This window comes from Chloroflexota bacterium (assembly GCA_016197225.1).
Lineage (GTDB): Bacteria > Chloroflexota > Anaerolineae > Anaerolineales > VGOW01 > VGOW01.
In genome coordinates, this window is sequence record JACPWC010000007.1 from 1 (window position 1) to 57,671 (window position 57,671).

Annotated in this window: 48 protein-coding genes, 2 tRNA genes and 3 rRNA genes (1 of these 53 running past the window's edge); 30 read left to right on the forward strand and 23 right to left on the reverse strand. The window is 57.6% G+C overall.

Annotation, left to right across the window (positions count from 1 at the left end):
- A partial coding sequence (locus HYZ49_01115; protein MBI3240881.1) for a glycosyltransferase family 4 protein occupies nucleotides 1-1,031 on the reverse strand: 1,031 nt, incomplete at its 3' end.
- On the opposite strand from HYZ49_01115, the gene HYZ49_01120 reads away from it, so the two are divergent.
- From HYZ49_01120 to HYZ49_01130, 3 genes are read left to right on the forward strand one after another with little or no spacing between them, the layout of a single operon-like run.
- Entirely contained in the window at nucleotides 1,030-2,220 is a 1,191-nt protein-coding gene (locus HYZ49_01120) for a hypothetical protein (protein MBI3240882.1), read from the forward strand. The genes HYZ49_01115 and HYZ49_01120 overlap by 2 nt on opposite strands.
- 36 nt (nucleotides 2,221-2,256) lie before the next feature.
- A complete protein-coding gene (locus HYZ49_01125; protein ID MBI3240883.1) occupies nucleotides 2,257-2,997 on the forward strand; it encodes an HAD family hydrolase in 741 nt (246 codons plus the stop codon).
- A complete protein-coding gene (locus HYZ49_01130; GenBank protein MBI3240884.1) occupies nucleotides 2,998-3,366 on the forward strand; it encodes a roadblock/LC7 domain-containing protein in 369 nt (122 codons plus the stop codon).
- Nucleotides 3,367-3,381: 15 nt separating this feature from the next.
- On the opposite strand, the gene HYZ49_01135 is transcribed toward HYZ49_01130, so the two are convergent.
- The 6 genes from HYZ49_01135 to hppD form a co-directional block, all read right to left on the reverse strand.
- Complete coding sequence (locus tag HYZ49_01135; GenBank protein MBI3240885.1) at nucleotides 3,382-4,275, reverse strand: hypothetical protein; 894 nt, start codon at nucleotides 4,273-4,275, stop codon at nucleotides 3,382-3,384.
- A 21-nt stretch (nucleotides 4,276-4,296) separates the two neighbouring features.
- Nucleotides 4,297-5,457, reverse strand: a complete 1,161-nt coding sequence (locus tag HYZ49_01140) for a homogentisate 1,2-dioxygenase (protein MBI3240886.1) — start codon at nucleotides 5,455-5,457, stop codon at nucleotides 4,297-4,299.
- Between the two features lie 3 nt (nucleotides 5,458-5,460).
- A complete protein-coding gene (locus HYZ49_01145; GenBank protein ID MBI3240887.1) occupies nucleotides 5,461-6,603 on the reverse strand; it encodes a CfrBI family restriction endonuclease in 1,143 nt (380 codons plus the stop codon).
- Nucleotides 6,596-7,831, reverse strand: coding sequence for a site-specific DNA-methyltransferase (locus tag HYZ49_01150; GenBank protein MBI3240888.1), 1,236 nt, complete (start codon nucleotides 7,829-7,831; stop codon nucleotides 6,596-6,598). The genes HYZ49_01145 and HYZ49_01150 overlap by 8 nt, the downstream gene beginning before the upstream one ends.
- The gene (locus HYZ49_01155; protein MBI3240889.1) at nucleotides 7,828-8,814 is read right to left on the reverse strand and encodes a fumarylacetoacetate hydrolase family protein; all 987 of its coding nucleotides are present in this window, start codon (nucleotides 8,812-8,814) and stop codon (nucleotides 7,828-7,830) included. The genes HYZ49_01150 and HYZ49_01155 overlap by 4 nt, the downstream gene beginning before the upstream one ends.
- Nucleotides 8,815-8,875: 61 nt before the next feature.
- Nucleotides 8,876-9,973, reverse strand: coding sequence for a 4-hydroxyphenylpyruvate dioxygenase (gene hppD / locus HYZ49_01160; GenBank protein MBI3240890.1), 1,098 nt, complete (start codon nucleotides 9,971-9,973; stop codon nucleotides 8,876-8,878).
- A gap of 148 nt (nucleotides 9,974-10,121) precedes the next feature.
- Between hppD and HYZ49_01165 the strand changes: the two genes are divergently transcribed.
- From HYZ49_01165 to HYZ49_01190, 6 genes are all read left to right on the forward strand, one after another.
- Complete coding sequence (locus HYZ49_01165) at nucleotides 10,122-10,916, forward strand: SAM-dependent chlorinase/fluorinase (protein ID MBI3240891.1); 795 nt, start codon at nucleotides 10,122-10,124, stop codon at nucleotides 10,914-10,916.
- A gap of 17 nt (nucleotides 10,917-10,933) precedes the next feature.
- Nucleotides 10,934-12,394, forward strand: a complete 1,461-nt coding sequence (locus HYZ49_01170; GenBank protein ID MBI3240892.1) for an ABC transporter ATP-binding protein — start codon at nucleotides 10,934-10,936, stop codon at nucleotides 12,392-12,394.
- A 200-nt stretch (nucleotides 12,395-12,594) separates the two neighbouring features.
- Nucleotides 12,595-13,137, forward strand: a complete 543-nt coding sequence (locus HYZ49_01175) for an ECF transporter S component (protein ID MBI3240893.1) — start codon at nucleotides 12,595-12,597, stop codon at nucleotides 13,135-13,137.
- Nucleotides 13,138-13,191: 54 nt separating this feature from the next.
- Nucleotides 13,192-14,064 (forward strand): energy-coupling factor transporter transmembrane protein EcfT, encoded by an 873-nt coding sequence (locus HYZ49_01180; GenBank protein ID MBI3240894.1) that lies wholly within the window; start codon nucleotides 13,192-13,194, stop codon nucleotides 14,062-14,064.
- Nucleotides 14,065-14,138: 74 nt separating this feature from the next.
- Nucleotides 14,139-15,368, forward strand: a complete 1,230-nt coding sequence (locus tag HYZ49_01185) for an SUMF1/EgtB/PvdO family nonheme iron enzyme (protein ID MBI3240895.1) — start codon at nucleotides 14,139-14,141, stop codon at nucleotides 15,366-15,368.
- A gap of 100 nt (nucleotides 15,369-15,468) precedes the next feature.
- Nucleotides 15,469-19,665, forward strand: a complete 4,197-nt coding sequence (locus HYZ49_01190; protein MBI3240896.1) for a hypothetical protein — start codon at nucleotides 15,469-15,471, stop codon at nucleotides 19,663-19,665.
- Nucleotides 19,666-19,761: 96 nt separating this feature from the next.
- Here the strand turns inward: HYZ49_01190 and HYZ49_01195 are convergent, their stop codons facing one another.
- Nucleotides 19,762-20,535, reverse strand: coding sequence for a hypothetical protein (locus HYZ49_01195; protein MBI3240897.1), 774 nt, complete (start codon nucleotides 20,533-20,535; stop codon nucleotides 19,762-19,764).
- A gap of 141 nt (nucleotides 20,536-20,676) precedes the next feature.
- Here HYZ49_01195 and HYZ49_01200 point away from each other — a divergent pair, with 141 nt between their 5' ends.
- Nucleotides 20,677-21,039 carry a hypothetical protein gene (locus HYZ49_01200; protein ID MBI3240898.1) on the forward strand — a complete coding sequence of 121 codons (363 nt, stop codon included), beginning with the start codon at nucleotides 20,677-20,679 and terminating at the stop codon, nucleotides 21,037-21,039.
- A 271-nt stretch (nucleotides 21,040-21,310) separates the two neighbouring features.
- Here the strand turns inward: HYZ49_01200 and HYZ49_01205 are convergent, their stop codons facing one another.
- From HYZ49_01205 to HYZ49_01220, 4 genes are all read right to left on the reverse strand, one after another.
- Entirely contained in the window at nucleotides 21,311-24,343 is a 3,033-nt protein-coding gene (locus HYZ49_01205) for a transglycosylase domain-containing protein (GenBank protein MBI3240899.1), read from the reverse strand.
- Nucleotides 24,344-24,369: 26 nt separating this feature from the next.
- Entirely contained in the window at nucleotides 24,370-25,182 is an 813-nt protein-coding gene (locus tag HYZ49_01210) for a GxxExxY protein (protein MBI3240900.1), read from the reverse strand.
- Nucleotides 25,179-25,589 (reverse strand): hypothetical protein, encoded by a 411-nt coding sequence (locus tag HYZ49_01215; protein ID MBI3240901.1) that lies wholly within the window; start codon nucleotides 25,587-25,589, stop codon nucleotides 25,179-25,181. Before HYZ49_01215 ends, HYZ49_01210 begins: the two co-directional genes overlap by 4 nt.
- Before the next feature lie 87 nt (nucleotides 25,590-25,676).
- On the reverse strand, nucleotides 25,677-29,444 hold the full coding sequence (locus HYZ49_01220) for a hypothetical protein (protein ID MBI3240902.1): 3,768 nt from the start codon (nucleotides 29,442-29,444) through the stop codon (nucleotides 25,677-25,679).
- 98 nt (nucleotides 29,445-29,542) lie between these two features.
- On the opposite strand from HYZ49_01220, the gene HYZ49_01225 reads away from it, so the two are divergent.
- Both HYZ49_01225 and HYZ49_01230 read left to right on the forward strand, forming a co-directional pair.
- A complete protein-coding gene (locus tag HYZ49_01225; protein MBI3240903.1) occupies nucleotides 29,543-29,938 on the forward strand; it encodes a response regulator in 396 nt (131 codons plus the stop codon).
- On the forward strand, nucleotides 29,935-30,783 hold the full coding sequence (locus HYZ49_01230; GenBank protein MBI3240904.1) for an SDR family oxidoreductase: 849 nt from the start codon (nucleotides 29,935-29,937) through the stop codon (nucleotides 30,781-30,783). The genes HYZ49_01225 and HYZ49_01230 overlap by 4 nt, the downstream gene beginning before the upstream one ends.
- A 36-nt stretch (nucleotides 30,784-30,819) precedes the next feature.
- Here the strand turns inward: HYZ49_01230 and HYZ49_01235 are convergent, their stop codons facing one another.
- The 4 genes from HYZ49_01235 to HYZ49_01250 form a co-directional block, all read right to left on the reverse strand.
- Nucleotides 30,820-31,575, reverse strand: coding sequence for a class I SAM-dependent methyltransferase (locus HYZ49_01235; GenBank protein ID MBI3240905.1), 756 nt, complete (start codon nucleotides 31,573-31,575; stop codon nucleotides 30,820-30,822).
- Nucleotides 31,572-32,030, reverse strand: coding sequence for a pyridoxamine 5'-phosphate oxidase family protein (locus HYZ49_01240; GenBank protein ID MBI3240906.1), 459 nt, complete (start codon nucleotides 32,028-32,030; stop codon nucleotides 31,572-31,574). The genes HYZ49_01235 and HYZ49_01240 overlap by 4 nt, the downstream gene beginning before the upstream one ends.
- Nucleotides 32,031-32,189 (reverse strand): hypothetical protein, encoded by a 159-nt coding sequence (locus tag HYZ49_01245; GenBank protein ID MBI3240907.1) that lies wholly within the window; start codon nucleotides 32,187-32,189, stop codon nucleotides 32,031-32,033. It lies immediately after the preceding gene.
- 292 nt (nucleotides 32,190-32,481) lie between these two features.
- Nucleotides 32,482-33,603 carry a caspase family protein gene (locus HYZ49_01250; protein ID MBI3240908.1) on the reverse strand — a complete coding sequence of 374 codons (1,122 nt, stop codon included), beginning with the start codon at nucleotides 33,601-33,603 and terminating at the stop codon, nucleotides 32,482-32,484.
- Nucleotides 33,604-33,721: 118 nt separating this feature from the next.
- Here HYZ49_01250 and HYZ49_01255 point away from each other — a divergent pair, with 118 nt between their 5' ends.
- Genes HYZ49_01255 through HYZ49_01265 form a run of 3 tightly spaced genes read left to right on the forward strand, consistent with a single transcriptional unit; the run spans nucleotide 33,722 to nucleotide 35,869 of the window.
- Nucleotides 33,722-34,537, forward strand: a complete 816-nt coding sequence (locus tag HYZ49_01255; protein ID MBI3240909.1) for a site-specific DNA-methyltransferase — start codon at nucleotides 33,722-33,724, stop codon at nucleotides 34,535-34,537.
- A complete protein-coding gene (locus HYZ49_01260) occupies nucleotides 34,534-35,340 on the forward strand; it encodes a site-specific DNA-methyltransferase (protein MBI3240910.1) in 807 nt (268 codons plus the stop codon). Before HYZ49_01255 ends, HYZ49_01260 begins: the two co-directional genes overlap by 4 nt.
- Nucleotides 35,315-35,869 carry a hypothetical protein gene (locus tag HYZ49_01265; protein ID MBI3240911.1) on the forward strand — a complete coding sequence of 185 codons (555 nt, stop codon included), beginning with the start codon at nucleotides 35,315-35,317 and terminating at the stop codon, nucleotides 35,867-35,869. The genes HYZ49_01260 and HYZ49_01265 overlap by 26 nt, the downstream gene beginning before the upstream one ends.
- 25 nt (nucleotides 35,870-35,894) lie before the next feature.
- Here the strand turns inward: HYZ49_01265 and HYZ49_01270 are convergent, their stop codons facing one another.
- Nucleotides 35,895-38,408 (reverse strand): DEAD/DEAH box helicase, encoded by a 2,514-nt coding sequence (locus HYZ49_01270; protein ID MBI3240912.1) that lies wholly within the window; start codon nucleotides 38,406-38,408, stop codon nucleotides 35,895-35,897.
- Between the two features lie 24 nt (nucleotides 38,409-38,432).
- Between HYZ49_01270 and HYZ49_01275 the strand changes: the two genes are divergently transcribed.
- Nucleotides 38,433-38,813, forward strand: a complete 381-nt coding sequence (locus tag HYZ49_01275; GenBank protein MBI3240913.1) for a hypothetical protein — start codon at nucleotides 38,433-38,435, stop codon at nucleotides 38,811-38,813.
- Nucleotides 38,814-38,895: 82 nt separating this feature from the next.
- Here HYZ49_01275 and rrf read toward each other — a convergent pair.
- From rrf to HYZ49_01300, 5 genes are all read right to left on the reverse strand, one after another.
- Nucleotides 38,896-39,012 (reverse strand): 5S ribosomal RNA (gene rrf, locus HYZ49_01280).
- Between the two features lie 82 nt (nucleotides 39,013-39,094).
- A 23S ribosomal RNA gene (locus HYZ49_01285) occupies nucleotides 39,095-42,001 on the reverse strand.
- Between the two features lie 314 nt (nucleotides 42,002-42,315).
- Nucleotides 42,316-42,391 (reverse strand) — tRNA-Ala (locus HYZ49_01290).
- Between the two features lie 32 nt (nucleotides 42,392-42,423).
- Nucleotides 42,424-42,497, reverse strand: a tRNA-Ile gene (locus HYZ49_01295).
- Between the two features lie 105 nt (nucleotides 42,498-42,602).
- Nucleotides 42,603-44,032 (reverse strand): 16S ribosomal RNA (locus HYZ49_01300).
- The 16S, 23S and 5S rRNA genes sit together here with 2 tRNA genes alongside, the layout of an rRNA operon.
- Nucleotides 44,033-44,465: 433 nt before the next feature.
- On the opposite strand from HYZ49_01300, the gene xpt reads away from it, so the two are divergent.
- Genes xpt through HYZ49_01325 form a run of 5 tightly spaced genes read left to right on the forward strand, consistent with a single transcriptional unit; the run spans nucleotide 44,466 to nucleotide 49,068 of the window.
- The gene (gene xpt / locus HYZ49_01305) at nucleotides 44,466-45,035 is read left to right on the forward strand and encodes a xanthine phosphoribosyltransferase (GenBank protein ID MBI3240914.1); all 570 of its coding nucleotides are present in this window, start codon (nucleotides 44,466-44,468) and stop codon (nucleotides 45,033-45,035) included.
- Between the two features lie 3 nt (nucleotides 45,036-45,038).
- Nucleotides 45,039-46,577 (forward strand): glutamine-hydrolyzing GMP synthase, encoded by a 1,539-nt coding sequence (gene guaA, locus HYZ49_01310; protein ID MBI3240915.1) that lies wholly within the window; start codon nucleotides 45,039-45,041, stop codon nucleotides 46,575-46,577.
- Complete coding sequence (locus HYZ49_01315; GenBank protein MBI3240916.1) at nucleotides 46,574-47,446, forward strand: hypothetical protein; 873 nt, start codon at nucleotides 46,574-46,576, stop codon at nucleotides 47,444-47,446. The genes guaA and HYZ49_01315 overlap by 4 nt, the downstream gene beginning before the upstream one ends.
- Entirely contained in the window at nucleotides 47,443-48,285 is an 843-nt protein-coding gene (locus tag HYZ49_01320) for a hypothetical protein (protein ID MBI3240917.1), read from the forward strand. Before HYZ49_01315 ends, HYZ49_01320 begins: the two co-directional genes overlap by 4 nt.
- Before the next feature lie 9 nt (nucleotides 48,286-48,294).
- Nucleotides 48,295-49,068: a DUF4058 family protein gene (locus HYZ49_01325; GenBank protein ID MBI3240918.1), complete on the forward strand. Its 774-nt coding sequence runs from the start codon at nucleotides 48,295-48,297 to the stop codon at nucleotides 49,066-49,068.
- A gap of 18 nt (nucleotides 49,069-49,086) precedes the next feature.
- Here the strand turns inward: HYZ49_01325 and HYZ49_01330 are convergent, their stop codons facing one another.
- Complete coding sequence (locus tag HYZ49_01330) at nucleotides 49,087-49,932, reverse strand: GNAT family N-acetyltransferase (protein MBI3240919.1); 846 nt, start codon at nucleotides 49,930-49,932, stop codon at nucleotides 49,087-49,089.
- Here HYZ49_01330 and HYZ49_01335 point away from each other — a divergent pair.
- The 9 genes from HYZ49_01335 to HYZ49_01375 form a co-directional block, all read left to right on the forward strand.
- On the forward strand, nucleotides 49,913-50,575 hold the full coding sequence (locus HYZ49_01335) for a hypothetical protein (GenBank protein ID MBI3240920.1): 663 nt from the start codon (nucleotides 49,913-49,915) through the stop codon (nucleotides 50,573-50,575). The two genes, HYZ49_01330 and HYZ49_01335, sit on opposite strands and share 20 nt — an antisense overlap.
- Nucleotides 50,566-51,753: an NAD(P)/FAD-dependent oxidoreductase gene (locus tag HYZ49_01340; GenBank protein ID MBI3240921.1), complete on the forward strand. Its 1,188-nt coding sequence runs from the start codon at nucleotides 50,566-50,568 to the stop codon at nucleotides 51,751-51,753. The genes HYZ49_01335 and HYZ49_01340 overlap by 10 nt, the downstream gene beginning before the upstream one ends.
- A gap of 63 nt (nucleotides 51,754-51,816) precedes the next feature.
- Entirely contained in the window at nucleotides 51,817-52,563 is a 747-nt protein-coding gene (locus HYZ49_01345) for an SDR family oxidoreductase (protein ID MBI3240922.1), read from the forward strand.
- Between the two features lie 22 nt (nucleotides 52,564-52,585).
- On the forward strand, nucleotides 52,586-54,307 hold the full coding sequence (locus tag HYZ49_01350; protein MBI3240923.1) for an AAA family ATPase: 1,722 nt from the start codon (nucleotides 52,586-52,588) through the stop codon (nucleotides 54,305-54,307).
- A 21-nt stretch (nucleotides 54,308-54,328) separates the two neighbouring features.
- Nucleotides 54,329-55,243 (forward strand): hypothetical protein, encoded by a 915-nt coding sequence (locus tag HYZ49_01355; protein MBI3240924.1) that lies wholly within the window; start codon nucleotides 54,329-54,331, stop codon nucleotides 55,241-55,243.
- 43 nt (nucleotides 55,244-55,286) lie between these two features.
- Nucleotides 55,287-55,766, forward strand: a complete 480-nt coding sequence (locus tag HYZ49_01360) for a DinB family protein (protein ID MBI3240925.1) — start codon at nucleotides 55,287-55,289, stop codon at nucleotides 55,764-55,766.
- On the forward strand, nucleotides 55,767-56,219 hold the full coding sequence (locus HYZ49_01365; GenBank protein MBI3240926.1) for a DinB family protein: 453 nt from the start codon (nucleotides 55,767-55,769) through the stop codon (nucleotides 56,217-56,219).
- 2 nt (nucleotides 56,220-56,221) lie between these two features.
- A complete protein-coding gene (locus HYZ49_01370; protein MBI3240927.1) occupies nucleotides 56,222-56,995 on the forward strand; it encodes an enoyl-CoA hydratase/isomerase family protein in 774 nt (257 codons plus the stop codon).
- A 28-nt stretch (nucleotides 56,996-57,023) separates the two neighbouring features.
- A protein-coding gene (locus tag HYZ49_01375) for an AAC(3) family N-acetyltransferase (protein MBI3240928.1) crosses the window boundary here: on the forward strand, nucleotides 57,024-57,671 show its 5' portion. 201 nt of this gene lie beyond the right edge of the window; 648 of the gene's 849 nt are visible here — the first part of the coding sequence; the start codon lies at nucleotides 57,024-57,026; the stop codon falls past the right edge of the window.

Below are 57,671 nucleotides of genomic sequence, written 5' to 3' on the forward strand. Positions count from 1 at the left end.
AGCGAAGCGCGCGAATGCGACAGGAAAAGGAAGACGAGATCGAACGCGACCAAACCAGCATACAAAGCAAAACGTCGGCGATTCTGCCGGTGAACCAGGTAGGCACGCCACATCAGCCAGGCGCTGGCCGCCGCCAGGATGAACCCCAAGTGGTTGGGGTTCACGGTCAAACCAGCATAGAGAAACTCGCCCGTATCAAGGCTCCCCTCGATTTGCCCCGTGGGCGCAGCGGTCAAGGCAAACACAGCAAACAGCCAGAGAAAATCCAATGTCTGCGCTCGTTCGTGACGCATCACCCAGGAATAACCGGCAATCAGCATCGTGGTGCTTACCCAGATAAAAACCAGCGACTTGGCGAGTGAAATCTGCGGCACCTCAGACCACGCAACGGTCATGAGCCCCCAGAAGGCATAAACCAGAACCGCCCAGAACAGAGGATGCCCCAACACGCCAAGCACATCGCGCCCACGGTAAACCAACAGGAAAAATAACAACGCGGCCAGAAAGCCCCAGCGCGTTGTGGTGTTGAAAATACCGTTGACGAAGGTAATGCCAGAGCCGATGAATGCCAGCAGACTTAGCGGGATGATCAACTCCCCCGGTTTGAGAACGCGGCCATTCTCGCCTTCGCGCACCAGATCGTCCACGCATCCCACCCTATCCGTCGCGATCACCGCTAGGCTGGCGGCCATGGCCTCGTTGATGACGAGTCCCCAAGGTTCCACGCGAGAAGGCAGGACAAACACATCCGCGCGACTATACGCATGTATCAAAGCATTACCCGAAAGCCGCCCGAGATATTCGACAGCGGGGTGGGTACGCGCAGCGGATTCTATTAAGCGGCGCATACTGCCATCACCGACGATTATCAGATGGCTTTTCCGGCTCTCCTTGGGCAAATCGACAAAGGCGTCCAGTAGATCTTGAATCCCCTTGTGCGGTTCCAGGCGACCGACGTAGAGAAACACCGTGGGTTTGTCACTGCATGAGGCAGAAGCTGCCTCCGCGCGATCACGATCAACCTGTTCCATGACTCAATCCGCCGACGAGTTGAGCGCCGGGATGGACGAGATCGAAAAAGAGGTCATGGACATTCGCGGGCTGTCGGCTTCCAAACCGGTGGAACGGCAGTTCATGACCAATGACGAACTGCGCGACTACAATCTCAATAGCTTTGAGGAAGATTACAGCCGCGAGGAAGCGGAAGACGACACCCGAACCCTGGTCGCCTTTGGCTTGCTCGACCCGTCGTTCGAGTTGTATGACTTCTACCTCGACCTGTATTCTGAAAACATCCTCGGCTTTTACGACGATGAGGCCGGGGAGGCGGGCAAGCTGTTCATCATCACCGAGAGCGGGCGGCTGGGCGCAGTGGAGCGCGTGACGTTCGCCCACGAGTTTCAACATGCTCTACAAGATCAGACCTACGGCCTCAAGGCCCTCGGCCTGAGCGACGAGGGCTGGGAGGCCGACTCGGAAAAATCCGCCGCCGCCCAGGCGCTGGTGGAAGGCGAGGCCATGGTGCTCGAAGGGCTGTGGCAGGAACAATACTTCACCCAGGCCGATTGGGATGAATACAATGCCAACGCCTACGCCGACCCGGACTCGGCCTACTACCGCGCGCCCGCCTACCTGCAAAAAGATTTCTACTTCCCCTACGACCAGGGCTTCCAATTCGTCAAGCGACTCTACGACCGGGGCGGCTGGGCCGAGGTGGACGCCGCCTTTGCCAACCCGCCCCTCAGCACCGAGATGATCCTGCACCCAGAAAAGTTTGACTCAGGTGAAGTTCCGCAAATCGTGGCCGCGCCCGTCCTCACCGACACCCTCGGCGCAAACTGGCGGCAGATTGACACCAACGTAATGGGCGAGTGGTACACCTCACTCATCCTTGAACAGAAAATTGACGAGGGCGAGGCGGCAGATGCCGCCGCCGGCTGGGGCGGCGACCGCTACACCGTCTCTTACAACGACTCCGCTGATCAAACCGTCGTCGCCTGGCACATTGTCTGGGACACGACGAGCGACACCGAAGAATTTGTGGATGCCTTCCAGCAGTACGGCGACGCCCGCTTTGGCGGCTCGGCAAAGGTTGGCGAGGGAAGTTTGTGCTGGCTGGACGGTAGCGCCTGCCTCTACTTCGCCCCGCAAGCTACGCTGTGGATTCTTGCACCCGACGCGGAAACGTTGGAGAAGGTGAGAGAGGCGGTTGATTTCTGAGAGGCTTATTGCGTATTCAGTATTGCGTATTGCGTAGTGAGTAAACGATACGCAATACGTATTCGCCGCTTCGACACTTTGATGCTCGACTTCGCCCGCATCCACGCCCTGCTCTTCGACCTGGACGGCACGCTAGCCGACACCGACGATGCTTACATCGCCGCCGTCGCCCGCATCATCCAACCCTTCCACGTTCTGTTTCCGGGCCGCAGTCCCACCCGCTTTTTGCGCTGGGGGCTGATGACGACCGAGACGCCCCTCAACTGGCTGATGACGGTTCCCGACCGCCTGAATCTCGATACGCTCCTGGCAACCGCCACCGACACTTTGTATCGCCTGCGCGGGCAAGGCTCGGCCAAACGTTTTCTGCTCATCGAAGGCGTCAGGCCGATGTTGGAGAGTCTGGCCGCCCGTTATCCGCTGGCGCTCGTCACTTCCCGTGACCGTCGCAACGCCGAAGGGTTTCTGGAGCAGTTTGAACTGCGCCCTTATTTTCAAGTTGTGGTCTCGGCCCTCACCGCGCCCCGTATCAAACCACACCCGGCCCCGGTTTACCATGCGGCCCAGCAACTCGGCCTGCCGGTTGAAAACTGTGTGATGATTGGCGACACGACGATGGACATTCGGGCGGGCCGCCGAGCTGGGGCGCAAACAGTGGGCGTGTTGTGCGGCTTTGGCGAGCGAAGGGAATTGGAGCGAGCGGGAGCGACTCTGATTTTGAACAAGACTGCCGAGTTGACGGATGTGTTGTTGAAGCAACCGGCTTGGGAGAATTGAGTGCCTGATTCAAAAGAGCCTATCAAGGCCATCCTTCACGATATCCTCAGGGCCTCGCCCCACATCACGGCGGCGGCAGTGGTGCACTTGAGCGGATTGATCGTCGTTTCGGTGATGCCGTATTACGTGGAAGAAGAGCGCGTGTCGGCCATGTCGGCGGTGATGCTCCTGCTGGGCGAGCGCCTGACCGGAGCCATGAAGAACGGCCAGCTCAACAAGGTGTACGTTCGGGGCGAAACCGGCCACACCGTCATCACGGCAATCGGCGAAGAGGCAGTGTTGTCCATCAATGCCAGCGATGAAGTGCCGCTTGGCTTGTTGTTTATTGAGATGGAACTGGCGGCTGAGAAATTGAGGGAGTTGGTGTAGAGGGAAACCCTTTCCCTACTCTTGAACCAAATCGTAGACGACTATCACAATTGGCAACAGGATTGCCAGCGCGATCAGACCCGGCCCCGCCGCCGGAATAAACTCCCTTTCAATCGTCTCTGCTAAAGTAACGCCTATCAACCAGGTGTCGGCCACCGCGGTCAACCCCAGCCCGACGATGACGCCGACGCTTCCCCATAACGTTGCCAGCGCCCACTGCTGACGATTGGGAAAGGCAAAGCGCAGAGCAATAGCCAATCCTGCGCCGATCAGAACCGAGAGGCCCATGAGGAATGAAAGTTGAGTCGCCGGGCTGGCGAAGAAAAAGGCGGTGGCGATGAGTCCGCCCGCCCCGGTGATGGCCGTTGCCACGTCGAGCGACTGTTTTTCGTCGCTCATCAGAGTCGCCATCCCAGCTACGAGTCCAACAATGCCGTGCGCCACTGCCCAGTGCGGTGAGACGAGTCCCGCAAACAACTCGCCCACGATGGTGCCCGCCGCGCCGGTCATGAAGCCGACCGCCGGGCCGAACATGAAACCGAAAAAGACCGGCACGACCAGCGCCGGTTTAAGCGTCACCTGGCTGAACGACGGGAGGGTGAATGTTTGCCCGTTGAACAGCCAGGCCAGCACGCCGTAAACAATTGCGCCCACGACCATCAACACAATTTGACGTGAGCCGACCGTCCAATCAAGTGATTCGGCGGTGGCATAAGCGACGCCAAGCACCAGCATCAGGCCGATGATGGCCGTGAGCACACGCGGCTGAACTGCCGCCGGGCTGATGTCGAGGAGCGACTCATCCTGGCTCTTGATGACCGAAGCGATGAAATAGGCGACGACGACGAGCGCCAACAGCGCAACCAGGCAGGCGGCGAGGCCTTGCAAGTTCTTCAACGAGTTTGTCATTTCTATTTGGCTCCTAAAGTGTCATTCATGCTCAACCCAACTGTAAGCGTATCGTTCGTCTTCACACTCCAGCGCGAAAGCTGTGACGTGAAGCGGGTGGAAGGTGTCGCACATCACCGCCAGTTCTTCCGTGCGCGCCTTGCCGATGCTGGCTTCTGACGTGCCAGGGTGCGGGCCGTGCGGCAGGCCGCCGGGGTGCAGGCTGAAGTCGAATTGCTCCACGCCCTTGCGGCTCATGAAGTTGCCTTCGGCGTAATACAGCACTTCGTCCGAGTTGACGTTGGCGTGATTGTAGGGCGCGGGAATCGCCAGCGGATGATAGTCGAACATGCGCGGCACGAATGAGCAGATGACGAAATTCCAGCCCTCAAAAGTCTGGTGCACTGGCGGCGGCTGATGAACACGCCCGGTGATCGGCTCGAAGTCGGCAATGTTGAAGGCGTAAGGGTAGAGGAAGCCGTCCCAGCCGATCACGTCCAGTGGGTGATGATCAAGGATGTGGCGGTGAAACTCGCCGCGCGCCTTGACTCGCACCTCAAAGTCACCCGCCTCATCATGGGTCTCCAACTCTTTCGGCACCCGGATGTCGCGCTCGCAGTAGGGGCTGTGCTCGAGGAACTGGCCGTACTCGTTGCGGTAGCGTTGAGGCGGCTCAAAGTCGTGGGCCGACTCAAAGACCAACATCCGGTGGCCGGCGCCCCGAAGTTCCATCCGCCACGTTGTGCTGATCGGAATATTGAGATAGTCGCCCGGCCCGAAGTCCAGCTTGCCAAACTGCGAGTGAAGCGTGCCTTCGCCTTGATGAATGAAGTACAACTCATGCGCTTCGCCGTTGCGGTAATGATAGCTCATGGACTCAGTCGGGCGGACGACGGCCATCGTCACATTTTCGTTGCCCAGCAAAACCCGCCGCCCGCTGAGTGGGTCGCCGCCTTGTGGAACATCCTTGCTCTTGAACAGCCGGTGGCGGAGCGGGCCGTAATCCACGTACTCCACTTTAGCGCTGCCCAGCGTTTCGGCGTGCTTGATCTGCGTGGGCTGGTGGCAGTGGTAGAGGATGGACTGGATGCCGGAGAAGCCTTTGGTGCCCATCACCTGCTCGCGATAGAGCGAGCCGTCCGGCTTGCGGAACTGGGTGTGGCGTTTGGGTGGGATTTGGCCGAGGGTGTGGTAGAAGGGCATAACCTATTCCTCCTCAGGTTCCTCATCCGTTTCAACAGGAGAGAAGCCGGATAAAAAATCTTGAATCCGAGTAGTAGCCAGTTTAGTCTTCAAATAGCTTTCTATTTTGCCGTCCGGCATAGAAGCGAGCTTGTGTTTGTAGCCCAATCGCGCTTCGAGACGTTGAGCCAAATCCCTCAGCCAATATCGCATGCTCATCTGAATAATTTCCGCTCCGATTTTATCGGCAGCCCTGCGGGTTTTGCTGGTATTGGGCAGGCGATCCACTACAATAAAAGTTTGTGAGGCGTGTGTTGTGCCGCCGATCTCCATCTCTCGGGCATAGCGTGTAAGTTTATCCTTTGAAATCTCCGAATTTCCTGGGCCGATGAAACCTATATCAAATCGGGCCAACTTGCCGGGCTGGTACAGCAACGTCGCATCGCATTCTCGCGTATCGGAGCTATCAGCCAGCCAAAAGACTTTGTGAGTTTTCGTGTTGGTTGTGCGCCCAACCAATTGGAATCCAAGCACGGAAAGGGCTGAACCAAGCACAAGCCGTTCAAACAACTTGCCATAGGTAGATTTATCTGAGCCGCGTATGGTAAGGGTCAAGCTTCCGATCGCGGTGGTCAGACGCGCAATATCCTCCCACCCCATTTCAACCCTGTTGCCTTTCTTGTCTTCAACAAACCCCAAAGTCATTTTGAGGTCGCCCATGTCTGCACGGCATTGTGCCGCTGAGGCTTGAATGATGCTTTCAAATTCCGCAACATAGGCTGCTCGCTCTTTAGGATCGCTTCTGAGAACATTCTGCACTGATTTTCCAGTCAGTCCAATGACCCACTGAGCCAGCCAAGTGCTGACTTTGTCATTTCTCTTCGTCTCTTCAAGTTGTTGCACAGCCATTTTTGATAGCTGACTAGAAAAATCATCAACTTCACTGAAACCGCGCGCGAATAGAGCTACCATAGCGCCGCTAATTTGTGCAATACGTTGCCGGGTCAACGGCTCTGTCTGTTTGCGAATGTTCTCCCCCATAAGAACACTCAAGACAGCTCGTTTGGCGGTCTCTAAGCCTATCCGTTCAATGAACTCTTTGCCGCCCCCCGTCAATAGAATTCGGCCACTCTCTGGGAACAAGTCGTTTAGCGAAACTTTATCCACGTTTCCGACTCCGTTTCACATGATATTCTCGAGGCTTCTCAAACAATCTGAGAGCGGGGGCTGGGGCCGTGCAGTTAAGCCACAGGATGTTTTCAGAAGCTTTGCCAAGCCAAGAGTCAACTGAGCCTTTGATGAGTTCGATGTAATCAGGGTTGATGTCAAATAACACGAACCGACGGCCCAGCTTTGCCGCCGCTGCCCCCACCGTGCCAGAGCCTGCAAACGGGTCCATCACCACGTCGTTTTTGAAGGAATAGTATTTGATGACTTTCTCAGCCAATTCCAGCGGAAAGGCAGCGGGGTGCTTTGAATTGGTTGCGGGTTGAATACGCCAGATGTTGGTGCGCTCATAATCGTCGTCGATCTTGGAGTCAGCTACTAATTGTCGGTCGGGGTGAGTGCGAATATGCCAGTCAATCAACATATCTGTCTGTTTGCGATAAACAAGAACATATTCGGTGACTGGCACGGCCTTGTATTGAAGAGGGTTTCGGTCAGCCGCAAACCGACGGCCTCGCCCGGTTGCCCAACCAGCGCCTTCAGGCTTGACCCAGATAATATCGTCTATGAAATCAAAGCCTTCTTCGATAAAAATTCGATGTAACTCAAAAGGCACCGCTATCCGTTTAGACGACTCATTCCGGCTTGCCCGCCGTATAAGAACAGGAGCCGTATTCATCACCAAGAAACGGCCTTCACCCAAAATTTTATGTGCTCGGCGTATTACTTGGCGCATTTCAAACAGGTACTTTTCATATTCTTCATATTCACTATACTCAGGGCGAGCGTTAAAGTAGGGGGGCGAGGTGAAGATAAGATCAACAGAACCCGCTGGCATTTCGTCTATGAGGTCAACACAATTTCCTAACCCAACTGTGTTGCGGAGCGGCGAAAGAGTATACTCAGCCTTTGATTTGTGCTTGTGAGCCACTGACCCATTGCCTCGCTGAAGCAGGCGGGCCTCTAAAATTTCGGGCTTGGTCGTCTTGTGGTAGAGAATCTCTGTTGTATAAGCATCTATAACGACTTCACCGATTTTGGCGTTTTGCTGGTCGCAAAGAGGTACGCGCCAAACATGATACCGATCATCAACTTCCGGGAGCCCTAGTTTGGCGGCTTTTTTCAGATCGATTTCCGAGAGCCAACCATCGGTGATCTCCCTTGCTTGAGCAACCGTTGTCACTAAATATTTACGAGCTTCAGAAACTAATTGCCTTTTTCGTGTCATGCTATTCTATTCCTCAGTATCCCCAACCTCTCAATCTCCAACTCCACTACATCGCCCAGCTGAAGCCAGGGGCCTTCGCCTTTGGTTAGCTCCAGCAGGCAGCCGGTGCCTACCGTGCCCGAACCCAGCACATCGCCGGGCAGGAGGAAGGCGTCAGCCGAAGCGCGCTCGACGATCTGGCCGAACGACCAGTGAATGTCCTTGAAGTTGCCGCGTGAGCGTTCGACGCCGTTCACCCGCGCCGCCATCTCCAGGTCGAACACGCCGGGCTTGCCCGTCGCCCGATCGCGCAATTCGTCAATCGTCACCAGCCACGGGCCAAGCGAGGTGGCAAAGTCCTTGGCCTTGGCCGGGCCGAGCATCTTCATCTCCTTGCGTTGAACGTCCCGCGCCGACCAGTCGTTCATGATCATATAGCCGAAAATATACTCTTCCGCTTTCTCTGCCGGGATGTCGCGCCCGGTCTTGCCGATCACGCAGGCGATCTCCAACTCGTAGTCGAGCGCCTGCGTGTATTTTGGACAAGGCACTTGTTCGTCGTGGCCGAAAATAGAATTAGGGTTGGTGAAGTAGAAGGCGGGGAACTCGTACCACTCCTCAGGCACTTCGCGCCCGCGGTTGGCGTAAGCGGCGGTGACGTGGCCCTCGAAAGCGTAGAAGTCGCGCAGACTCATGGGGCGCGGCAAAGGCGGGAACAACTGCACTTCGTTCAGCCGCCACCCCACCCTGGCCCGGTGCGCTCCTTTCACCATCGTCGGGTCAACGCCGTCCAGCACGTTGAGCAGATTCCGGGCGTACAACCACGCCGGTTGCCCGGCATGAATCAGCCCAAAGACAGAATCCGGCAATGGCTCCGGCGGCAGGCCGCGCGCGCCCTGCGCCCAGCTTTGGGCCGCGTGCAAGTCAATCACCACATCGTCAAGCACCGTGCCGAGCCGGGCTTCGCGGGGAGAGTCGGGAGTGACAAAGGTAACGAGTTTCATTTTCGATTTTGGATTTTAGATTTTGGACTGCAATCAGCAATCGAAAATCCCAAATCTAAAATCACAAATTCCCCCGCTTCGCTTGCTCAATCTCAATACTCTCAAACAGCGCCTTGAAGTTGCCCACGCCGAAGCCGCGCGCGCCGCGCCGCTGGATCACTTCCAGGAACATCGTCGGGCGATCTTGAATCGGGCGGGAGAAAATCTGCAGGAGGTAGCCTTCATCGTCACGGTCGGCCAGAATGCCCAGGTCGGCGATGTCGTCGTAGCTCTCTTTGATCGCCCCGATGCGATCAGGCAAAGAGTCGTAATAGGCTTGCGGCACGCGCAGGAACTCAATGCCCCGGTCACGAAGCTCACGCACCGTCTTCACAATGTCGCCGGTGATCATGGCGATGTGCTGGACTCCGGGGCCGACGTAGTAATCGAGATATTCTTCGATCTGGCTCTTCTTCTTCCCCTCCGCCGGCTCGTTGATGGGGAACTTGATTCTTCCATTGCCGTTACCCATCACCTTCGACATCAGCGCCGAGTACTCAGTGTGGATCACCTTGTCGTCGTAGTGGACGATCTGGCGGAAGCCCATCGTCTTGTGGAACCAGTTGACCCAGTAATTCATCTTGCCCAGTTCGACGTTGCCGACGATGTGGTCAATAGCCGCCAGCCCGGTGGGAACCGTTGTCTTGTCCTCAGGCAATGGTTTGTAAGCGGGCTTGAACGCTCCGGCGTAGTCAGCCCGATCCACAAACTGGAAGTGCGTCTGGCCGTAGCCTTGAATGATGGCCGTGCGAATTGCGCCGTGATCGTCGCGGGCCTCGGTTGGCGGTTGGAGGCCCTTTGCGCCGCGAGAGGTGGTCTCGCGAAAGGCGGCTTCCACGTCGTCCACTTCCATGGCAATCGTCTTCACCCCATCGCCGTGCAAAAGGTGGTGGGCGGCCATCTCGTCGTGCGGCGAGTAGGGCGTGCTGAGCACTAGTCGAATCTGGCCCTGCTCCAGCACCCACGAGGCGAAGCGGCGGTTGCCCGTCTCCAGGCCGCTAAAGGCAACGGGCTTGAAGCCGAGCGCCTTCCAAAAGAAGACGGATTGCCTGGCGTTGCCCACCCAAAGCTCGAGGTGGTCAATGGCGTTGATTTTCAGGAAGTCGGCCTCTTCATGCATGGGCCGTTCAACAGCAGGGGTCATCGGTTGGGTGGTCATGTGGGGGAGCCTCCTTCGTGATCAAGATTACCACAAATCGCCATCTCTTCGCTATTTGCGAATGAACCGGCTTGGACTAGAATAGTGGTCAGTCTCCCGGAGAAAATATATGAGCAATATCATTACCCTTATGACCGACTTCGGCCTTCGCGACGGGTTCACCGCCGTGATGAAGGGGGTGATTCTCAACATCACCCCGACCGCGACCCTCATTGACGTGACTCATCTGATCTCACCACAGAACGTGCGCGAAGGCGCGGTTGTGTTCGGGCGCGGCGCGGGGTATTACCCGGACGGCACGATTCACATTTGCGTGGTTGACCCCGGCGTGGGCACGGCTCGCCGCCCACTGGCCGCCCGCTTCGGATCGCAAATTTACGTCGGGCCAGACAACGGCCTGATTACGTTGATGCACGCCCGGGCCAAACGCGAAGGCTGGCTGATGGAGTTCTATCATCTGAACCAACCCCAATATTGGTTGCCGGAGATCAGCAACATCTTTCATGGGCGCGATATATTTGCGCCCGCCGCCGCCCACCTGGCCGGCGGCGTCCCCTTAGACTCGGTCGGCTCGCCCATTACTGATCCTGTGCTATTCCCGCTAAGTCCGGTAGAATCAACGCCGAGCGGCGCGCGCGGCGAAATCATCCACATCGATCACTTTGGCAACATCGCCACCAACATTCGTCAAACAGATATTGCCGGGTTGGGTGAGGTAAAGGTAACTGTGCGCGGCGTGGAGATGCGCGGCCTGGTGCGCACCTTTGGCGAGCGCGCGCCGGGCGAACTGGTGGCCCTCATCAACAGCGTCGGCGAACTGGCGGTGGCTGTCGTGAACGGCAATGCCGGGCAAAGGCTGGGCGCGCAGATCGGCGACACAGTTGAAGTGACTCGATTATCGTAATCACCGTATCATGACTCATGGAAGGCCAGGTACTCCTGTACGGCGCGGATCCTAAAGACTACTCTCTAGCCAAACTGTCAGGGATTGTCGGGACGCTTTTACAAGACCCAGAGAAACAGATTCTGGGCGCGCACGTAAAATCGGAAGTGAGCTTTGGGCCGGAGAACCTGGGCCTGCCCGCCAGTGAGGTATGGGAGCGTGTGGATGAGGCCCTCAACCGCCTGGACATCATGTACTTGCGCGACCGCGAGACCTTCTCGATCTCCGGCGGCGAAAAACAAAAAGCGGCTCTGGCTGGATTGTTGGCGATGCGGCCTTCTATTCTGTTGCTCGACGAACCGCTGGCCTCGCTCGACCCGGCCTCGGCGCGTGAGGCGCTGGCGGTATTCCGCCACCTGGCCGACGAAGGCTCCACGATCCTGCTGGTGGAGCATCGCGTGGAAGATGCGCTCAACGCCCGGCCAGATCGCATTCTCTATCTAAAGGAAGGTGAGGTGCGATATCTGGGCCGGCCTGATAACCTGGCCGAGGTGGTGGACTGGCACGAGGTGAAGCTCCCGGCCCAGCAAGTGATGCAACGCGTGCGCGCGACTGGAACCCCCACCCCGCCGCCCGCGCCCGCTGACCGCAAACTGCGAACCTGGTATGCCTCACCGCTGATTGTTTTCGATAACGTGTCGTTCGCTTACGGCGACGGGCCGGAGATTTTGAAAAACGTCTCGCTTGAGATTCGCACCGGTGAGACGGTTGCCATCCTCGGCCCCAACGCCGCCGGCAAGAGCACGCTCATCAAACACGCCATTGGCCTGCTCAAGCCGCGCAAGGGCCGGGTGCTGGTGGACGGCAAGGATACGCGGGAACTGTCGGTGGCTCAAATCGCGCGCACACTCGGCTATGCCTTCCAGAGTCCCACGCACATGCTCTTCGCGCCGACGGTGAAAGAAGAGCTTGCCTTCGGGCCGCAAAACCTGGGATACAAGCCGGAGGAAATTGACAAGTCAATCACCGCTTCCCTCGACGCTCTCAATCTGGCCGGCCTGGAATCTTATCCGCCGCTCTCGCTCTCGTTCGGCCAGCAGAAGCGGGTGACGATTGCCTGCGTGGCCACGATGCGCTCGAAGATTCTGGCCCTCGACGAGCCGACCGCCGGGCAGGACTATGGCAACTACATGTCGTTCATGGACAGCATCCTCGGCGCCGACAACACTGCTGACGGCAATAAATCGCCGCTCTCGAATTTTGACGCCATGCTGTTCATCACCCACGATCTCGATCTGGCCGTGACCTATGCCACGCGAGCGATCCTGGTTTCCAACGGCGCTATCGCCGGCGACGGCCAACCCGAAACCGTGTTGAAAGATTACGACCTGCTCAAGCGCTGCCGGGTGGTGCCCACCTCTTTGCTCGACGAAAACCTGAGGTTGCTGCCCAAGACCCACAAATTCCAGCGGGCGGAAGTGCTGGCCGGGGTGAAGTAACCCTCTCCTCCCCTATGTTTGCCTTTCAACATCGGGAGGGCCAGGGTGGGGGTGTATCTTTTTGGCGTGAATGGGGTTGCATGTAATGGGCAAGCAGGATGGCCGGGGAGGCTTGAAACAACATCCTGAGAACACTCGTATCTTCAGCAACCTTTATCTATCTTTCACACAGGAGGAGAAATCTAATGGACAAGAGCAATATGTGGAAGTTCGGCACGCGCGAAATCGTCTACTCCGCTATCGGCGCGGCGCTGTACGGCGTTTTGAACTGGGTATTCAACAATCTCCAATTACCCGGCACGTCACTGGTTTCCATTCGCCCGCCGGTCGCCATTCCGATCTTCATGGGCATCGTGTTCGGCCCGTGGGTCGGCCTCTTCTCAGGCTTCTTCGGCAACGTCATCGGCGACCTGCTCTCCGGCTACGGCTTCTTTTGGGCCTGGGACGTGGGCAACGGCTTGATCGGGTTGATCCCCGGCCTTTTGCCATATATGGGTATCACCGAGATCAAGACCAGCCGTGACTACGTGATGGCCGCTGTGGCCGCCGTGGTGGCCTCGCTCGTCGGCATCGCTTTCCCAGCCCTGATCGCCGACCCGTTCATTTTGCGTAACATTGACTTTGCGGGCGGCCTCACCACCGAGTGGCTTCCGGCTGGCGTCACCGATGCGGTCAACGGGGCTATTCTTACCCCAATTCTGCTCTACGCCTGGAATGCTTTCCGTTCTCGCAGTGGGCGTTAAAGATCACCCCTTTCCTCTTTCCCATCCAAGTGATGGGAAAGAGGCACCTGAATAATGTTTGCTTCTTTTACCTACCTCCCCGGCCACAGCTTCATCCACCGGCTTGATCCTCGGACCAAGTTGCTTGCCTTCATTTTGATTATGCTTGGCACAATCGTCGTGGACGATGTGCGCGTTCTGGCGGCGTTGCTCGCAATCTCATTACTCTATTATGCCTTTGCCAACCTGTCTCTGCGCTCGACCTGGAAAGCGTGGGCGGTCGTGCTCTTCTTCTCGGTGGTGCTGATCGGTTTATTTAGCACGACATTGTTTGGAAGACCACCCTCGTATGTCACCACCTCTCATCCGTGGTTCTCTTTTCCGGCCGTCAGTCTGCCCTTTGTCGGCACGGTTCAACGGACCATTACCTGGGAATTGGTCTTCTTTGGCATTGCGCGCGTTTTGCGCCCGCTCATCATCATGGCGACGATCCTGCCCTTCACCTTCACCACCAGTCCCTATCTTTACGGCGTTGCCTTCCGCAAACTCGGCCTGTCAGACGGCGTCTCGTTCGCTCTCGACCTTTCCCTGCGTTACGTCCCGACCATCGCTCGCGACTTCTTCATCACTGTAGATGCTCAACGCGCCCGGGGCTACGAGTTGGAAGTGAAAGGCGGCGGGGTGTTCAATATGATCCGCCGGGCCGCGCCCCTCATCGTGCCAGTGACGATCAACGCCATCGCCGGCGGCGAAGACGTGGTGGAAGCCATGGAACTGCGCGCCTTCGGCGTAGGCCAGCGCACCTGGGCCGACGCCGGTTCGCTTCGCTACACCCGCGCCGATTATTTCATCCTCGGCGCGGGTCTCGTCATCCTCATTACCTTGATCCTTCTCACCCGCTTCACGTCCTACGGCCCCTACTGGTTCCCCGTAAACTGGTTCGAGTAAAGCCCGACTCTTCAAGCAGTTTCTTCACAAAGGCGGCCCGACAGGCCGCCCTTTGTGTTATAGTTTTAATCACGATGGATCACTACGCCATTCTGGACGTTCCTCACAACGCCTCGCCGGAGCAGATCAAAGCCAGCTACCGCATCCTGGTCCAGCTCTTTCACCCGGATCGTCTTCAACACGTCAGCCCGGCGGTGCGCCAGTACGCCGAAGAGCGCCTCAAGAAGATCAACACCGCCTACTCGGTGTTGAGCAACGCCGAAAAAAGGGCCAAGTACGACGCCGAGAACGGCGCTTCCCCGGCCTCCGCCGGACGGCAGGGCAAGTCGGCCAGGACGGCCCAACGCGAGCGCGGGCCGGAACCGGCTTACAGTTACTACACCCGCCCCAACGACGATGTCGAAGACTGGCTGAGACAGGAGAGCGAGTGGCGCGAATTTCAAGAGGCCGAGGCCCGCCAACACCGGGCCAAACGCGAAGAAGAACAAAAGCGTAAAGAGGCCGAAGAGCGGGCCAAACGCGCCGCCGCCGCCAACTTCCCCAGAGTGCGGCCACAAGAAAATAGCCTGGTGTTGCAGTTCGCGCCGGGGTTATGGACAACGCTGGTGCGCGTGCCGGCGGGCGAGTTCATCATGGGCAGTGACCCGGCTCACGACACTTCGGCCCGCGAAGACGAACTGCCGCAACACGCCGTTTATCTGGCCGAGTATTACATCGGCAAGTATCCGATCACCAACGCCCAGTATCAGGTCTTCATGGAAGCCACGCATCCGCGAAAGCTGGGCGAAACGCATCGCTGGCAAAGCCCACCGGGCAAAGAGAATCATCCGGTAGTGAGCGTCACCTGGGATGAAGCGGCGGCCTTTTGTATGTGGCTGAGCCAGGAGACGGGCTACATCTTTCGGCTGCCGACCGAGGCCGAATGGGAGAAAGCCGCCCGCGGCACGGATGGCCGCACCTTTCCCTGGGGCGAAGGCTGGGACTTCAACCGGGCCAACGCCCTCGAAATGCGGCCCAGCGCCACCCCGGTCGGCCAGTTCTCGCCCGACGGCGACAGCCCCTACGGCGCCGCCGACATGAGCGGCAACGTGTGGGAGTGGTGCGCCGACCGCTACAACGGGAAAGAATACCAATCCCGCAAACGGCGCGTCGTCAAAAACCCGCACGGGCCGGAGGACGGCGAGGGTTGTGTGGTTCGCGGCGGCGCGTTCGACACCAGCGCCCGCCACATCCGGTGCGCCCACCGCAACTGGCATTACCCATTCAAACGCCACCACGATGTCGGTTTCAGAATTGTGGCCTAGCCGCGCTGTGCTATACTCGTCGCAACTTACGAGACCTTAAGGGTCTCAACCCCTTCACTTCATTACGGGATGCTTCGCAAGACCCTTAGGGTCTGGAACAATGACCGACGACACTTCGCAACCCAACCCAGCCGAGAACACCGGCGGCTCAACCAACATCAATAACACCACCCAGGGCGGCATCGGGTTGGGTGAAGGAAGCCAGGTGACGATTGGCAGCGGCGACCTGACCGGGCGGGACAAGATCAGCGCCGGACGGGACGTGGTGCAGGTGGGCGCCGGGGCTACCGTCATCATCGGGGCGGCCCCCTCTGCCCCCGAAGAGGAAGCGCCCGCCCCCGGCAACCCGCCCTTCAAGGGCCTGCAATACTTCGACGAGAATGACGCCGAGTGGTTCTTTGGCCGCGAACATCTGGTAGCCAAGCTGGTGGGCCGGTTGCGAGACAACCGTTTTCTGGCCATCGTCATCGGCGCTTCGGGCAGCGGCAAATCGTCCATCGTCCGCGCCGGCGTCATCCCGGCCCTCAAACGCGGCGAGACGCTGGCCGACGGCACACCGCCGCCGGAGAACAGTGGCCGCTGGCCCATTCACATCATCACCCCCACCATCCATCCACTGGAGTCGCTGGCCGCCAGTCTCACCCGGGATTCCGAATCCGTCACCGCCACCACTACCCTCATTGACGATCTGACTCGCGACCCGCGCAGTCTGCACCTGGCGGTGCGCAAGGCCCTGAGCCGCAACCCGGCTAGCCGCCTGCTGGTCGTCGTCGATCAATTTGAAGAACTGTTCACTCTGTGCAAAGATGAGCCTGAACGCAAAGCCTTCATTGACAACCTGATCACCGCCACCGACCCCAAGGCCGACGGGCCGACGAGCGTCATCATCACCATGCGCGCCGACTTTTACGCCAACTGCGCCGCCTACGCCAACCTGCGCGACGCGCTGGCGCATCAACAGGAATACATCGGCCCGATGAGTCCGGCGGAACTGCGGCGGGCGATTGAAGAACCGGCCAAACACGGGGACTGGGAGTTTGAAGAGGGGCTGGTTGATCATCTCTTGCACGAGGTGGGCATCAACGACGACGACGATCAGCCCGAACCGGGCGCACTGCCTCTGCTCTCGCACGCCCTGCTCGAAACATGGAAGCGGCGGCGCGGGCGCAAGATGACGTTCCGGAGCTATGACGAGTCCGGCGGGGTACGGGGGGCGATTGCCAAAACCGCCGACGCCGTTTATAAGAGCCTCGACGCCAACCAACAGACGATTGCCCAACGCATCTTCCTTCGTCTCACCGAATTGGGCGAGGGCCAGCAGGACACCCGCCGCCGCGCCGACCTCGCCGAACTGATCCCCAGCCCTGAAGAGGCCGACACGGCGCAATTAGTGCTTAAGAAGCTGGTGGACGCCCGCCTGGTGACGACTACCGAACACACCGTCGAGGTGGCCCACGAGGCCCTCATCCGCGAGTGGCCCACCTTGCGCGAGTGGCTGGCCGAGAGCCGTGAGCGCCTGCGCGTCCAGCGCCAGATTACCAAAGAAGCGCGCGAGTGGGAACAACAAGGCCGCGACACGGTTGATCTGCTTCAGGGCTTGAGGCTGATTCAGGCCATTGAGTTTGCCGAGGAGAATCCCGGCGAGCTGAGTCAACTGGAGCGCGCCTTTTTGGAGGCTTCGCGCCAGGAGGCCCAGCACCAGCAGGCCCAACGCGAGGCTGAGCGTCAGCGCGAACTGGATCGGATCAAGGAACTGGCCGAAACGCGCCAGCACCAACTGGAGACCGCCACCAAACTGGCCGAGACGGAAAAGAAAAACGCCGAAGAGCAAACGCGCTCCGCTGCCAGACTGCGCCGCTTCGCCGCTTACCTGGCTGGCGCTTTTGGCGTGGCTTTGCTCATGGTGTTCATCGCCGCGTATTTTGGCAACCAGGCCCGCCTGACCTCGGATGCCAATGCCAGCCTGGCCGATCAAAAAGCCGCCCTGGCCAGCACTGCCGAAGCCGACCGCGCTTCGGCGCAGACACAGGAAGCGGTGGCTCAGGTCGCCAGCAACCTGGCCGCGTCGGAGCAAAAAATCGCCGAGGTCGAGCGCGACCGCGCCGACAAGCAGGCCCAAGTCGCGCTTTTGAATCAACTGGCGGGCGAAGGCAATGGCCGCCTCTCCACCCAGTTCGATCTGGCTTTGCTCCTGAGCATTCAAGGCAATAACATCGCCAGCACGGTTGACCTCAAAGGCAGTCTGCTCAACGGCCTTGAATACACCCCGCCCCTCAAGAAATTCCTGCGCGGCCACACCGCGCCGGTCAAAAGCGTCGTCTTCAGCCCCGACGGCAAATTGCTCGTCTCTGCCGGAGATGAAAACGATATTTACCTTTGGGATGTGGCGGCGCAGAAACAGTCTGGCTCTCCCCTCAGCGGCCACCAGAATCATATTGCCAGCCTCGCCGTGAGCGCCGACGGCGCGCGAAGCGTGCTGGCTTCGGGCGACGCTGGAGGCCGAATCTTCTTGTGGGACATGACAGCGACCCCGCCGCAAAAGCTCGCCGAGTTTGGTGTCGGAGATAAAACAGTTTGGGCGCTGGCTTTCAGCCCGGATGGCAAAACCCTGGCCTCCACTAGTGGCAACAATATTCTTCTCTGGGATGTTTCAAACTTACCGGAAGGTGTGAAGCAAATCGGCCAGCCCCTCACCGGCCACAGCGCCGAAGTGCTTACCCTGGCTTTCAATCCAAATGGCGATACGCTGGCCTCTGCCGCCGGAATTTTTGATAACAGCATCATTCTTTGGAACGTCGCCACCCAAAAACCGATTGGCGAGCCGCTCAAGGGCCATGCTTACGGCGTTCACAGCGTGGCCTTCAGCCCCGATGGAAAGACGCTGGCCTCCGGCAGTGAAGACACGCGGGTGATTTTGTGGGACGTGGTCACACAGAAGCAAATGGCATCGCTTGAAAGACACCGGGCCACCGTTTATAAAGTCGCCTTCAGCCCGGACGGCAAGACGCTGGCTTCCGGGAGCGCCGACAGCACAATTGTGTTTTGGGATGTCAGCCGGAGCGATCGGCTGGGAGCGCATTTGAACACCTTCACCGGGCATAGCAGCACGGTTTACGATCTGGCCTTTGACTCCACCAGCAGTCTGTTTGCCTCCGCCTCAGCCGATACGACCGTGATCTTGTGGGACACTTCAATTCGCTCATCGCTAGGCAAGACTCTCGACGGTCACAAGTCCATCGTGCGCTACGTCGCCTACAGCCCGGACGGAAAACTGATCGCCTCGGCCAGCAACGATCCCAGCGTGATTTTGTGGAACGGCGAAACGGGTGAACCCATCGGCCAGCCGCTGGCGGGACACCCTCTCACCTTCAGCCGCAACAATGCCGAGATCACCAACAATATCAACGCCGTCGCCTTCAGCCCAGACAGCAAGACCCTGGCCGACGGTGGCCGTGACGGCAAGATTGTTCTGTGGAACGTGGCCGACCCGGCCAGCCCACTACAAATCGGCGGCCCCATTGACGCCCACACCGACCGGGTGTGGAGCGTGGCCTTCAGCCCCGACGGCCAAACCCTGGCCTCCGGCAGTGAAGACAAGACCATCAAGTTGTGGGACTTATCGGACCTGCCAAATGTCAAACTGATCACGACGCTCGACATTGCCGCTGGCGGCCACACCGACACGGTTCGCACCGTTGTCTTTCGGCCCGACGGGAAAATGCTGGCCTCCAGTGGCAAGGACACGACGATCAAGTTGTGGGATGTGTCGGACTTGCAGAGCGTCAAGCTGATCGCCACTCTCAGAGGCCACACGCGGGAAACCGTCAACGTGGCCTTCAGCCCGAACAGCCAACTGCTGGCCGCCGCCAGCGAAGACCAGACCGTGACTCTGTGGGACGCGGCGGCCCCGACCGACGACGACCGGCCCCGCAAACGGCTGGCCGGCCACACCTCGTTCGCGCGCGCGGTGGCCTTCAGCCCCGATGGCAAAATTCTGGCCTCGGGCAGTTCCGATGCCAACATTATTCTATGGGATGTGGAAAGCGGCGAGCGGATTGGCCCGCCCCTCGTCAGCCACACCGACTGGGTGCGCGGCATTTCCTTCAGCCCCGACGGGACAAAGCTGGTTTCGGGCAGCAGCGACTCCAAAGTGATCCTGTGGGATGTGAGCCTGGCTTCGTGGCAGAAGCGGGCCTGCGACATCGTGGCCCGCAACCTGACGCAGGAAGAGTGGAAGCACTACGTCCCGAATCGGCCTTACGAGCAAACCTGCGCGGATTACCCGCCGGGTCAATAAAAACGGGGCGGCTGAGTTGATCAGCCGCTCCGTTTTGAACCGCGAAGGCGCAAAGATCGCAAAGAAATCTCTTTTTTCTCTTTGCGCCCTTTGCGCCTACACGCTGGCCTTGCCCGACGCGCCGGGCAGGACGTAAAGGATGATGGCCTCGGCCAGCGTCACCACCTTCTTCGTCTTCGGGTCCAGCCCGCTGGCCGTGCCTTTGAAATACCAGGCGTAGCCTTTGGTCACTGTGTAAGCCGTATACTTGCGATCGGCGATGCCGGGAAACGTATTCTTCGCCAGCGTCAGAGCCGAGTCGGCGTTGAGCGTGCCGGTGTTGCTCACCGCCAACGAGTACACGCCCAGGCTCGACCCCTGCACGTCCACATTCACGTCGCCCGAAATCGTGCCACTGCCATAACTGAGCGAAGCCGCGCCGTTGCTCAGCACCGCGCCGTAAGACTTCACCGCCAGCTTGGCCGTTGCGCTCTGAGCCGCGCCACCTGATGTCGTCTGTGTCAGCAGTTTGTTCACATCGCCGGTCAACCCGCCCGCTTTTTTCACGGTGACGTTGATGCCCAACACTGTAGAGGCATAAGAAGTGATCGCCTTTGAAGCGTCGCCGGATGAAACAGTGGCCGGCGGCGTGACGGTGGCCTTGATGGCCGACACGGTTCCGGCTTTGGTGGCCGCCGCGGCGGCAGTGGCCGCGATCTTAGTGGAAGCCGCCCCGGCGGTGGCGGCCACGTTTGACCCGCCCGCGCCGCGCGTGGGCAGGGTAGGCAAGGCAGCGGCCATGTTCGCCGAAGCCTGAGGCGCGGCGGCGGCTAACGCCACCGCGCAGGTCAGAGTCAAAACGAGAATTTGCAGGAAGAGTTTTTTGGACATTCAACATACTCCAGGTTAAGTTTCGGGACAGTGTATACCAAAACCGGGGCAGGTTGGGTGAAAATAACGTAAAATGAACCACCTCTGAGCTCGTCATGCTAAAATAACTTCAATGATCGTCTTCCGATGGAGTAGTATCCAATGGCTGCAAAACCTAAACGAGTCAAAGAAGCAAAAGCGCCCTATCGCGCAAAACGCAAATCCCCTGCTAAGTCACACTCGACAAGAGTGAATCTTCGTTGGGCTGATGTCGAAAGCGCAACCGGGCCTATCATCCTCGAACGAAACGGTCGGCCTGTGGCCGTGGTCGTCAAATACGCTAATTGGGTTGGAACCACTGCGCCCGACGCTATCACCAATGCTAGCGAGAAAGCTGACTGGCGAGCGCGCATTTTGAGCTATGCTGGAATGTGGCTGGATTTGCCAACCGAAACGTGGGCGGCACTGAAGGGCGAAATTGAGCGGCGCGCGGAATTTTTCGCCGAGAGAGGCACGAATTGGTAGATAAGCGATTACTCGACACTGATATTTTGATCGAGTTCTTTCGGAAGAATTCTGTGGTGGTGAACCATGCGGCAGATTACTTGGCTGATCACCCTCGGTTGAGCATTTCCATCATCACCTATTATGAAGTCTTGCGTGGCTTGAGGTATGTAAACGTAGAAAGCCAGCTACGTCTCTTTGAAAACTTTGCCACCGATGCACCCTCGTCACAAATAACTCGACTCATTTCGCTCGCATACCTGGGTTACAAATCGAAAACTGGACTGTTTGATTACCTCTCCTGCACCACCACCACCACCCTCTCACTCTCCGTCACATTCCCTGCCGCGTCCACCGCCCGAACATAAATCGAATGTTGCCCGGTTCCTCCTAACTTCCAGCGTGAAGTGAAGGGGGCGACGGTGGTCGTATCCAACTTCGCCCCATCCACAAAAACTTCGACGTAAGCCAGAGACAGGTTGTCTTGCGCCTCTGGCTGGATGACGACCGCTTCATCCGAGCCGAGGGCAAAGAGTTGGCCCTCGGTGGGTGTCACCAGCGTCACCGTCGGCGGGGTGTTGTCCACCGTCACCTGCACTGTATAGTTGACGAAGGTCTGGTCGTTCTTCACCACCAGCAGTTGCACCGAATAGAGTCCGTTCAACCCGGTCGTGTCCCAGGGTTGTAGATCGCCGTTCTCGATCTGTTCGCCCCGGTCGCCGCCGATCTGAGTCCACTGCGTGGGGTTCAGCCCCGGCCCGAACTGGACGCGAAAGAACGAGAAGTTTTCGCTCTTCACCGTGCCGGTGATCGGCGCCGCGCCGTGAATGTACGAGAACGGCTGCAAGGAGGCGATGAAGACATCGCCGCCGGCCACAGCCTCGGGCGGCGAGTAAATCGTGTCGTACTCGGCGGGCGGCTGAGGCAGGCCGGCCTGGCGCACCCAGTCGGCGGCCTCGGGCGGCAGAATTTCGTACACCCGCTTCTCTACCAGTTCGGGCGGCGTGTACACTGTGGCCAGCTTGCCCGTCTCGCGGTTGATCTGAAACGCCTGCCACACGTTGTCTTCAGCCGCCGGCTCGGTGCCGCTGATGAAAACTTCGTTGACCAGACTCTGGCAGTCGCGGGTGGGCAGGAGGCCCGACGGATAGCACACGGTAACATGATTGACTCCCGGCGGCTCCGGCCACTCTTCGATTGGCAAATTCTGCGTCGCGTATTTCATCACCGCATGCCAGATCGGCGCGGCCCCGGTGAGGCCGGTCACTTTTTCCATCGGCGACGAATCGGTGTTGCCCACCCACACGCCTACCGCCGCCTGCGGCGTGTAGCCGAGCGTCCAGTTGTCAATGAAGTCGTCGGTCGTGCCGGTCTTCACGGCGGCGGGGCGATCAATCTCCAGCGGGTTGGGCCGGCCAAATGCGCCGATGCGGGCTTCGTTGTCCGAAAGCACGTGGGTGATCAGGTAAGCCAGCGGCGCTTCCAGCACCTGCTGAGTCTTCGACTCGGTGAACGAGCAGGCCTCGTCGTTCTTTTCGCCGCAGGCAACAAGCAGGCTGCCTTTCGAGTCTTCGATGCGCAGGATGGAAACGGGATCAAGCTGGCGGTAGCCACCCCGCCGCGACTCCGGGGGAACCGCCACTCCGGCCATGCGGCCTCCGTTTGCCATCACCGAATAAGCGTAAGTCATGTCGAGCAGTGACACTTCGCCGCCGCCGAGGGTGAGGGCCAGGCCGTAAAAGTTGGTCTCGCGGTCGAGGGTGTTGAGGCCCATGCGGTGGGCGGTGCGAATGACGTTTTCCACGCCAACACGGTTCATCATGTCTACTGCCGGGATGTTGTAGGAACGGGCCAGGGCAATGCGCAAGCTGACCGGGCCGTGAAACTGGCGGTCGTAGTTTTCGGGGACGTAGGGAATGCCGGTGTCTTGCGGAAAGGCCGTGCGCACGTCGAGCACCATGGTAGCCGGCGTGTAGCCTTGCGAGAAAGCAGTGAGGTAAGTGAAAGGCTTGAACGACGAGCCGGGCTGGCGGCGGCCATCGGCGGCCACGTTGAAGCGGCCATCAATCGCATCTTCCCAATAATCCAGCGAACCGAGCATTGCCAGAATCTGGCCGGTCCTGGGATCCATGACGACGACTGAGGCATTGGACACGTTGTGATCCACGCCGATGTCGGCCTGGCGCATGGGCGGCAAGAAAGAGGCCGCCTCACAAGCAGTGCCGGAGTCGGTGGCGATGACCAGAGCCGGGTCGCCCCCGCTGAGGCGGGCGACCTGAGTCCGGGCGGCGCATTCCACTTGATCCTGCAAGCCCAGATCAATCGTGGTGATCACTTTGAGTCCGCCGCGAAAGGTGAGGTCGGGGCCAAGCTGGTTGACGAGTTCGTTGAGGGCAAAGAGGCTGAAGTGCGGGGCGCGGATGTCGAAGCGTTGGGCGAACGGGTGGAGGCGGCTCAATACATCTTCGGCCTTCGCCTGTTCGGCTTCGGCTTTGGTGATGTAACCCTCGCGGGCCATCGCGTCGAGCACAAGCTCTTGCCGGTGCTTTGCGTCTTCGGGCGCGTCGAGCGGGTTGAGGGCCGGGAACTGCGGAATGGCGGCCAGCAGGGCGCTTTCGGCCAAATCTAACTCGGAGGCCGACTTGCCAAAGTAGACGCGGGCGGCGGCGTCAATGCCATAGGCCAGGTTGCCGTAGAAGTTGGTGTTGAGATACCACTCCAGAATTTGATCTTTGCTGTAGCGCTCGGTCACTTCGGCGGCGATGAAGACTTCGCGCAGTTTGCGGTCGTAAGATTGCTCGGCCACTTTGCCGGGGGCGATGATGACGTTTTTGACCAACTGCTGGGTGATGGTGGAGCCGCCCTGCACCGACCCGCCGCGCAGGTTGGAGACGAAGGCGCGAATGATGCCTTCGACGTCGTAGCCGGGGTTGGTGAAAAACGTTTTGTCTTCGATGGAAATAGTGGCTTCGACGAAGTGTTTCGGAATCTTATCAATGCTCAGCCATTGCCGGTCTCCGGCGCGCGGGTCAATCACTTCGTACAGCAGTTGGGTTCCGGTGCGGTCATAGATTTTCGTCGTCTGAAAGAATTGGTTGTTGGTGGAGCTAAAGGCCGCTTCGAGCGTTTCGGCTGAGGGCAGGTCGGCGACGTAGCTAGTGTAGGCTTGCGAGAGGGCGATGCCGGCGATGACGAGCGCGGCGATGACGACGCTGACGGTAGAAAGGGCGAGCGTTGCCAGCGCCCGCCAAAGGCGGCTGAGGCCGTTCTGGCCGGCTTCGCGGCGCTGGCGGCGATGGCGGATGAGGGTGGAGGAGGATGGCATGGGAGGAGAACAACGGATCAATCGAATTATACGGATTTGGGTTTGAGGAAAGAGGGAGTGAGTGAGGCGTCGTGAAAGTTGGCGACGATGCCCAACGGAACTTGCTGATCACGCAACCAGTCGCAGAGCATTTCAGGGTGGAGGTCGGCAAGGTTTTGGATGGCGGCGGGAAAGACCAGCACTTCACTGCCAACGCGCAGGTGGCCGAACTTGAGTTCGCCGAGGATTGTGCCGTGATAGAAAACCTGAATGGCTTTTTGCGGTTTGACCGGGAGGCCGCGCAATTTGAGTTCGTGATAGCAGGCGTTGGCGTAGATGCGGTGAATAAATCCCGGCCCCAGTGTAGCATGAACGTCAAACAGCCCGCCGACGATTTCGTAGACCAGCCTTGGATCGATCAGTTTTGACGGAGTGAGGCTGGCGGCAGCGCGTTCGATTTGTGACTTCGCCACTCGCGGCTCGCGTGGCGCGAAGTAGAGCCGCTCAAACTCCGGCTTCGGCCCGCCAAAGTTGAGCAGTAATCCAACTTGCTTGCCTGTCGCTTTGAGGTAGGAAAGCAGTTGGGCTTTGTGCAAGCGAGTGAGGCCCGGCACGGCTTTGTTTTCGATGACGACTTCTCCGGCAATGACAATATCCAGAATTTGCTTGCCGACGATTTTCTCTTTGTAGAGAACTTGCCACTCCGGTTGGAGCGTACACACGACGCTCATCGCGTTCAAGTCATGCGCCATTGCCCGATCATAGAACCGCTCCGGGTAGATCCGCGATGTGCCGTTATAGACGTCGTAATAGGCGCGGAGAATGGAGGCGGTGAGGGCTTTATGGAGAAGTTCAGTCATGTGGGTTGAGGAAGAACAACGGACGCTTCGCGCGAATTATGCGGATTGATCCGTCGAATTCGGTCGATCCGTTGTTCTGATTCATCGTTGCAGGGCAATCCTTTCAACAACAGCGGATCATCCGAATTACGCGGATCAAATCCGTCGAATTCGGTTGATCCGTTGTTCTCCTCCTCCAGCCAGCGCACGCCACACGCGGCTAAAACCGTGCTGGCTGGCTTCGCGGCGTTGGCGGCGGTGGCGGATGATGGAGGAGGGGGAGGGCATGAGGGGAAGTATAGGCCGAAAAGGAGAATCTCAAAAGGCGGCCCGCTCAATAACAACGGATCATCCGAATTACGCGGATCAAATCCGTCGAATTCGGTTAATCCGTTGTTCTCCTCCTCCAGCCAGCCCGCGCCACACACGGCTAAAACCGTGCTGGCTGGCTTCGCGGCGCTGGCGGCGATGGCGGATGAGGGTGGAGGAGGATGGCATAGGATAATGTCTGTGAGTCAGCGCCCCGGGCTTTCTTGCAAGAATTGTAGTCTTTCTTCAGCGGTGAGTTGCCGGGTGATGCGTGACTCGGCAAGGGCAACCAAGTCTTCAACTTGCATCAGATACAGGCGCAAAATACCGTTGGCATCGGTGGTTGCCAGATATTTTCCGTCCGGGCTGTAAGTAATGCTGAGCAGAGCATACTGCGCCCCGACCAGCCTAATTAATTCCTGTCCGGTTGCCACATCCCAGATAATGGCAGTCTTATCAACACTGGCGGTGGCAAGCCGCGTACCATCAGGGCTGAAAGCGATATCCTTAACTTCTGCATTGTGTCCATTGAATACGCGAACCTGCGCGCCGGTTGAAGCATCCCAAAGGCGCGCAGTCTGATCAAGGCTGCTGGTTGCAATCCATTGACCATTTGGGCTGTAGGCCACGCCGACAACCCCGTCGCCGTGCTTTAGCGTAAATAACGTTTTCCCTGTTCCCACATCCCACACCCGCGCTGTGCCATCCATGCTGGCAGTAACGAGACGCGTATCGTCCAAACTAAAGGCGGCCTCCAAAATGAAACTCGTGTGATCCTCAAGAGGCGGTTGGATTTCGTCGCCGGTCGCAACGTCCCGGATGTGAACGAGGTTATCACGTCCGGCAGTGACGACAAGCCGATTGTCGTGGCTGAAAGTCACGGCGTGCATGATCCACCCTCCTGATTCTGTTAATACCTTAATCTCCCTGCCGCTGTTCGCATTCCAGATACTTACAGTACCATCGTCGCTGGGTGCGGCAATAAGTGAGCCATCTGAGTTGTACGTCGGGTGGCCGACATTGAATAGATGGTCGTCCAGGAGCAATGACTCATCATCCGGTTTCTCGATATTCCAGACTCGCACCAATCCATCAGAGCCACCGGTGGCAATGTGACGGCCGTCTGGGCTGAATGTCGCTACGAGCGGTTGTTCCGAGCCGCTGAAGGCGCGCCACTCGACGCCGGGAGTCGTCTCCCACAAGCGGGCTGTGTTGTCACCTGCTGTGAGGAGAAGATTAGGGGCGGTTGGGGCAAAGGCAACCGTGTAGATTCCGCTCGTGTGGCCCCGCAGGACGGCTATTTCTTCTCCGGTGGCAACATTCGAGATACGCGCCGTTTTGTCCCAACTGGCGGTAGCAATGTAATTGTCATCCGGGCTGAGGGCGGTGGCGCTAATGTACAAACTGTGGCCCGTAAACCGGTGTGACAACAACGTTCCACTCGCCGCATCCCAGATGCAGGCATTGTAGTAATAGCCACCTGCTGTTACGAGTATGTCGCCGCTAAGATTGTAGGTCAGGTTAATCGGCCAACAATCATTGTCGCCGCCAAACTCAAACAACTCCAAACTTGCCGTGGCATCCCAAATGCGCGCTAAACCGTCTCCGCCAATGGTGGCAATTTGTGTGCCGTCGGAATTGAATGTGGCTGTGACCGGGAAGACGATAGGTGGATAAGCCATCCACTTCCGTCCTTCCCGCCCGGAAGCAGCATCCCAGATACGGACAGTGCCATCCTCCCCAGCAGTGACAATCAACTTTCCATCTGGCGAAAACTGGGCATCTCTGACAGCGCCTTCATGCCCGTTCAGAGTCTTCATTTCCTGACTCGTCTCCGCATCCCACACCCGCGCTGTCCCGTCCTTGCTCGCCGTGACCACATACTTGTCATCGGGCGAAAACCGGGCGCTCAAGACCGCGTCGTTATGCCCGGACAGCACGTAAAGTGCCTCACCCGTCACGGCATTCCAGACGATGGCAGTTTTATCATCGCTGGCGGTGATAATACGTTGACCATCGGTGGAAAATCGGGCGCTCCAGACTTCGCCGGTATGTCCGCGAAATGCCAATCGAATCTGCGAAGCGCCAAAGGCCTGATGGAGGGCATTCTCAGCTTCAAAGAGGGGGGCTGTTCGATAAGCTTCCAGAGCAAGCAGAACTGCTCGTTCCGGGTCGGCGTTGATTTGGTTCAAAGCGACCGCCGCCAATTGGCGGGCTAAGGAGATTTGACTCTGGCGTTGGGCCTCAGTTGCATTCCGATTGGACAAAACCCCAAAGAACACAGCCGCTACAGCGGCCAACAGGGCCACCGCCCCTACGATGGTGAGCGTTCGATTACGCGCGCGTAAGCGGGCCGATGACTGTTCGGCCTCTCTCGCCCGTTCGGTTTCTGCTTTGCGGCGGGCTTCGGTTTCCTCGGCCAACTTTCGGGCGTCATCCAATTCCTTTTGCCGCCGCGCTTCATCTTCCCGTCGTTCACGTTCCACCTCAGCGCGACTCTCGGCCAACAACTGCTCTGCTTCTGCTGTGAGCCGCAACTCAGCAATGTACGGCTCAATCACCTTCAACCGATCTTCCGTCAGCAGAGTCTTGTAGCGGCGATACGCCCGCGCTTCCTGCTCCAGCAATTCCTGCGCCGCTTTGCGGGCCTGCACATCCGGGTCAAGTTTGATCTCACCCAGCAAATAATCGTGCGCCAATTCGTAAACCAGACCGTCATCGGTTTCGTTAGCGCGCAACAGACGGCTGTCTACCAACTGGCTCAAGATGATGTCGAGGGTTTCGGGCGTGACGCCCTTCACTCCCATTTCGGCCACGAGGTCGCGATGGAGGCGAACGACGCGCTGGGCCTCGGAAGAGATGAGGGTTTCGAGCAGGCGGCGGGCGGCGGCGCGTTGTTCGGGGCGCAAGTCACGCGACAGAACGCGCTCCAAATGCCCGCGCAAGATTCCGGCGGCCCCCCCTTCACGTTCATAAAGGGCGCGGGTGATGAGGGTCTGCCCGGCTTCAAGTTCTTCAAACAACGAGAGACACACCAGTTGAATTTGCGGTGGGGCAATCTCGTTCTTGCCCAAGTCGTCGAGCAAGGCATCAATCAGGCCGGGTTCAAAGGCGAGGCCCTGCCTCTCGGCAGGCTTGGCGATCACCTCTTGCGCTTCGACGCGAGTCAAGCGGTTCAGGCGATAGTCGTTCTCGAACGGGCTACGAATGCGCGGACGGAAGTTGGCGAGATTGCCGAAGTATTCACTCCGCAAGGCCAGCACCCAGCGCACGTTGAGGCCGTCATCGTACAAGCATTCGGCCAAATCGCCGATAAAAGCCTCTCGGTCGGTCTCGGCTAATTGTGTAAAGGCCTCTTCAAACTGGTCGAGCAAAATGTAGAGAGTCGTCTGCGCGCCAAGCACATTGCACACTTGCCGCAAGAAATCACGCAGAGGCAACTGGCCGGGGTTGGCGATGAAAGCGCGCTTGATGACAACTGAGGGCGAGAGGTTGTAAGGGCGAAGGTACAACGGCAAGTGCCCGGCGGCGATCAGTTGTGGGGAAAGCCCGGCCTGCAGGAGCGAGGTCTTGCCCGCGCCGGACTCGGAGTGCAGAACGGTGAGCGGGCCACGCCCCAGGTTTTGCAGAAGGTCGTGGATGGCGCGCTCACGGCCAAAGAACAGTTCGGCGTCGCTCAGTCGGTATTCGAGCAAGCCTTTGTACGGGCCGCCCGTCTTGGCGTCGGCGGTCTCGCTGGCGCGGGTTTGCAGACGACTGACGAAGGCGCTGACACCCTGCGCCAACTCCTGCCGCTCAAACTCGCGCGCAAGTTTCGCCTCTTCTACGGCGCTGAGGGCGTGTTGGTAGATGTTCTGAATATTGGTGACGAGCTTGTCACGGCCAACCACATCGCCAGCGCCGATGGTGAGTTGGGCACCTTTGTCGAGGCTGATACCACCCTGAGAAATATTGCCAGTGAGATCGTCGGCCATAGCCGTTTTATATCACGAATGAGGCGAAGGCGCGAATAGCCCCGTTGCTCAAATTCACCACAGGCGATATACTCCCCTCCGTCGAAGGAGATTGCCCCGTGAAGCCCCCTATCGTACTTATCATTGACGACGACCGAGAAATCGTCCATCTAATTGAAACTACCCTCAGCGCCAAAGGCTACAACCTGTCGGCGGCATTCGATGCCCGCCAGGGCCTGGCCCTGGCCCTCAGCGACCCGCCCGACCTCATCCTGCTCGACTACGGCCTGCCCGGCAAGGACGGCCTGGCCCTGCTCAAAGACCTGCGGGCCACGCCCGACATGGAGAACGTGCCGGTCATCATGATCACCGCCCGGCCTTCGTCCGAGTTGGTGAATGAAGTCAGGCAGTATCGAGTCTCCGGCTTCATCGCCAAACCGTTCGATATCGGCCTGCTCGTAGAACGGGTGATGAAAATCGTGCCACTGGCGAGCGATGAACAGAACCGTTCATGACACCTTCCAAAACCATATTGATCACCGGTTGTTCCACCGGCTTTGGCCGCATCACCGCTTTGCATTTTGCCAAACTTGGCTGGCGGGTGTTTGGTACCGTTCGCAAAGAGGCAGATCAGGAAAGCCTGCTGAGGGAAAAGAAGGAAAGAGGGGAAATTGTTCCGCTGATTTGCGATGTCACGAATGAGAGTCAGGTGCAAGAACTGGGCCGGGCGGTAGCGGCCCAAACGCCGACGCTCGACGCGCTGGTAAACAACGCCGGCTCGGCCTTTGCCGCGCCGCTGGAATTGCTCCCGCCCGATGTCCTGCGCGAACAGTTCGACCTGAATGTGATCGCCCAACTGGCCGTGACTCAGGCCGTGATGCCTTTGCTCAAGGCGGCGAAAGGAACGATCATCAACGTCAGCAGCATCGGCGGGCGGATCACCTCGCCCCTGCTCGGCGCTTACACCGCCAGCAAGTTTGCGCTGGAAGCCATCAGCGACACCTTGCGAGTGGAACTGGCCCCGTTTAGGGTAAAGGTGGTGGTGATCGAACCGGGATCAAGCCCCACTGCCATTTGGGAGACCAGCCTCAGCCGGGCATTGACGATGCTGGCCGAGCGCAACATTGACTCCCGCGCTTACGCGCCGCTGATTGAGCGGGTGAAAGAAACGTCAGTCCAGCGGGCCAGCGTCGGCTTCCCCCCCCAACTTTTCGCCGACACGGTTGAAAAGATTCTCGTCAGCCCCGATCCGCAAACCCGCTATCCCATCCCGGCCAGCGTCGGTTGGGTCATTCGCTTGCGCCGCTTTGCGCCCGACAAGTGGTGGGACGGGCTGGTGCGACGGCGAACGAAGTGGTGATTTGGAGGTTAGAGGTTGGAGGTTGGAGATTAGAGGTTAGAGTTTCTCGGCTACGAGAAAGTGCGAGAGGCCAAGACTCTGGAGGGGCGTGTTCTCGAACACATACAACCCGCCGCGAATCACTTTGCCCAGCGCGCCCAGCCGGGCAATGAGGTTGTCGTAGCCGCCGAAGATGATCGCGTGGCGGACGATCTTCACCGGCAGACCGTTGAAAAGTTTACGCAAGCCGCCGGTCGTGTAAGCCCGAACGTGCGGCGCGAGTTTGTTGCGAAGCGGGTCGGGCAAATAGTTGACGAGCGGGATGTTGCCGAAGTGATAGCGCCCGCGCCAGTAGACGCCGTGAGTCTCCACCGGATACCAACGATTGGGGCAGAAGAGCACGAGCCGCCCGCCCGGTCTCCCCGACTCGGGGTCGGGGCTGCGTAGAACCCGGATCATCTCACGAACGGCGGCGACATCGTCCTGAACATGCTCGATCACTTCATGCGACAAGATCGCATCGAACGAGTCTGAGGCATACGGCAGGAACTCACCCGCGCCGCACACCAGGTGATCCAAACGTTTAGCCGCCTCGGCCACCCGATCAAATTCTATGTCCAAGCCGTGAGCGCAGGCCGCAAACGCGCCAAGCTTTTCGACGTACATCCCCACGCCGCAACCATCCACCAGAACCCGGCCGCCTTCGATCGTCGGCGCGGCCTCGCGAATCAGGTTTAGCCGCCGCGCCTGCCCCGCCCGCCACACGTAAGACGGCTCGCCGCGCAGGGCGGCTTTATCAGAATGCCCGGTCACGGTAGTTCGATTTCCTCTTTGAAGCCAAATCGAACTTTGTTGTCAATCAACCTGATCCACTTTGGCGTGAAGCGATAGAACTCACTGCGCGAGACTTCATCTTCGAACTCGACGACGAACGGGAACCTGGCCTTGTACACCTCCCAGGCGTGCTCGCGGCCCGGCCCGGCGGGCAGGTGGTGAACGCGGCCTTCCATCTGCACCCCGGCGATTTCCTGCCAAGTCCACGCTTCGTTGTGAACCGTCACCGCGGCCTGACTGTTGACGGCGATGTTCAGGCTGTGGCGGCTTTTGGGGCTGGAGACGAAGAGGAGCGAGCCATCGTCGTCAACGGCGAAGAAGAGCGGGGCCGATTGCGGCTGGCCGTCGGCGTTGACGGTGGAGAGCGCCAGCGTGGAGTGAGCGGCCAGAAAATTTTGGATTTTGGACTGCGGATTTTCGATTGGGGCGTTCATTTAGCGCCTGCGTAAAGCGATCATTGCCCCGGCGGCGACGGCAATGACGCCCAGAATGATGTTGCCGCCGGGGATGCTGATGCCGACCACTGACAGCACACCCAGTACAATCAGGACGATACCAATGACAAGGCGAAGCGGATCATGGGTAAGTTTCATATGATGCTCCTTTGGGGATGAGGGTTGCCTTGATTTTACTCGACTCCGCAAACCCCAAGTGCCTTTGACGGTAATGCTTTGCCCTTGTCTCCGCCTCAGCCGGGGCGTATTCAATATCTCGGCCCACAGCGCGCCCAACCCACTTGTTGCAGGTTGGCAGGCCAACTTGTGGGGATTCGGCAATAACTTGCTTCAAAGAGCACATTTTCAATTACCCGGCATTAGCAGAATGTTATAAGAAGGCAGTGTGTGGTAGGATTAATCGGCTGGAGTGAAAAGTTGATAGATAAACCTAACGTTTGCGGCGTTTTGTTCTAAACTCTAATATACCCACCTGTTTGGTGTTGTGATCTGAAACATAATTGCCTGTGTTAGGGTCACGAATAATTGTCTTTGGAATTTTTACCTTGCCCTGAGCGAAGGCTTTGCCTTTATCTGTAAGTTGCCGTTTCTTTTTAGCATTTGGAACGTCTTCCACTAAACCCCAAGGCTCGTAACTCAATTTGTTGTGATTGCCATAAGCACCATTACCACAAAGGCTACGGATTTCTTCAGGGCTTAATTCTCTTGCCTGACCTTTGTTCCACAATGCTTTAATTATTTCAATGAAGTATCGCGCAAAACTCTCGCGTCGCGGTTCGAAAAGAGTGTTTCTGACAAAAGGGAACTGAGGCAGTGTATCGCCTAAATGCAGACGAGGTATTGACTCTCCCGTAGTATAACTTTCAACCAAGGTTCGTAGTGCTGGGAAAATGCCTTGAAGAGTCAGGAACGGAGTTTCTTTTTGAGAGGGAACGCCTCGTCGCGCGGCTTCGATTAAGTAATGGCTAAATATGCCGCCCCATCGGGTAGTAATAGACGTTTCATTACTCGCGCAGGAACATAACAGAGCATAATTGCTCGCATTGTCCTTTTGCACTTCTCCACGCATGTTCGTGATGAGCATACTGCTGGGGATGTGCAGGGAGCGACCTGCCATACCGCTATAACATGCGTCAATAATGATTACGGGGGTTACATTCTTTATAAGCAATGTTTGAAGGATGTCGCTAAAACGCACAACACTCAACGGCAACATTGTCTCTTCAGTCGGATGCCAAACAGTATCAACCGTACAGAAGCCAAAATCATTAGAGCCGATTGGAGACCCATGCCCGGAGAAATAAAAAATCAGAATATCGCCATCTGCTGAACGACCCATTGTGTAGTCATTTATGGCGTGGCGTAACTGAACAACAGTCGGGTTGATTATAGATTTGAACTGACTGGGCTTGAAGAGAGCCGTGTCTCGGTCTTCTACAAGCAAACTCCTCAAGTTCTCAACATCATTCGCTGGACCTTCAAGTGGGCCAAGATTCTTATAATGCTCGACGCCGACAGCGAGAATAGTGACACGAGATGTTAGTTGAAGCATAATTCACCTGCATTCTACAAAACGGGCTTTCCTAAAACAACCTTGTAGTAAGATGATGCAACAGGTTGCGTAGTAACGCAAATGATATAGAATATCAGTTCTACACCGGAGATAACCTATGAATTATATATACCAAGAAGACAACCTCAATGTGCTCGAAGAATTACATCCTAATTCGGTAGATCTAATTTATATTGACCCCCCTTTCAACACGGGCAAATCGCAAAGTAGAACTTATATCAAAGTCAAGCAAACACCTAGTGGAGATCGAGTTGGTTTTAAAGAACAGCGATACGAAACGATTAATCTTGGAACGAAATCTTATGCTGACAATTTTGGCGATGAATTTCTAGAATTTATGGAACCTCGGCTTCAAGAGGCTAGGAGAGTATTGTCGGATCGTGGGGCGTTGTATTTTCATATTGACTATAGAGAGGTTCACTACTGCAGGATTCTTCTAGACAAAATCTTTGGCCCAACTAATTTCCTTAATGAAATAATTTGGGCATATGATTATGGTGGCAAATCAAAGACACGATGGCCCGCGAAGCACGACAATATACTCGTTTATGTCAAGGACCCAAAGCAATATATCTTCAATGAACATTCCTTTGCAACACATCCTAAGAGGAAAGGCTCACTCCGTGTTTCGACAGCTGATGTTTGGTGGCATACAATTGTACCAACTGCTAGCAAAGAAAAAACGGGATACCCTACACAGAAGCCATTAGGCATTATTAACCCAATACTGGAGGTTTCGTCAAATCCAGGCGATGTTGTATTGGATTTTTTTGCGGGAAGTGGAACGACTGGTGAAGCTTGTTTGCGACTTGGGCGAAAATTCATTTTAGTTGATAACAATCACCAGGCAATAGAAGTAATGAAGAAAAGATTCGGCGCTCGTGATGATATTACTTGGTATTCCTCGCTATGAAGAATCGGATATATTTCGGCGATGACTTGAAAATACTAGAAGAGTTAGATGACGGTTCAGCAACTCTTATTTATATAAAGCCGCCTGTGGAAATTGACAATCTTTGGCGATTGCCCCTAAGCAACGAAAGCACCAAAGCGATTACGATTGGCTCCAGAAAATATACTGACCTATATGATCAATACTTGGAATTTTTAGAGCCCAGGCTCGTACAAGCTCGCAGGGTTTTGTCATCTAAAGGAACAATTTATTTCCACTCCACTCCCGAAAAAGCACATTATTGTAAAGCTTTACTATTAGACGAAATTTTCGGGTCAGATAATTTTCTCAATGAAGCCATCTGGGTATATTCGAATACTCGACAAAAATCCGAGAGACGATGGCTTGAGAAGCACGACAATATCCTTGTGTACATCAAAGATTTCGACAACTACATCTTCAACACTGATGATATAGATCGACTCGCTTACATGGCTCCTAATCTCGTCGGAAAAAAGAAAAGGAGCAGGGGAAAGCTACCAACAGATACTTGGTTTGAAGAGTTGACTCCTAATGGGCTTCTCAGCCAAATTATAAAAGCATCATCGAACCGAAAAGATCTGGTCGTTCAATTGTTTGCTATTGATGGTTCTGTTGGAGAAACCTGTTTGAAGCTGGGGCGGAAATTTATTCTACTTAGCAACAGCAAGAAAGCGATGAAGAAGACAGCTAAATCACTTGAAGGAAAATCAAATATAGAATGGTTGGAATTCGCAACGCATAGCAAAGGAAAAAGACGTGGGCCAACAAGAAGCGAGTTCTGATTTTGAACTGCTTGCTACTATAACGAGGCACATTCGTCCAGAGTTCGACGAACTCGATGAGGCCTGGGAAGGTAGTCCCTTTGCTTGGGTGCGAAAGTTGCCGTCTGCTTCTCGTGGCAAAATGGGGAAGCGTATGGTTGCTGCTTGGTGTGCCGCTAAAGGTTTGATGATCGATTCAAGTAACAACTCTGAAGCAGATTTGTTGCTAAACGGTCATCGCGTAGAAATAAAATTCTCTACGCTTTGGAAAAGCGGTATTTACAAGTTTCAGCAGATTCGAGAACAAGATTATGAGTATGCAGTCTGTTTAGGGGTTTCACCATTTCAAGCACATTGTTGGGTTGTAAGCAAGGCTCTGCTTAGGAAGCAGGTGATTGGGCACAAGCCACAACATAAAGGGGTAGAAGGTACAGATACATTTTGGTTTAGTGTTGACCCCAACAAACCACCTGAATGGATTGCGAACAGTGGAGGTACATTAGACCAAGCTTTTCAGGTTCTTAAGTCTTTAAGTAGAAAACGAAACTGACTCGTCACCATTTCGTACTTAATCGCTACCTCATCAAAGCATCCACTAGCCTCACCGTCAACGCCTTCGATTCCCCGCCATCCGCCCCAACCGGCCCAATGCAGGCCGGGCAACCGTCACTGCACGGGCAGTCGCGCACCAACTCCAGCGCCCCGCGCAGAAGCTCATCATGCAGTTCGTAGAGCCGCCCGCTCAGGCCGATGCCTTCCGGCACGCCGTCGTAAAACGTGATCGTCGGGCCGCCGGTCTCTTTCGATTTCGACTCGACCAGGTTAGAGAGGTCACGCGGGTCGCACATCAGGTAAAGCGGGGCCAGGTTGCCCAGAGCATGAGCCAGCCCGCCCAGCGCCGATTTGGCGCGATTGGCCGACTCGACTTGGCGATGGCACGACGGGCAGAGCGTCATCAAGTTATCGAGTTCGTTGGCGAGTTTGTAATTTTCGTTCTCGCCGCGCACGTAGCCAAACTCGCGGAACGGGCGCAGGTGATGGACGTGATGCTGTGGGCCGTCGCGTGGCTCAACGGCGTTGCACTGCTGGCAACGGAAGTTGTCGCGAGCACGGGCGGCGTTTCTTTGCGCTTCCCAGTTTGGACCGTAATCGTTCGGCCTAAGCAACACACCCTCGTCCATCAACTGCTCGGCGATCTCCGGCGCGATCCACAACCAGTAAGCCGTCGTCTGAAACTCGCGCGGCGGAAGATCAATCTCGCCAAAGCCAACTGTCTCGTGCGTGTAACGTTTGACTTTGCGATAGCCGCTCGCCTGCGAGGTGACCAACGCCGTGCCGTGCGCCTTGCGCGCCGGGCCGCGTTCGTCGGCGTCGGTCACGTCCAGCACTTCCAACGTCGCCGACTCGCTGGCCTGGGTGTAATAGTCGGCTTCGGTCGCCGTCACCGTTGCGATGCGTTCATCCCATTTCAACTCGGCGACAAGATACTGCCGCCCTTCATGCAGATAGACGGCACCGGTGTGAACGTGAATCGGGGCGCGGACAGAATCCACTTCCCCGATAACGACGGGTTTGCCGTCGGTCACGTCCTGGATGACGACACGATCATCACCGCTCGTTCTCAGGGATACCGCCTCTGCCGGGTAAGAGTCCCCCACCCACGTCGCCGTTCCACCCGACTCGTGCACCTCACCCGACTCTTCCAAAATCTCCAACAACGCCTCACCGGCTTCACCAAAAGTTTCGCCTTCTTCAAACGGCAGTTCAAACGCGGCGCAACGAACGTGGCTGAGCAAAATGGCAAGGTTGTCGGGGTTGATGAGGGCGTGTTCGGGCGACGACTCGAAAATGTAGCGCGGGTGGAGGGCGATGTACTGATCGAGCGGCGCGGCGGAGGCCACGAAGGCAACGGCTGACGTTTCTGATCGGCGGCCCGCCCGGCCCGCCTGTTGCCACAAACTGGCGATACTGCCGGGGTAGCCGGCAATCACCGCCGCCCCAAGTTGACCGATGTCCACCCCAAGCTCGAGGGCGTTGGTGGCCACCACGCCGCGCACCGAGCCGTCGCGCAGACCGCGCTCGATCTCGCGCCGCTCGTTAGGCAGGTAGCCGCCGCGATAGCCGCGAATGGCTTTGGGGTCAATTTGAAATTTCTCCGCCGCGTCGCGCACGTAGCCAAGCAGAACTTCGACGGTGGCGCGGGCGCGGCCAAACACAACCGTTTGCACACCATCGCCGATAAACTGGGCGGCGATCTCTTTGCTTTCCAACGTGTAAGAGCGGCGCAGGCCAAGCGCAGGATCGATGAGTGGCGGATTGTAGAGAATGAAATGTTTTTCGGCGCGGGGCGAGCCGTCGTTGCTCACGAGTGTCACCGGCGCTTCGAGCAGTTTCTCGGCCAGTTCTTTGGGGTTGGCAATGGTGGCCGAGGCGCAGATGAATTGCGGATCACTGCCGTAAAACTTGCAGATGCGTTTCAAGCGCCGGATGACGTTGGCCACGTGCGAGCCGAACACGCCGCGATAGGTGTGCAGTTCGTCTAGCACCACCCAGCGCAGGTTAGCGAACAACTCTGACCATTTGGTGTGATGAGGAAGAACGCCGGTATGGAGCATGTCGGGATTAGTTATTAGTAATTGGGCTTCGCGGCGGATAGCGGGACGTTGGTTTTGCGAAGTGTCGCCATCGTAGATGCGGATGGAGATTTGAGGTTGGAGGTTAGAGGTTAGAGCGCTCAACTCGGCGGCTTGATCCTGGGCAAGGGCTTTGGTGGGGAAGAGATAGAGGGCGCGGGCGGAGGAGTCGTGCAAGCATGTTTGCAGAATGGGCAGGTTGTAGCACAGCGTTTTGCCGGAGGCGGTGCCGGTGACGACGACCAGATTTTCCCCACGCAAGGCGGCTTCCACTGAGTCGGCCTGGTGGGTGTAGAGCGACGAGATGCCGCGCCGGTTCAGGGCTTCGATCAGCCGCGAGTCGAGTCGCTTTGGAAAATCGGCGTAGCGCGCCGAGCGCGACGGAATCTTTTCCCAGGCGGCGACGTTGGCCATGAATTTGGGATCGAGGCGCAGGCGATCAAGCAAAGGCATCATGCTATGATTATAGCCGTGTCAGGGATGAAAAGTTTTGCGCGAGTGATGCTTTCAGTGTTGGGCGGCAACGTGATCGGGTATGCCGCCTTTCGTTTGGCGCTGTGGGCGGCGCCGCAGTGGTGGGAGGCCGCCGGGCCAAGAAGCGGTTTGGGGGAGACGATGTTGTTGATGGCCCTGACGGCCATCTCGTTTGCCGCGCCGCCAGTGATGGTGGGGGCGTTGGCAGCGCGGGCGGCGGCCCGCTACGAGCCGTTTGTGGGGCTGGCGGCGATGCTGTGGGGCGCGAGCGCGCGGTTGTGGTGGCCGCCGGTGCCGCTGTTGCCAGCGGAAAGCTGGGTTCTGCCGATGACGTTGATTCTGTTGTCGGGGCTGATGGGCGGGTGGCTGGCCGGCGGCTTTCGCTGACCGGTTTAAACAGAAAACGCCCGACTCGCTTTCGCGATCAGGCGTTTTCTGATCAAACTACTTTCGTAATTTGCAAAAAGCCCCTTGGCAACGACCTACTCTCCCAGGCGGTCTCCCACCAAGTACCATCGGCGCTGGCGGTCTTAACTTCCGGGTTCGGGAAGGGACCGGGTGTACCTCCGCCGCACAAATCACCAAGAGACGATTTTACGTTGTTGAACTGAATATTCAAAGAAACATGTAACTGCCAAAACTTCAAGTTCTCCGCACCACGTTGATTGAATTAAGCCCTCGACCATTAGTACGCCTTCGCTCGCTCCTTACAGAGCATACACGAGGTCGCCTATTAAGCAGATAGTCTTTCTGCGGTCTTTCTGGCTTAACGCCACGGGGGATCTAATCTTAGGGCGAGTTTCCCACTTAGATGCATTCAGCGGTTATCTCTGCCAGACGTAGCTACTCAGCGGTGCCATTGGCATGACAACTGACACACCAGAGGTCTGTCCACTCCGGTCCTCTCGTACTAGGAGCAGATCCCTTCAAATCCCCTACGCCCACAGCGGATAGAGACCGACCTGTCTCACGACGGTCTGAACCCAGCTCACGTACCGCTTTAATGGGCGAACAGCCCAACCCTTGGGACCTTGTCCAGCCCCAGGATGCGATGAGCCGACATCGAGGTGCCGAGCGATATCGTCGATGTGAACTCTTGGATATCACCAGCCTGTTATCCCCGGGGTAGCTTTTGTCCGATAAGCCACGGCCCTTCCACTCGGTACCGTAGGATCACTAAGCCCGACTTTCGTCTCTGCTCGGCGTGTTGGCCTTGCAGTCAAGCTCCCTTGTGCCTTTACACTCTACGGCTGGTTTCCATTCAGCCTGAGGGAACCTTTGGGCGCCTCAGTTACACTTTGTGAGGCGACCGCCCCAGTCAAACTACCCGCCTGGCACGGTCCCCCGCCCCGATAAGGGTGCGAGGTTAGGGTCAAAACTTCGTCAGGGTGGTATTTCACATTGCGGCTCCCCCGAGCCCGAAAGCCCAGGTTCGAAGCCTCCAGGGTATAGTAAAGCTCCACGGGGTCTTTTTGTCCTGCTGCGGGTAGGCAGCATCTTCACTGCCACTTCTATTTCGCCGGGTCTCTCTCTGAGACAGTGCTCCAGTTGTTACACCGTTCGTGCGGGTCGGAACTTGCCCGACTAGGAATTTCGCTACCTTAGGACCGTTATAGTTACGGCCGCCGTTCACCGGGGCTTCGGTTCGTAGCTTCGACTTGCGTCTAACCACTCCCCTTAACCTTCCGGCACTGGGCAGGTGTCAGCCCCTATACATCGCCTTGCGGCTTTGCAGAGACCTGTGGTTTTGTTAACCAGTCACTAGAGCCATTTCACTGCGACCCCCCGGCGCTCCACATGATCAGTTTCACGCTAGGGGGCACCCCTTCTCCCGAAGTTACGGGGTCATGTTGCCTAATTCCTTAGAGAGAGTTCTCCCGTTCACCTTGGTATACTCTACCCGTCTACCAGTGTCGGTTTGCGGTACGGACGCCTAGCACTCAACGCTACGAAGCTTTTCTCGGCAGCTTGGCTCGACCACTTCAGGCTTGCGCCACGCTATCACCCCTCAGCTCGGCTCGCGGATTTGCCTACGAGCCTCAAAGCCTACGGGCTTTGCACCTCCCATGTCCAGTGGGGAGGCTGGTTTACCATTCTGCGTCACTCCTTCGCTCACTCTCGGCGGTTCCGGAATGTTGACCGGATGTCCATCGCCTACGCTTTTCAGCCTCGGCTTAGGGCCGACTAACCCGACGCGGACTGACCTTCCGTCGGAAACCTTAGACTTACGGTGAACACGGTTCTCACGTGTTTTACGCTACTCAAGCCGGCATTCTCACTTCCGCTCGCTCCACCAGTTCTTTCGATCTGACTTCGTCGCTTGCGGAACGCTCCCCTACTACTCGTCAAAGACGAGTTCATAGCTTCGGTACCATGCTTAGCCCCGTTAAGTTGTCCGCGCAAGATCGTTTGACCAGTGAGCTATTACGCACTCTTTAAAGGGTGGCTGCTTCTAAGCCAACCTCCTGGCTGTCTAAACAATCTCACATCGTTTTCCACTTAGCATGGATTTAGGGACCTTAGCTGATGATCTGGGTTCTTTCCCTCTCGACCACGAATCTCATAACCCGTAGTCCGACTGCCACACTCTGGAGTAACGGCATTCGGAGTTTGGTTTGGTTTGGTAAGCAGTAAGCCCCCTAGCCAATCCAGTGCTCTACCTCCGTTACTGAACGTGTGACGCTAGCCCTAAAGCTATTTCGGGGAGAACAAGCTATCTCCTAGTTCGATTGGCATATCACCCCTACCCACAGCTCATCTCCTAATTTCGCAAGATTAGTGAGTTCGAGCTTCCACGGGGGTTTAGTCCCGCTTCACTCTGGCCATGGGTAGCTCACCAGGTTTCGTGTCTCATCCTTGCGACTAGGCGCCCTATTAAGACTCGCTTTCGCTGCGCCTCCGCGTGTTTCTCGCTTAGGCTTGCCACAAAGATGAACTCGCCGGCTCATTCTCCAAAAGGCACGCCCTCAGACATTCCCGGCAAGCCGGGCATAGTCCTCGGACTGATTGTAAGCATACGGTTTCAGGTTCTATTTCACTCGGCTAGCAGCCGTACTTTTCACCTTTCCCTCACGGTACTTGTTCACTATCGGTCATCAAGCGTATTTAGCTTTGGGAAGTGGGCTTCCCGGATTCCTACCGGATTAGCGTGCCCGGTAGTACTCAGGTGCCCAGCGGAAGCTGGAATGTTTTTGTCTACAGGACTGTCACCTTCTGTGGTTCGACTTTCCAGAAACAATTCGACTAACCTTCCAGTTTTTGACTTCCATATGCTGGGTCCTACAACCCCAGTAGAGCAAGCTCCACTGGTTTGAGCTGATCCGCGTTCGCTCGCCACTACTTGCGGAATGATCTCTTTTCCTGCGGGTACTTAGATGTTTCAGTTCCCCGCGTTCCCCTCCGTGCACTATAGATTCATACACGGATATGCAAGGGTTACTTGCATGGGTTTCCCCATTCGGCCATCCCCGGATATAGCGCCTGTTCACGGCTCCCCGAGGCTTATCGCAGTGATCCACGGCCTTCTTCGGCGCTTGACGCCAAGGCATCCACCGTACGCCCTTAGTAGCTTAATTCACGTGATGCGGAGAAATTGAAGTTCTCGCATTACATGTTTTTTTCAAAGACCTTTTGTTCTTTTGTCTCTCATGAATATTCAGTTTGAAAGGTGCTGGCCGCAACCTACGCGACCCGGCGTTGACCGCCGATGGATGCCCTGGAGCATTTTCCAGTCCATCCATCGAGTGCCAACAGTACTACCCTGTTTGTAAAAGAGACAAGAAGGCCCGGCAATCGCCGGGCCTTCGATAAAAGACCTTGACGCGACTTGCCAAAACTATTCTTTGAAAGTCAACTGCTTCACCAAGCGAATTGTTTCCTCAATAAGCCCTGGTGGAGATGAGGGGGCTCGAACCCCTGACATCCGCCTTGCAAAGGCGGCGCTCTCCCAACTGAGCTACATCCCCATACCCTTCGGCCCGGCCTCAGGGTAATAAGGTGGGCCTTTCTGGACTTGAACCAGAGACCTTCCCCTTATCAGAGGGATGCTCTAACCAACTGAGCTAAAGGCCCGACAATGTCTGACGGCATTGGCCTTTACAACTCAATAGTGACAAGAAAGGACGAAATGGGATCAAGCTTAGGAGTAGAACAACCACCCGAAGGCAATCATTCGGAACTCCCTAGACAGGAGGTGATCCAGCCGCAGCTTCCGCTACAGCTACCTTGTTACGACTTCGTCCCAGTCACCGATCCCACCTTCGACGGCTCCCTCTTTGCAGTTAGGCCACCGGCTTCAGGTGTTATCAGCTCCCATGACGTGACGGGCGGTGTGTACAAGCCCCGGGAACGTATTCAACGCAGTATAGCTGTCCTGCGTTTACTAGCAACTCCGACTTCACGCAGGCGAGTTGCAGCCTGCGATCTGAACTGAGGGTAATTTTTTAGGATTGGCTCCCCCTCGCGGGTTGGCGACCCATTGTATTACCCATTGTAGCGTGTGTGTAGCCCCAGATATAAAGGACATGCTGACTTGACGTCATCCCCACCTTCCTCCGGCTTAAGACCGGCAGTCGGGCCAGACACTTGTAACTGACCCTAAGGGTTGCGCTCGTTACTGGACTTAACCAAACACCTCACGGCACGAGCTGACGACAGCCATGCATCACCTGTGCAAGCTCCCCGAAGGGTCGTTCCGCTTTCGCTTCACTACTACTTGCATGTCAAACCTGGGTAAGGTTCTTCGCGTAGCCTCGAATTAAACCACACGCTCCGCTGCTTGTGCGGGCCCCCGTCAATTCCTTTGAGTTTTAGCCTTGCGGCCGTAGTCCCCAGGCGGAGTACTTATCGCGTTAGCTGCGGCACCGAGGGGGTCGATACCTGAGTGTCAGGAGTGTGCCAGGAGGCCGCCTTCGCCACTGGTGTTCCTCCGCATATCTACGCATTTCACCACTACACGCGGAATTCCACCTCCCTCTCACACCCTCAAGTCTGGCAGTATCGGACAGCGTCTCTCAGTTGAGCCAAGAGTTTTCATGCCCGACTTACCAAACCACCTGCACGCGCTTTACGCCCAGTGAATCCGGATAACGCTCGGTACCTACGTTTTACCGCGGCTGCTGGCACGTAGTTAGCCGTACCTTATTCTGGGAGTACTGTCCTTCCTCATCCTCCCTAAAAGCGCTTTACGACCCGAAGGCCTTCATCGCGCACGCGGCGTTGCTGCCTCAGACTTTCGTCCATTGGGCAATATTCCTTACTGCTGCCACCCGTAGGCGTCTGGCCCGTGTTTCAGTGCCAGTGTGGGGGGTCACCCTCTCAGGTCCCCTATCCGTCGTTGCCTTGGTAGGCCATTACCCTACCAACTAGCTGATGGACCGCAGGCCCCTCCCGAAGCGCATTTCTGCTTTAGACCCGGTTTTCTAAAACCCGGGACCACATGCGGTATTAGCAGTTCTTTCGAACTGTTATTCCACACTTCGGGGTAGGTCACCCACGTGTTACGCACCCATTCGCCACTAAGAGAGTATTGCTACACTCTTCGTTCGACTTGCATGTATTAAGCACGCCGCCAGTGTTCATCCTGAGCCAGGATCGAACTCTTCATCAGACTTTCAAACAGGACAAGCCTGTCTTCGGTCATTGGAATTTTTTCCCACCAGTTGGTGGGATGCTGGACCCATATTGTGCATTTCTTGTCACTATTCAGTTGTAAAGGTTCCAACAGAGCGGGGCGAGTTTACCACTCCGCTTTCTGTCTGTCAAGACCCGGAGACGCAAAACGCCGATGCATCTTGCTCTCATCGGCGAGGATTGCAGACCTATCAAACTTTACAGCTCTGGTCTCTGCGGGCCTCTTTGTCTCTTTAGTTGGTTTGTCTTTCCGCGCTTGTGTTACGGACGAGACTGCACTTCAACGACGGAGATAATAACACTGTCATACAAGCGTGTCAAGGGCAATTTCAAAATTGATTCACAAACAGATTGAACCTCTATTCAAGGCGCGGTACAATGCCGCCATCATTTCCAGGAGGCAAAACTGTGAACGCACTCAAAGAACGAATTCTCAAAGAAGGCCGTAATCTCGGCAACGGCATCCTCAAAGTTGACGGCTTCATTAATCACCAGGTTGACCCGGTTTTGATGAACGAATGCGGGCGTGAACTGGCCGCCCGCTTTTCATCTGTCGGCGCCACCAAAGTTCTCACCGCCGAAATCTCCGGCATCGCCCCTGCTCTCACCACCGCCCTGCACCTCGGCGTCCCCGTCGTCTACGCCCGCAAAACAAAACCGATCACGATGCCCGATCAAATCTTCCTCACCCTCGCTCCCTCGCACACTAAAGGCCGCACCGTCGAACTCATCGTCTCGCCAGAATACTTGTCTCACGGCGAGCGGATTCTGATCATTGACGACTTTCTCGCCACCGGCCAAACCATCCTCGGCCTGGCCCGCCTCGCTCAAGCCGCCGGCTCCACCGTCGTCGGCATTGGGGCCGTGATCGAAAAAACCTTTGAAGGCGGGCGGGCGGCGCTGGCGCCTCTGGCCGTGCCCATCGAAGCTCTCGGCATTGTCACCGACATGAGCGACGGCAAGATCATTCTCGCCTGACACATGGACTCCATCGTCATCCTCGACTTCGGCTCACAATACTCGCAACTCATCGCCCGCCGCGTCCGCGAAGCGCGCGTCTACTGTGAACTCTTCCCCTGGAACGCGCCCGCCGAAAAAGTTCTGGCCCTGCAACCCAAAGCCTTCATCCTCTCCGGCGGCCCCAACTCGGTCTACGAACCCGGCGCGCCGACTCTGCCCGCCTACGTCCTCGACTCCGGCCTGCCCGTCCTCGGCATCTGCTACGGCATGCAACTCATGGCTCGCGCCCTCGGCGGCCACGTTGCGCCCGGTTCCCAACGCGAATACGGCCGCACCAACATTCAAACGTCAAGTGACTCAACCCTGTTTTACGGAATACGCAACACGCACTACGTCTGGATGTCCCACGGCGACAAAGTTGATCAACTTCCTCCCGGCTTCACCGTCACCGCCACCAGCCCCAACTGCCCCATCGCCGCCCTGGAAGATTCAACCCGGCGGCTCTTCGCCCTCCAATTTCACCCCGAAGTCAACCACACCCAGCACGGGCGTGAAATTCTCCAAGCTTTCATTCGACAAATTGAAATCAAAGCTGAGTGGACTCCCGGCTCGATTGTGGACGATGCGATTCAGAAGATTCAGGCGCAAGTGGGCAGTGACAAAGTGTTGGCCGCCGTGAGCGGGGGTGTGGACTCTACCGTCGCCGCCGCCCTCGTCCATCGCGCCGTCGGCGACCAACTCACCTGCTTCTACATTGATACCGGCCTCATGCGCGCCGGCGAGTCCGGGCAAGTCGTCGCCACGTTCCGCGAGAACCTGCACGCGAAGCTGCACCCTGTCAATGCCGTCGAAGACTTCATGGAAGCGCTGGCCGGCGTGGCCGACCCGGAGCGCAAACGCAAGATCATCGGCGAAAAATTCATCCGCTGTTTCGAGCGCGAAGCGCGGCGGCTTGGGAGCGACGCCAAATTTTTAGTGCAAGGCACAATTTATCCCGACGTCGTTGAGTCGAGCGGCAAAGGGCGGGAGCAAGCGGCCAAGATCAAAACCCACCACAACGTCGGCGGCCTCCCCGACGATTTGCAATTCAGCCTCGTCGAGCCACTGCGCTTCTTATTCAAAGATGAAGTGCGGGCTGTCGGCGCAGAACTTGGCCTGCCCGACGAAATGGTGTGGCGGCAACCGTTCCCCGGCCCCGGTCTCGCCATCCGCTGTTTGGGCGAAGTGACCTGGGAGCGTTTAGAGAAACTGCGCGCTGCCGACAAAATCTTCACCGATGAACTGCGCGCCGCCGGAATGTTGAGAGGTGATACGGCGCAAGCGTTTGCCGTTCTCCTGCCGGTGAAGTCCGTCGGCGTGATGGGCGACTATCGAACTTATGAAGAAACCATTGTCTTGCGCGCTGTCACCACCGACGACTTCATGACCGCCGACTGGGCGCGCTTGCCTTATGACTTGCTGGCCAAAGTCTCCAGTCGCATTGTCAACGAAGTCAAAGGCGTCAACCGCGTGGCTTACGACATCTCAAGCAAGCCGCCGGCGACGATTGAGTGGGAATGAATCTCGGCCTCATCCTCCGCGACTCGTGGCGCATCACCTGGCGAAGCTGGCCGCTGTGGTTGCTCACTCTGCTCCTGTTCGCCGTCTTCATCCCGGCGGGCTTGCTCTCGTTCTCGTTTAGCGCCGTGGCAACAGCCGTCACCTTCCCAATCGCAGACCCGCAACTGCTGTTCTTCGTTCGCCGCTTGCAAAGCGTGCCCGGCCTGGCGTGGGTTGGCATTACCTTCGTGGCCTTCATGGTGTTGATTGCAACCACAGCCGTTGCCCTCATCCTTCAGGCCGCCACGATGCGCGGCGCGGCCCTGGCCGCAGAAGGCGGCAAAGCCTCGTTGGGCGAAATGCTACGCCTGGGCAAAAGCCGCGTTGCCAACATCGTCAAACTCAGCCTCACCTTCGGGCTGATCATCATCGCCCTCGGCCTCCTGCCCTCGCTGGCCCTTATCCTCCTGGGCGACAAATCGCCGCTCGGCGCAAGGCTGATCAATCTGGCTCAAACCGGCCTGACGCCGATCACCACCATTTTGAACCTGGTGCTATTGCTGGCCATCATGTCCATCGCCCTCGAAGACTTCACGCCGCGCAAAGCGTTTGGGCGAGCGGGCAGTGTCTTGCGCGTCGGCTGGTGGGCGTTCCTTCTAGTCGTCGGCCTGTCCGGCCTCGCCGCGTTGGTTACGGCCATCATTCTCGTCATCCCAATTTTCATCGCCATGCCGGTCGTCATTTTTGAAGCTCGAACCGGCCTGATATTGTTCGCGTTCAGCTACGCCTGCGCCGGGCCGCTTGCTCTCGGCTTTCTGCTCTTCACCGCCGTGTTCACGCTGGTGTTGTACACGCTCATCTATCGTGAGGCGGCTAAACTTACATCATGACCCTCACTCACACTACTTTCTTTGATCGCCCGGCTTATCAGCTTTCAAACAAGCGCCTCTCGCTCACCGTCGTCCCGGCTCTCAGTGGGCGGGCGATGGAGTTGATCGTCCGCAAGCAAAACCTGTTCTGGATCAACGAGCCGCTCCTCAAAGGCGAAGCCGGGGGTGATCCAGCAATGGGCAACTGGATGAATTGGGGCGGCTACAAGACCTGGCTCGCCCCGCAGAGTCGGTGGCCCGATCCGAATGCGTTGTCGGATGAGATGGATAACGTCGAATGGGCCGTCGTCGGTCAAACCGACTCGCCGGTGGCGACCAGTCTTCACCTGCGCGGCCCGATCATTCCGTGGAGCGGCCTTCAGTTGAGTCGGCAGATCACTTTGCGAGCGGGCGAGAAGAAAGTGGCCGTGCGTGAGTCAATTCACAACGCGAGCGACACAACTCAAACGTGGGCCGCTTGGGCCGTCGCTCAGTTCCCAACGCCGGGCTGGGCCGTCTATCCGAGCGAAGGCGCGCGAAAGACTCTGGCCCTCACGCCGCCGAAGTTTCGGCGCGATCAGTTGCACTTCAAAGGCGACAAGAAATGGAAGACGGGGGCGCTCACGTCTGAAGGCTGGGGCGAGTATCAGGCCAAGAACTGGGCCAAGTCATTCCGCGCCAGCTTCGCCCCTCACGCCAACCTGCCTCACCCCGACAACTGCAACCTTGAAACGTGGAGCAACACCGACCCGGCCTACATGGAACTCGAATGGCTTGGCCCGCTGGTCACGCTCAAGCCGGGCGAGTCGTGGGCGTTTGAGACGGAATGGTTCATTGACTTGGCACCCAGACAGACTTAAAATCACGTCATGCGCTCGCCATTTCCAGGAATGGATCCCTACCTTGAGCATCCTGCACTCTGGCCGGATGTTCACAACAGATTGATCGCCGCTATTGCCGACGCGCTAGCGCCAGTTCTTCGCCCACGTTACTATGTGGCGTTGGAGCGTCGAGCTTACCTGCTGAAACCAGATGATGTCGTATTCGTCGGTCGCCCCGACATCGCTGTGATTCCTCACAAAGAGTCACAGACTTTGAGCGCGTTGCCTCTTGCCGAAGCCGGGGTTTTAGAGGTGGATGTTCCCATGAACGACGAGGTGGGCGAGCATTTCCTGGAAGTACACGAGGTTGCTACCGGAAAGCTGGTGACGGTTCTGGAACTCTTGTCTCCAGTGAACAAACTGCACAGCGGGGGACGTGAGGATTATGAAGCAAAACGGGATGACGTTTTCAAATCCCGAACTAACCTAGTTGAGGTTGACCTGCTGAGAGCCGGCGAACCGATGTCAGTGATTGGCAAGCCGGTTCGCAGCGATTACCGCATTTTAGTCAGCCGCGGCTCAAGGCGGCCTCACGCGCATTTATACACCTTCAATCTTCGCCAGCCCATTCCACTCTTCTCATTGCCGCTCTTGCCCGGCGACGCCGAGCCGCTGGTTGAGTTAGGCAGAGTGCTCCACGAATTATACGATCGCGCCTCATTCGACTTGAGATTGGATTATGCCCAGCCGCCCGTGCCGCCGCTGACTGAAACCGACATTGCCTGGGCGGACGAGCTAATCAAAAACGCTCCGAAGGTTTGAAACCTTCGGAGCGTTTGTTTACTTTTCAATCGTCACCCTCATCACCGCCGTATCCTGCCCGCCAAACCGGTACTTGTAATCCTCACTGCCCTGCATGAAGTCGTAGCTGGTTCGCCCGTTGGCAATGGCCTGCTCGATCAGCCGCGCCAGCAGAACCCAGCCCGGCGAGAGCGCCGCGGCCACGTTAGGGTTGATGCCGGAGTTGTAGACCCAGATGCGATTGTTGTAATCGAACTGCGCGTAAGCCGCCACTTTCTTGCCGCTTACCTCAAGAAAGGCCAACTGCAACAGACCCAGTTTTTGGGTAATGGCAAAAATGTCGTGGAACGCGGCCCGCATTCTCGGCGTGAGGAAGGCGGCCTTGTTTTCAGAGGCGGTTTCCATCAGGGCCATGAAGGCTTCGGTTTCAGCGCCAATGTCGCGGCTGGAGTCGGCGATGTACCACGTCACCGGGTCTTCACTGCCCTGCGCCTTGCGTAGCTTGCGGTTGATCTCGCGCCGCTGTTTGCTATCAATCTGTTGAAGGTAGGCGTCAAACGTGTTGGGCAGGTTGACAATGGGGCAAACGTCGAGCTGAGTCACTTCGGCCTTCAAGCCGTCAGCCGTCGCCAGGCTCGCCAACGTTTGCGGCGTGGGCGTCCAGCCGGGAATGTTGGAGAACACGAGTTTGTTCCACTTCGGAGCCTCGGGCGAGGTAAGCCACTGCCACGTTGCGCGAGTGGCGGCTTCCATCGAGTCAGCCGGGGCAATCACGTCCAGGTAATCGGCGATCTCCTCGCCGCCCACCCAGCGCACTGTCCCACCCTCAGCCGGATCAACAAACAACGGCGCGATGGCCTGGAGTTTGCCTGCGTCGTCTCGCATCTTGTTGATTCTGGGCTACTACTTTTTGCCGCCGCTCGTCACCGGCGCAACCCGCTTCACCCAACTGCGCCAGTGGCTCACCGACCCCGCCGCCCACCCCGAACTCGCCATCGCCGCCGGGAACCGCTGTGGCGACGCGCCGTTTGTTCTGCCTACCGACGGCTATCTCGGCTTCGGCTGGGGCGACTCGTTCCGGCCCGGCCACAAGCATCAAGGGCTGGACATCTTTGGGGGAAGCGACTTGAATCAAACGCCCGTTGTCGCCGCTTACGACGGCTACCTCACGCGAGAGTCCGACTGGGTCAGCTCGATCATCATTCGCCATCCATCTGATCCGCTGAATCCATCTCGCCAGATTTGGACGTATTACACGCACATAGCCGATCAATACGGCGCCTCCTACATCCTCTCAGACTTCCCACGCGGCACGCGCGAGCTTTTCGTCACTGCCGGAACTCTGCTCGGCTACCAGGGCAACTACTCCGCCGACCCGGCTAACCCGGTGGGCATCCACCTGCACTTCTCCGTCGTCCAATCCAAACCCGATGGCGGCTACAAAAACGAACTCGACATCAACAACACCTACGACCCGATTCCCTACCTCGGCCTGGCGCTGAAAGACGGCGCCTGGAAATGCCCGTGACAGAATACAAGCACGACATTGCCATTGTCGGCGCGGGGCCGGCGGGGTCGGCAACGGCCTACTTCCTCGCCCGCGGCGGCCTCGACGTGGCCCTCATTGATAAGGCCACCTTCCCGCGCGACAAAACCTGCGGCGACGGCGTCAGCCCGCGCGCCCTCCACGTCCTCGATCAAATGGGCTTGCTGGCCGGCCTCGCCGCCCGCTCCTTCCGCGTCAATCGCCTCGACTTCTACACGCCCAACAGCCGCCTCTGCACCGCCAGCGTGCCGCGCATGAATGGCCTGCCCGGCTACACCCTCGTCGTCCCGCGCTTCATTTTAGACGACGAGATCCGCAAACGTGCGCTCTCCGCCGGAGCGAAATTTTATCAGTTGGACATCACCGACTCGATCAAAGACAGCGATCGCATCGTCGGAGTCAAAGGGGACGGGGCAACCGTCACTGCCCAACTCACCGTCATCGCTACCGGGGCCGCTACCCGGCTCCTGCAAAAAACCGGATTCCTGCATGGCAAGCCGACTCTCATGGTCGCCGCCCGCCAATACTTCGAGAACCTGCCGCCCGTCGCCGACCGGCTCGAATTCTACTTCGATCATATCCCGCTTCCCGGCTACGGCTGGCTCTTTCCCACCTCACCCACCTCGGCCAACATCGGCGCCGGCTACTTCGGCCCACGCGCCAACTCGCCGCGCTCCCTGCTGGAAAATTTCTATCGCGATCACCCTCGCGTGCGCGAGTTGATCAAAGATGCCAGGCCGGTCGGACCGATCAAAGGCTACCCACTGAGAGTCGATTTCCCCGACGCCGCCGTGATGGTCGAAGGCGGGATCGCCGTCGGCGAAGCCATTGGCCTCGTCAACCCGTTCACCGGCGAAGGCATAGACTACGCCCTCGAGTCCGGCCAGATCGCCGCCGAGACCATTTTGGCCGCGCCTGACTTCACCCTGAACGGCCTGGGCGACTACCCGCGCCGCCTGAACGCGCGCTTCAGAAACTATTTCGTCGTCATCACCCGGATGCGCAACTTTTTCTACAACACCTTCATGCTCAACCGCCTCTTCGGGCGCGGCGCGAGCAACAAGCACATCCGCGAAACGATCATGAACATCTGCTTCGGCGAGACCGATCCCCTGCAAGCCTTCTCGCCGAAGATGCTTTGGGAGCTATTCAAGCCTTAGCAAACGTCAAACGACAAACGACACCATTGACGTTTGTCGTTTGACGTTTCACTTTTCACAACTATGAAAGACAAAGTCACCCTCATTACCGGCGCCGGTCGCGGCATCGGCAAAGCCATTGCGCTGCGCTTCGCCGCCGCCGGCGCAAAAGTCGTCGTCAACGACGTCAACCCCGACACTGCCGATGCCACGGCCAAAGCCATCAGCGATAGCGGCGGTCAAGCGATTAGCATCATCGCCGACGTGGCCAACAAAATGGCCGTGCAGACCATGCACTACGAAATTCTCGAAAAGTGGGGCCGCGTGGACGTGCTGATCAATAACGCCGGAGTCGAACCCACCGGCTCGATTCTGACTCTCGACGAGTGGGCCTGGGATCGCACCCTCAACGTCAACCTCAAAGGCGCGTTTCTCTGCTCGCAAACGGTTGGCCGGGATATGAAGGAACAGGGCGGCGGCGTCATCGTCAACATCTCCTCCATCGCCGGGCGGGCCGCCGGACTGCGCGACCGGGCCGCCTACGTCGCCAGCAAGACCGGCCTGGTCGGCTTCACCCGCGAGTGCGCCCGCGAGTTCGCGGCGTATAATATCCGGGTGAACGCCGTCTGCCCCGGCGTCATCATCACCGAAATGACCGCCCACCTGCGCCAGAACGAGGCCCAGATGAAGAAGTGGCTCGAAGACATCCCGCAAGCCCGCCTGGGCGAACCCGACGACGTGACCGGCCTCGTCCTCTTCCTCTGCTCCGACGACGCCAGGTACATCACCGGCCAGGCGTTTAATGTGGACGGGGGGAAGGTGATGAGTTGATTTGGGTTTTGGAGAACTGACTATGTTGACACGCTTAACCGTACGTAATTTCAAGCGTTTTGGTGCAATTGAAGTTGAATTAGGGAATCCCGTCGTATTTATTGGGCCAAACAATTCTGGCAAAACCACGGCACTACAAGCATTGGCATTATGGGATATTGGCCTACGCCGCTGGAACGAAAAACGTGGCAGGAAACAAACACCAGAGAAGCGCCCTGGCGTAACCATCAGCCGTCGTGACCTAATCGCTACTCCAGTGCCAAACGCTAATCTCCTATGGCGCGATCTTCATGTGCGCGATTTGCAACGAGCAGATGGCAAACCCCAAACCCAAAATATACGCATTGAAATTGCTGTGGAAGGTGTCACAGAGGGTCAAGCTTGGCAATGCGGCTTGGAATTTGACTATGCAAATGAAGAGTCATTTTATTGTCGTCCACTTCTTCGAGCAGATGGAACTCGCATGCCCGTCCCAGAGAAATCCGGAAAGCAAAAGATTGCCTTTCTGCCGCCAATGTCTGGTCTAGCCGCGGTTGAACCCAAATGGGAAGAGGGTCGCATTAACGTTTTAATTGGCGAGGGACAAACTGCTCAGGTATTGCGCAATCTGTGCTACCAAATTGCTCAGGAAAAGCCCGGTCAATGGCGGGAAGTTTGTGAATATACTCATGCGTTGTTTGGCGTAGCTCTAGACGAGCCCGACTATATTACTGAACGCGGCGAGATCACAATGTCCTATCATGAAATGTCCGGCACACGTCTTGACCTTTCAGCATCAGGCAGGGGTTTGCAACAAACCCTTCTTCTATTAGCGTATTTGTATTCCAATCCAGGAGCTGTCTTGTTGTTAGACGAACCTGATGCTCATCTGGAAATCTTCCGCCAGCGACAAACCTATCAATTGCTCACCCAAATCGCCAGACAGCAAGGCAGCCAGATTATCGCCGCCAGTCATTCAGAGGTTGTACTAAATGAAGCTGCTGGCCGCGATGTAGTTGTGGCATTTGTGGGCAAGCCGCATCGAATGAATGACCGTGGCCGACAAGTGTTTAAGGCATTGGCTGAAATCGGCTTCGATCAGTATTACCAGGCAGAACAAAACGGCTGGACTCTTTACCTAGAGGGTTCTACGGATTTGTCCATATTGCAGGCGTTTGCCCGTCAGTTAACGCACCCGGCATCTGACCATCTCGAGCGCCCCTTTGTCCACTATGTAGGCAATCAAGCTTCAAGAGCACGGGATCATTTCATTGGATTGCGCGAGGCTAAACCGGATTTAGTAGGCATCGCTATTTACGATCGTTTGGAGAGAGAACTACAGCAACCACCGGGGCTAATTGAAACGATGTGGTTTCGCCGAGAAATCGAAAACTATCTCTGTTATCCTGAAGTTCTATTAGCATACGCCACCGCCTCAGCACAAGCTGATCACCCTGGCCCGCTCTTTGCGATTGCTGAAGCTGAGAAACGTCGCGCTATCATGCAGGAGTGTATAACCGATTTGGTTCCGCCCGTGGCGTTACGCAACCCGGAAGACCGTTGGTGGCACGAAGTCAAAGCTAGCGACGAGTTTCTTGATCGCCTGTTTGACAGCTTCTTTGAACGACTAGGATTGCCTAATCTTCTACGCAAAAGCGACTATCATGTTCTGGCCGAGCTTGTGCCTGTTGAGCTGATTGCCCCCGAAGTTAAGGAAAAGCTAGATGCAATTGTCAAAATTGCTCAGAGTGCGCGCCCGGCCTAAGAATTTGAAATTTATCAACTCATGTCATCTCTTACAGTCCTCACCGACTCTCGCTCCCGCACCCTCTCCGCCGTCCTTGCCGCCACCGACTGGCCGGAGCGCGAACAGCGGCCCTTGCCGCGCGGCGTCCACCCGCAGGCGGCGGCCCTCAGGAAGCATGTTGCGGATTTCAAATCGCACCCGGCTGTCGCCTACGTTCAAGCCGCCCTCAACGCCGACCCCGACCCGCGCCTCCTCTTCGCCCGCGCCGTGAACGACGAGGCCGAACTCGCCGCCCACCTCAACAGCTTTGCGGCAGAGGCCGGGCTTGAGGCGTATTGGGCCGCTAGCGACTCGGCCTGGGCCGAAGCCGTTGCCGAAGTACAAGCCCGCGTCAACGGCATTGACTTCGCCACGATTCTCGACGAAGCCTTCGGAACTGCGTCTGCCGAGCTAATCATCCTGCCCAACCTGGCTTACCCGACGACTCACTCGCTCGGCTTTGGCACGCCTCAGCGTGTCTATTCGCTCATGCCGCCGCGCAAAGCCGTCGGCGAAAGCCCGCCCTGGCCCTTCCGCGACGACCGCGATTACATTCTGCGTCTCGCCATTCACGACTTTACCCAGTGCCTGCTCGCCGACATGCTGGAAAAGAATCCCGGCCTGCTTCCCGAAAGCCCCATCTCCGAGCAACTGCCCGCCGACTTACGCGCCGAGCATCCAACCTGGACTCGACAAATCACGGAGTTGTTTGCCTACGGCATGATGACGATCTTTCTCAACCGGCTTGACGACGGCGCAGGCGACTCGTTTGCCCTTTTCGAGCGCCGCACGCGCAAGCTGACTGTTTTGCCCGCCGCCATCACCGCCGTCGCACACTATCTCGACGGCAGAGCCAAAGGCCAAATCGCCTCAATCAACGATTACCTGCCACAATTCGTCACCGCCCTCACGTAGGGGCAAACCTGTGTGTTTGCCCCATCCTCAAAAGGACATTCTCATGACCCTGCCCAACACTTACACCCTCCGCCTCCTGCGCGCCCAGAGCCATCAACTCGCGCGCGAGATTGACCTCATGCCCGTCGCCGACGTTCTCTGGAAACCGGAACCAACCGAGTGGTCGGTTCACGAGTGTCTGACTCACATTCGCGATGTCGAGCGCCACATCTTCCGCCCGCGCATCGCCCGCATCGTGAGCGAAGACAACCCGACTCTCCCAGTCTTCGACGAAGCCGCTTACCACAAAGAACACTGGAACCCCGAAGAGCCGATCCAAAATATCGTCGCCGACTTTGTCGAAGACCGCGCCGCCGAAGTGGCCCTGCTGGAGGCCGCCGACTGGGCGCGCCCCGCCGTCCATGCCGTGCGCGGCCCCATCACCCTGGCCTGGCAAGCCGACTATGCTCTCTCTCACACCTGGGAGCATCTCAGCCAGATCATGCGTGTGCGATTAAGCTACGCCGTCCGTAAGGAAAGGTGAATGGAGCAACTCTACGAATACCGGGAGCGCCTGCTCAACCGCCTCGAGGCGATTGCCACTGAGATCGCCGGTGCCGTCACCGAAATTCCCCAAAGCCGTTGGCGCGAGCCGGTCAAACCGGATGGTCGCTCGCCGCGCGCCATCCTCTCAAGCTTGTGCGACGTCGAGCGATATGCCTACAGCCTTCGCCTGCAACGCATCCTCGCCGAAGACACGCCCACGCTTGACTCCTTCACTCCACAGCCGCAAAACCCGGCGCTCACAATGACCGACCTGCTCGCCGAATACAAAACCCTGCGCCAAGCCGAACTGGAGATTCTGCGTCGCCTGCCGCCAGCCGGTTGGGGGCGCGTCGGGCGACACCCGACATTTGGTCTGCGCACCGTCCAGTGGTGGGCCGAGCGCACCCTCGAACACTCCAAACGTCATTTGCAAGAACTGCGAGGAGAATAGCAATGACTTACGAACTCATCATCGTCGAAACGCATGGCCGGGCCGGGTTGATCCGGTTCAACCGTCCCAAACAGTTGAACGCCCTCAACGGGGCAGTGATGGAAGAACTGGCCGCCGCCGCCGAAGCCTTCGACAAAGATGACTCAGTCGGAGCCATCGTCATCACCGGCGACGAGCGGGCGTTTGCCGCCGGGGCCGACATCAAAGAAATGGCCGACGCCTCGGCCGTTGACATGCTTCTCAATGATCGCATCAGCAAATGGGATCGATTGCGAAAGGTGAAGAAGCCGGTCATCGCCGCCGTGTCCGGCTTTTGTTTGGGCGGCGGGTGCGAACTGGCGATGGCGTGCGATATGATCGTCGCTTCCGAGACGGCCAAATTCGGCCAGCCGGAGATCAACCTCGGCGTGATGCCGGGGGCGGGCGGAACCCAGCGTCTCACCCGCGCTGTCGGCAAAACCGTAGCCATGGAAATGGTCCTCAATGGCCGCTTTCTCTCCGCCGCCGAAGCAGAGAGATTCGGCCTGGTCAATCGAATCATGCCAGTTGAACAATATCTAAGTGAAGCTCTGAAGTTGGCCAACGAGATCGCCGGGCGCGCACCGCTGGCGGTGCGTCTGGCCAAAGAGGCGGTCAACAACGCCTTCGAGTCCTTCCTCGGCGATGGCCTGGCCGATGAGCGCCGCGCTTTCTACTTTCTCTTCAGCACCGAAGATCAAAAAGAAGGCATGAAAGCCTTCTTGGAAAAACGTCAAGCCGAATGGAAGGGGCGCTGAGAAATTTTAGGCTATACTATCGGCCATCATGGTTCCACTTGAGTCATTAACAATCCGGCGGCTTCCCCTCACCACTCCGGGCCGGGTGGGCTACCGCGACCTGGTGCGCGGTTTGCGCGAAGTGGGTCTCACACGCCACAGCCGGGTTGTTGTTCATTCATCGCTTTCGTCGTTTGGGCAAGTGGCCGGGGGCGCGGCCACTATTGTCGGCGCGCTCACGGCGGTGTGTCGCACCGTCGTCGTTCCCACGTTTACTTACCAAACTCTCGTCGTCCCTGAAGTCGGGCCGGAGCTGAACGGAATGGATTATGGCTCCAACGGCAGTTACTCGCCCGAATTCTGGCGGCCTAACCTGCCGGCGCATCTCGATATCGGCTTGGTCCCCAACACCCTGCTCGGCCACTGGGCGGCTAAGCGCAGTTCGCATCCGGTGCTCTCGTTTGCCGCCGCCGGCCCCGACGCCGACGAACTGCTGGCCGGGCAAACCCTCGACGATCCGTTCGCGCCGCTTAAATGGCTGGCCGAGCGTTCCGGCGACGTGCTTCTGCTCGGCGTCACCCACCGGGTCAACACCACCATTCACGTCGCCGAAGAGCGTGCTGGGCGCAAGCCGTTTGTGCGTTGGGCGCTCACCCCGCAAAAGATCGTCGAGCTCGCCTGGCCCAACGACTCCTCG

Excerpts from the sequence above, each read along its gene's own strand:
- HYZ49_01120 (MBI3240882.1), top strand. The coding sequence starts at position 1,030 with ATGACTCAATCCGCCGACGAGTTGAGCGCCGGGATGGACGAGATCGAA.
- HYZ49_01135 (MBI3240885.1), bottom strand. The coding sequence starts at position 4,275 with ATGACAAACTCGTTGAAGAACTTGCAAGGCCTCGCCGCCTGCCTGGTT.
- HYZ49_01140 (MBI3240886.1), bottom strand. The coding sequence starts at position 5,457 with ATGCCCTTCTACCACACCCTCGGCCAAATCCCACCCAAACGCCACACC.
- HYZ49_01150 (MBI3240888.1), bottom strand. The coding sequence starts at position 7,831 with ATGACACGAAAAAGGCAATTAGTTTCTGAAGCTCGTAAATATTTAGTG.
- HYZ49_01155 (MBI3240889.1), bottom strand. The coding sequence starts at position 8,814 with ATGAAACTCGTTACCTTTGTCACTCCCGACTCTCCCCGCGAAGCCCGG.
- hppD (MBI3240890.1), bottom strand. The coding sequence starts at position 9,973 with ATGCATGAAGAGGCCGACTTCCTGAAAATCAACGCCATTGACCACCTC.
- HYZ49_01165 (MBI3240891.1), top strand. The coding sequence starts at position 10,122 with ATGAGCAATATCATTACCCTTATGACCGACTTCGGCCTTCGCGACGGG.
- HYZ49_01170 (MBI3240892.1), top strand. The coding sequence starts at position 10,934 with ATGGAAGGCCAGGTACTCCTGTACGGCGCGGATCCTAAAGACTACTCT.
- HYZ49_01175 (MBI3240893.1), top strand. The coding sequence starts at position 12,595 with ATGTGGAAGTTCGGCACGCGCGAAATCGTCTACTCCGCTATCGGCGCG.
- HYZ49_01180 (MBI3240894.1), top strand. The coding sequence starts at position 13,192 with ATGTTTGCTTCTTTTACCTACCTCCCCGGCCACAGCTTCATCCACCGG.
- HYZ49_01185 (MBI3240895.1), top strand. The coding sequence starts at position 14,139 with ATGGATCACTACGCCATTCTGGACGTTCCTCACAACGCCTCGCCGGAG.
- HYZ49_01190 (MBI3240896.1), top strand. The coding sequence starts at position 15,469 with ATGACCGACGACACTTCGCAACCCAACCCAGCCGAGAACACCGGCGGC.
- HYZ49_01195 (MBI3240897.1), bottom strand. The coding sequence starts at position 20,535 with ATGTCCAAAAAACTCTTCCTGCAAATTCTCGTTTTGACTCTGACCTGC.
- HYZ49_01200 (MBI3240898.1), top strand. The coding sequence starts at position 20,677 with ATGGCTGCAAAACCTAAACGAGTCAAAGAAGCAAAAGCGCCCTATCGC.
- HYZ49_01205 (MBI3240899.1), bottom strand. The coding sequence starts at position 24,343 with ATGCCATCCTCCTCCACCCTCATCCGCCATCGCCGCCAGCGCCGCGAA.
- HYZ49_01210 (MBI3240900.1), bottom strand. The coding sequence starts at position 25,182 with ATGACTGAACTTCTCCATAAAGCCCTCACCGCCTCCATTCTCCGCGCC.
- HYZ49_01220 (MBI3240902.1), bottom strand. The coding sequence starts at position 29,444 with ATGGCCGACGATCTCACTGGCAATATTTCTCAGGGTGGTATCAGCCTC.
- HYZ49_01230 (MBI3240904.1), top strand. The coding sequence starts at position 29,935 with ATGACACCTTCCAAAACCATATTGATCACCGGTTGTTCCACCGGCTTT.
- HYZ49_01240 (MBI3240906.1), bottom strand. The coding sequence starts at position 32,030 with ATGAACGCCCCAATCGAAAATCCGCAGTCCAAAATCCAAAATTTTCTG.
- HYZ49_01245 (MBI3240907.1), bottom strand. The coding sequence starts at position 32,189 with ATGAAACTTACCCATGATCCGCTTCGCCTTGTCATTGGTATCGTCCTG.
- HYZ49_01250 (MBI3240908.1), bottom strand. The coding sequence starts at position 33,603 with ATGCTTCAACTAACATCTCGTGTCACTATTCTCGCTGTCGGCGTCGAG.
- HYZ49_01255 (MBI3240909.1), top strand. The coding sequence starts at position 33,722 with ATGAATTATATATACCAAGAAGACAACCTCAATGTGCTCGAAGAATTA.
- HYZ49_01260 (MBI3240910.1), top strand. The coding sequence starts at position 34,534 with ATGAAGAATCGGATATATTTCGGCGATGACTTGAAAATACTAGAAGAG.
- HYZ49_01270 (MBI3240912.1), bottom strand. The coding sequence starts at position 38,408 with ATGATGCCTTTGCTTGATCGCCTGCGCCTCGATCCCAAATTCATGGCC.
- HYZ49_01275 (MBI3240913.1), top strand. The coding sequence starts at position 38,433 with ATGAAAAGTTTTGCGCGAGTGATGCTTTCAGTGTTGGGCGGCAACGTG.
- guaA (MBI3240915.1), top strand. The coding sequence starts at position 45,039 with ATGGACTCCATCGTCATCCTCGACTTCGGCTCACAATACTCGCAACTC.
- HYZ49_01315 (MBI3240916.1), top strand. The coding sequence starts at position 46,574 with ATGAATCTCGGCCTCATCCTCCGCGACTCGTGGCGCATCACCTGGCGA.
- HYZ49_01320 (MBI3240917.1), top strand. The coding sequence starts at position 47,443 with ATGACCCTCACTCACACTACTTTCTTTGATCGCCCGGCTTATCAGCTT.
- HYZ49_01325 (MBI3240918.1), top strand. The coding sequence starts at position 48,295 with ATGCGCTCGCCATTTCCAGGAATGGATCCCTACCTTGAGCATCCTGCA.
- HYZ49_01330 (MBI3240919.1), bottom strand. The coding sequence starts at position 49,932 with ATGCGAGACGACGCAGGCAAACTCCAGGCCATCGCGCCGTTGTTTGTT.
- HYZ49_01340 (MBI3240921.1), top strand. The coding sequence starts at position 50,566 with ATGCCCGTGACAGAATACAAGCACGACATTGCCATTGTCGGCGCGGGG.
- HYZ49_01345 (MBI3240922.1), top strand. The coding sequence starts at position 51,817 with ATGAAAGACAAAGTCACCCTCATTACCGGCGCCGGTCGCGGCATCGGC.
- HYZ49_01350 (MBI3240923.1), top strand. The coding sequence starts at position 52,586 with ATGTTGACACGCTTAACCGTACGTAATTTCAAGCGTTTTGGTGCAATT.
- HYZ49_01355 (MBI3240924.1), top strand. The coding sequence starts at position 54,329 with ATGTCATCTCTTACAGTCCTCACCGACTCTCGCTCCCGCACCCTCTCC.
- HYZ49_01360 (MBI3240925.1), top strand. The coding sequence starts at position 55,287 with ATGACCCTGCCCAACACTTACACCCTCCGCCTCCTGCGCGCCCAGAGC.
- HYZ49_01365 (MBI3240926.1), top strand. The coding sequence starts at position 55,767 with ATGGAGCAACTCTACGAATACCGGGAGCGCCTGCTCAACCGCCTCGAG.
- HYZ49_01370 (MBI3240927.1), top strand. The coding sequence starts at position 56,222 with ATGACTTACGAACTCATCATCGTCGAAACGCATGGCCGGGCCGGGTTG.